This window comes from Agrobacterium sp. LY4, assembly GCF_001526585.1.
Lineage (GTDB): Bacteria > Pseudomonadota > Alphaproteobacteria > Rhizobiales > Rhizobiaceae > Agrobacterium > Agrobacterium leguminum.
The window spans coordinates 1-57671 of record NZ_ASYA01000033.1 but is presented as its reverse complement, the minus strand read 5'-3'; the positions used below and the strand labels follow the sequence as shown (position 1 = coordinate 57671).

Below are 57671 nucleotides of genomic sequence, written 5' to 3'. Positions count from 1 at the left end.
GGGCGTTGAAGCGTACCCAGGGGTCGGTGGTCAACATCACCTCCGTCAACGGCATGGCGGTATTCGGCCACCCTGCATATAGCGCGGCAAAGGCCGGGCTGATCCATCTGACCAAGCTGATCGCCGTCGAATACGGCAAATTCGGCATCCGCTCCAACGCCGTTGCGCCGGGCACTGTGCGCACGCAGGCATGGGAGGCGCGGGCCGCCGTCAATCCTCAGGTCTTCGAGGAGGCGAAGCACTGGTATCCGCTGCAGCGGATCGTGCGACCTGAAGATGTGGCCAATGCGGTTGCTTTCTTGGCCGGCCCGCAGGCCGCCGCCATCAGCGGCGTGTGCTTGCCGGTTGATTGTGGTCTCACGGCGGGGCAGGCACCGCTTGCCCGGACTTTCTCGCAATCCGAACACTACTGATTAAAACCGTCTCACCGGTTCCAATGCGCAATAAAGGGGAGCATCATGGCGCTCGCACAATATCGTCTTGAAAATTCTTGGCATCCGCTCGCAGAGTCCGCATCCGGCGGCTTTACCTTCACTCTCGTCAATCTTTCCGGCGCACCGCTGAAGGATTTCCGTATCGTTTACACGTCGCTGACGCGGACGGTGGACAAGCCGGTGTGCGGCAATGCCGTTTACCTGCGCCGCAACGCCAATTTCCATGAATTTGCACCGCCGGCGGGCTTCGTGCTGGAGCCCGGCAAATCCTGGCGCTTCACCGTCGATGGCCTGCTGCGGCCCGCAAGGCATCGCACGGATGGCGCGAAATCCGCCTATGTCAGCCTTGCCGACGGAACGCATCGCGCTGTCGATGTCGGTGACCTGATGCTGGATGGGCGTCACAGCGAGCCGGCACCGGTGCTGCTTCCTGAAGGCAAGCTCGATCTGCCCTTTTCCATCCAGCCCTGGCCTGCCGAAATCGATGCGGAACCGGGCGAAGGCTTCCCCGTCGCGCTCTTCCCCACGGAAGATGCAGGCGCGGAAGAGGTGCTTGCGGTGGAAACCGTGCTTTCGTTGTTCCGCAGGCTTTTTGCCGTCGGGCACGTGCCCTTCAGCCTCGCGCCGGTTCATGAGGGAAAACCGCTTCGTTTCAAGCAGCATAGCGGTCTGGAAGCCGAAGGCTATCGCATCACCTTTTCGAAAGACGCGGTCGTTGTGGAATATTCGGCCGCTGCCGGTCTGCAATATGGCTTGACGGTTCTGGCGCAGCTGCTGCATGGCGCGCGCATCGATCCCAAGTTCCGTTTCCCTGTTGCCGGCACCATCAGCGATGCGCCGCGTTATAGCTGGCGTGGCTGCCATCTGGATGTCTCGCGGCAATTCTATCCGACTGATGATGTCGTGCGGCTGATCGATATTCTCGCATGGCTGCGCATGAACCGGTTCCACTGGCACCTGACGGATGATGAGGCGTGGCGTCTTGAAATCAAGGCCTATCCGCTGCTGACCACAGTCGGCGCGACACGCGGTCCGGATGCGCCACTTCTGCCGCAGCTCGGTAACGGGGCCGAACCGGTGTCCGGCTATTACACGCAGGATGAGGTGCGCATGGTCGTTGTGCATGCGGCCGCGTTGAATGTCGAAATCGTGCCGGAAGTCGATATTCCCGGCCACAGCACGGCGGCTCTTGTCGCCTATCCGGAACTGACGGATGGGCAGGAGGCACCGGACAGCTATCGCTCTGTGCAGGGATATCCGAACAACGCGCTCAACCCGGCCATCGAGCCGACCTATGAATTCCTCGGCAAGATATTCGACGAGATGGTTGAGCTCTTTCCGTCGCGGCTGATCCATATTGGCGGCGACGAGGTTGCGGATGGGTCTTGGCTCGCCTCGCCTCTTGCCAAGGCGCTGATGGAAAAGGAGGGGCTGGATGGCACCTTCGGCATCCAGTCCTATTTCATGAAACGTATTCAGGGGATGTTGCACGAGCGCGGCCGCCAGCTTGCCGGCTGGGATGAGGTTTCCCATGGCGGCGGCGTCGATCCGGCCGGAACGTTGCTGATGGCATGGCAGAAGCCGGAAGTCGGACTTGAGCTTGCGCGCCAGGGCTACGACGTGGTGATGACGCCGGGTCAGGCCTATTATCTGGACATGGTGCAGGATGAAGCCTGGCAGGAGCCGGGCGCAAGCTGGGCCGGCACTGTTCCGCCTTCGCATACTTATGCCTATGAGGCCGTCGGCGAATTTCCCGAGGAGTTGAAGGAGCGGATGAAGGGCGTTCAGGCCTGCATCTGGTCCGAACATTTCCTCAATCGCGCCTATTTCAACCATCTGGTTTTCCCCCGTCTGCCGGCGATTGCCGAGGCGGCGTGGACGCCAAAGGCGCAAAAGGACTGGCTGCGTTTTGCGGCCATCGTCCCCTTGAACCCGGTTTATTGAGGGGAAACCGACATGCGTATTGCCGTGGGTGGAATTCATACCGAATGCAGCACCTATTCGCCGGTGCTGATGGGCGAGCAGGACTTCCGCGTCTTTCGCGGCGCGGAACTGCTGGAGGCCGAGTATTTCAATTTCCTCGGCGGGGGCGGGGCGGACGTGTTGCCGCTTCTGCATGCGCGGGCGGTGCCGGGCGGACCGGTTTCGCGCGCGGCCTATGAGGCGTTCAAGGCGGAGTTTCTCGAACGCCTTAAGGCCTGCCTGCCGCTGGACGGGCTTTATCTCGCCATGCACGGCGCGATGAATGTCGAAGGTATGGACGATGCGGAAGGTGACTGGATTTCAAGCGCCCGCGCTGTCGTCGGGCCGGATGTCGTGGTCTCTGCGAGCTATGATCTGCATGGCAATGTCAGCCAGACGATCATCGATCAGCTCGACATATTTGCCGGCTATCGAACTGCGCCGCATATCGATGTGCGCGAGACGATGGTGCGGGCGTGGACGATGTTGCTGAAGGCCCTGAAGACGGGCGAAAAGCCCGGCGTCGCTTGGGCGAAAATCCCCGTTCTGCTGCCGGGGGAGAAGACCTCCACGGAAGACGAACCCACCAAAAGCCTTTATGCCGTTCTGCCGGATCACGATGCGCGGCCCGGCATTTGGGATGCGAATTTCATGATCGGCTACGTCTGGGCGGACGAACCCCGGGCGACGGCCTGCGCCGTGGTGACGGGAACGGACAAAGCGGCCGCACAGGCTGTCGCGACCGAGATCGCGCAATCCTACTGGGATGCCCGGCAGGATTTTCGTTTCGGCCCCGTGACCGAGCCGCTTGAGGCCATTCTGGATATCGCCGAGAACACGGCAACGCGACCGATCATCTTGGCCGACTCTGGCGATAACCCGACCGGCGGCGGGGTTGGCGATCGCGCCGATGTTCTGGTCGCACTGATTGCGCGCAACTGGCAGGGTGCGCTGCTGGGCGGCATCACCGACAGGCCGGCGGTCGAAGCCTGTTTTGCGGCCGGCGAAGGTGCTGCGCTTTCCCTGAAGATCGGCGGCAGTCTCGATCCGCAGAGCCCGTCCGTGACCGTCGAGGCCCGCGTTGTGAAACTGGACGATCCAGGTGCTGCTGACCAGCGGCAGGCAGTGGTCGCCATCGGCGGCATCACGGTCATTCTGGCGGCGCGGCGCAGGCCTTATCACATGATTTCCGATTTCACCCGTCTCGGCTTTAATCCGAAGGAGGTGCGGCTGCTGGTCGTCAAGTCCGGTTATCTTTCACCGGAGCTTGCGCCTATCGCCAATCCCAACCTCATGGCGCTGACGGAAGGGGTCATCAATCAGGATATCGAAAACCTTTCCAATCGCCGCCGGGACGGCGATTTTTACCCATGGAAGCCGCATTTCGATTATACCCCTCAGCCCATCCTTTCGGCCCGCTGGCGATGACAGCGGTTCGGTAGCTTTTACCCAGCGATCCGGCGGTGCCGGATCATCTCAGGCGAATATCCATGCCGTCGGCTCTTTCCATCGTCATCAACAATCCGTCGATCCGCATCGGGGCGCTCGCCATCCTGTTCTTCGGGTTTTCGAATGCGGCGACCGCTCCCTATCAGGCGGTCATCGGTATTCGCGAAATCGGGCTGAGCAACAGCGTCTATTCGCTGCTGATGCTGTTTGCCGCCGTCATTAATGTCAGCGCCAGCGTGTTGATGGGCATCGTCGCAGACAGGCTGGGTGAATATCGCAAGCCAATGCTCTATATCGCGCTCTTCGGTGTCAGCGGTTATCTGCTGGTCTATCTGGCCGGCAACGCCACCGCCTTCGTTGCCGCGAAGCTTGTGCTTCTGCCGATTTTCGGAGCGATGAATTCGTTGATCTTCGCCCATGTGCGCGCCGATGCGCGCAACCTTTCGACGGGTGAAATGATCGCGGTGAATTCGATCATGCGGGCAACCATCTCGCTTTCCTGGGTGCTGGTGCCGGGCATTGTCGGTGTTTTTCTGGTGAATTCCGGCAATATGCTGATGGCATTCCTGTTTTCGGGCATCTGCGCGCTTGTCTGCTTTCTGCTCGTTGCCTTCTGCCTGCCGCGGGCCGCCACGCCGGCATCGGCAAATACCGAAGCGCGGTTCGGCCTGCGTGCCTCGCTTGCGGAAATCGGATCGCGGCGGGTGCTGCTCCGGATCATCGCCATCGCGCTCATCTGCTCGATGCTGCATCTCAACGATTCCGTGCGCTCGCTCATCATAACCGGACAGGCGAGGGGCACGGTGGCGGATATCGGCATTGTTGCGGGTATCGTCGCTGCGCTGGAAATCGTCTTCATTCTCCTGTGGGGCTGGATCGAGAAGAAGGTTCCGCAGACGCTGACACTTGCGGCGGGAGCGGGGCTTTACGCCATCTATCTCATTCTGCAGGGGCTTGCTTCAGCGTCGTGGCATATCTACGCCCAAACGGTCATCAGTGCGCTGGGCGCCGCCGCGATCATCAGCATTCCAATTACCTACTTGCAGGAACTGATCGCGGACCGGCCGGGACTCGGAAGCTCGCTGATTGCGGTCAACATCTTCCTCGGTGCTGGTCTGGGTGCGTTGATTTTTGCCGTTGGAACCCTGGTCTCCAGCTATTCGGGGACTTCCATATTGGGGGCGATCGTGGGGCTCGGCGGCGTTTATATGCTTTACGCGCTTGATGGAAAGGGCCGCCGCAGGTAACGGCCACCCAAATGAAAGAGGTTACGATGATTCTCGAAATTTGCGTGGACGATGTCGCCGGTCTGGAAGCGGCGGTCAGCGGTGGGGCCGATCGGATCGAGCTCTGCGCGGCGCTTTCGGGCGGCGGTGTGACGCCATCGGCGGGTTTCATGCAGCGCGCGACGTCCTGTGGGTTGCCGGTGAGCGTCATGATCAGGCCGCGCGCCGGTGATTTCGTGTTCACGCGCGACGAAGCGGATGTGATGAAACGCGATATTGATGCGGCGCGTGCTGCCGGCCTTTCCGGCGTGGTGCTCGGCGCATCGCGTGGCGATGGTTCGCTTGATATCGGCTTGCTTGAAGAGCTGCGCAGTCATGCCGACGGGCTGGATGTGACGCTGCACCGGGCTTTCGATGTCGTGCCTGACATGGAAGAGGCGCTGGAAGCCGCCATCGCATTGGGGTTCCCAAGAATTCTCACCTCAGGCGGGGCGCGTTCGGCGCTTGAAGGGATTGAGGCTCTAGCCCACCTATCCGAGATGGCGGCAGGCCGGATTGTCATCATGCCCGGTGCCGGCGTGCGCCCGCAGAGCGTTCAGACCTTGCTGGATCGCTTTCCGATCACGGAAATCCACGCATCCTGTTCCGCCGTTCCATCCTTTGATCCCGACAGCAGGGTGGCGAAGCTCGGTTTCACGGGCGCAGGGCGCAAGGTTACCGATGAGGCGGCGGTTCGCGAGTTGAAGACGATCCTCACCGCTCATCGTAGAGACGGCGCAGCGCTCTAGCGGTTCCGGCCGCGCCATCGAGATCGAGCGTGATCGTGCCGGGTGCCGGCAAGGACAATGCGGCCCTGATGGCATCGGCCATCGCTTGCGCCGAAATATCGTTCTCCTCCAGCACATGCGCCAGCCCCAGCCGCGCCAGCCGTTCGGCGCGGGCGCTCTGTTCGGTTTCGCCTCCGGCTGCGAAGGGTATCAGAAGCGAGCGGCATTTTGCCTGAAGAATATCGCAGACGGTGTTGTAACCGGCCTGTGAAATCGAAAGCCGTGCGCCGGCGAGCAAACTTGCGAAATCCTTGCGGAAACGGAAGACGGACACATTGCCCGCCGCCCGCGCCGAGATCGCATCGAAATCCGCCTGCGGCATGTTGGGACCGGTCACGAGGCACCAGCTCTTGATGCCATCCAGCAGGGGGGCAGCCTCGAGAGCAGCCCGTATGAGTGCGGCCCCAACGGCGCCGCCGCCTGCGGAAACCACGATATCGAATTTTTCCGCCGGTTCCGGCGGTGGAAGGGGGGCGACGAGGCCGGTATAGACGATGCGCTGGCTGATCTCGCCTGCGAGGGGAAAGGTGTCTTCCAGCCGGGCGAAATCCGGATCGCCATGGACGAGCACCGCATCGAAATGTTTCTTCACCAGTGAAACGGTCTCTTCGTCCCGGCCCGGTTTGGTCTTTTCCTGCAAGATGTCGCGCAGCGACGCCATGACGAGCGGGCGTGGTTCGCTGTCTTCTATCTCATCGAGAAGCGGCAACAATTCGAAACGCACCTGCCTGCGACCGAAGGGGAATGCCTCGATGATAACGATATCGGGTTTGGCGCCGTGATAGGCGCCGATCAGCATGTCGGTTCTCAGCCTCTTGAAGTCGTCATCCACCGGTTTGCCGGAACTGTCGACCAGGCCGGCAAAGCTGCCGTCGCTGACGGCGATGGGCGGCAATTCGACATGGCGGATGCCCTCGCCCGGAAAGCCCGGAACCGGCGTGCCGCCCGTGACCAGCACGACATCGAAACCGTTCGCCTGAAGGGCGTTGGCAATGCGGCTGGCGCGGGCGATATGGCCGATGCCGAGAAGGTGCTGGACGTAGAAGAAGACGCAGGGGCGTTTTTCCGTATCGGTCATGGCGTTTTTTCCCACTCGGTCTCGAACAGGGCCTTCAGCTCGACAATGCTGGTGCGATGGTCGAAGGCGGTGCGCACACGGTTTTCGGCGGCACTGCCAAGACGCTGGCGCAATTGCGGATCGGTGATGGCCGTGCGCAGGGCATCTGCGAAGGCTGCCGGATTTTCCGGTTCCGTCAGCAGGCCGTTTTCACCGGTGACGAAGAACTCCGGAATGCCGGAAATATTGGTGGAGATGCAGGTCAGCGCCTGGCTCGCGGCCTCGACCAGCACATTTGGCAGGCCGTCGCGGTCGCCATCGCTGGTGATGCGGCAGGCAAGGGCGAAAAGGTCCGCTTCCCGGTAGTTCTCCAGCACCTGCTTCTGGTCCATGGCGCCGGTCCAGACGATCCTGTCGGCGACGCCGAGTTCGTCAGCGAGTTTCTTCAGTGCGGCCAGTTCATCGCCGCCGCCGATATGGGTGAAGCGCCAATGGATATCCTGCGGCAGCGAGGCGAGCGCACGCAGGAGAATATCGATGCCCTTTTTCTTGACCGCCCGGCCGACGCTCAAAATCCTGACCGGATCATCGGCATCTGAACCGTCTCTTGCCGGTCGTGGCGTGTCGAAATGCGGGAAACGGGTGAGGTCAAGGCCGTGATAGCTCAGATGCACATTCTGCCTTGACCCGGAAAGGGTCTGCAGATGCCGAAAGCCGCCGGCAGTGCAGGTCACGGCCCAGCGGGCGCTTTGCAGCTTGGCGGCAAGGTCGCGGTCGTTCGAGGTCCAGATGTCCTTGGCGTGGGCCGAAATCGTCCAGGGCGTGCCGGTAATGAGGTGGGTATAGGCGGCGACCGAGGCGGGCGTATGGATGAAATGGACATGCAGCCATTCGGCATCCGCCGGCCATTCATGCGCGAGCACGGCAGCCTGCCCGAAACGGCGGAAGCGATTGCGGCTGAGATCATGCGGCAGGTCGTTGAAAAAGCGGCGGAGCGCCTTGGTGAAGCCCGGCTTCCTGCGGCAGGCCCAAAGCGCCTTCAAAACCCGCAGCGGCTCCTCGTGCAGATATTCCGGCAGATATGTGACGGGCGCGCGGATTTCATCGTGAACGGGGTGGCGCTTCTTGTCCGTGGGCCGGCGCATCGACATGAGTTCGAGTTTTAGCCCGGCCTTTTCCAGTCCTAGAAGCTCCTGGGCGATGAAAGTCTCGGACAGGCGCGGATAGCCCTTGAGGAGCACCACGATTTTTTTTGTATCGGTCACGTTGCGCGTGTCTCTTTTGAAGCGGTGTTTGTCGGGGAACCGGTCACGCGGTTAGCGTGATCGGCGCCTTGTCGCCCTCGGGCGGCAGCCATTCGGCTATCCGGCGCGATATGTTTTCCAGACCGTCCAGCTTCAGTCCGCGCGCATTGACGGAGGGCGGCGCCCGGTTCGGCAGCGACTTCAGAGCTGCCGCCATTTTTGCCGGGTTTTCGGCATCTTCCGGCAGAAGCATGTCGAAAAGGCCAAGCTCCGACGCGCGGCTGGCGCGGATAAGCTGCTCTTCGCGCGGCACCGTGCGCGGCACGACGAGGGCGGGTTTGTCGAAGGACAATATCTCGCAGACGGTGTTGTATCCGCCCATGGAGACGACGGCCTGCGCGCCGGCGACGAGATCTTCCATGCGGTTGTCGAATTCGATGATTTCGATATGCGGAATATCGGCAACACTGCTCATGAAGCGCTGACGCTGATCCGCCGGCATATAGGGGCCGAGCACCACAAGCGCCTTGTGCGTCAGTTCGCTGTCATGGCGATAGGCGTTGATGACGTCGTCGATCAATTCGCTGCCATCGCCGCCGCCGCCGGTGGTGACGAGAAGGTAATCGCCTTCCGGCCGATGCGATACGGTTTCGGCCTGCGTCTTCGATCTTTGCAGGAAACCGACGAAATCCATCTTGTCGCGCACGGTGTGCGGAACGTCGAGCCCCGTCAGCGGATCGTGGAAATCGGGTGGGCCATAAATCCAGACGTGGTCATAGAACTGGCCGATCTTGGTCATGACATTATTGCGCTTCCACTCCGCTTCGAGCAGCTGCGGCGCATCCATGACGTCGCGCAGGCCGATGACGAGCTTGGTGCCCTGTCCCTTGAGATAGGCGAGCGTTTCCTCCACCTCGCCGCGCAGGCCCATGGGCTCCTTGTCGACGATGAAGATATCCGGCTGGAAGCTTTCGGCGGTGTGGTAGATGATGGAGCGGCGCATCTTCAAGGTTTCCTGAAGATCGATATGCCTGTCCATGGACGTATATTCGCCGTTGCGCAGCTTGATGACGCTCGGGATTTTCACGAAATCGACGCGGGCGCGGTAATCGAAGGCGCCGGCAATCGTCGCGCCTGAAATGATGAGGACGTTGAGGCCGCGATAATCCTCCACCAGAGCATGCGCGATGGTGCGACACCGCCGCAGATGCCCGAGCCCGAAGGAATCGTGGCTGTACATCAGGATACGCGCGTCGTTCAAACGGGAGGTCATGGGCCACACCTCTTTTTGCCTTTCACAAAAAAGGCGATGGCGGAAGGGCAGTTTATCAAAGGGTGTTCCATTTTATCTGAAGGGATCCGCAGCATCACGTAGTCCGTCGCCGAAGAAATTAAAGGCCAGAATGACGAGAACGACCGGGATCGTCGGGATGAGAAGCCATGGATATAGCGCAATGACGCTGACGCTGCGCGCCTCCGTGAGCAGAATTCCCCAACTTGTGATCGGCGGTCTGAGACCGAGGCCGAGGAAGCTCAGTGCGGTTTCGCCGAGAATCATGCCCGGTATCGTCAGCGTTGCCGAGGCGATCAAGTGCGACATGAAGCCGGGAATAAGGTGCCTGCCGATGATGCGCGGCGTGCTGGCACCCATTAATTGTGCAGACAAGACATAGTCTTCTTCGCGAAGGGCCAGAAGTTTCGAGCGCACGGCGCGTGCAAGGCCCGTCCAGTCCAGCATGCCGAGAATGATGGTGATGCCGAGATAGACAAGGATGGGGCTCCAGGTCACCGGCATGATCGCCGCAAGCGCCAGCCAAAGCGGAATGCTCGGGATGGATTGCAGCACCTCGATGATGCGCTGGACAATCAGATCGAATGTGCCGCCGCGATAACCCGCCAGACCACCGATCACAATGCCGAGAACGAAGCTCATGGCGACGCCGAGAAGGCCGATGGTCAGCGAAATGCGCGCGCCATAGATGATGCGGGACAGCACGTCACGGCCGAGACGATCCGTGCCGAGCAGGAACAATTCACCGCCCTCCGCCGGGCAGACGAGATGGGTTCTGCCCTCGAACATGCCCCAGAAACGGTAGGTATCGCCTTTGCAGAAGAAACGCAGCGGCTGGATATCCGTCGGCACATCCCGGTAGACGCGTCTCAGATTATCCATGTCGAGTGTCATTTCCCGGCCATAAACGAAGGGGCCGACAAATTTTCCGTCATTGAACAGGTGAATAGCCTGCGGCGGGGCGTAGATATGCTCGATATTGCGGGTGTGGAGATTATAGGGTGCCAGGAACTCGCAGATCAGGATCGAAAGATAAAGCACCACCAGAAAGGCGCCGGACCACACCGCAATCTTGTGCTGACGGAACTGCCACCACATGAGGCGGAGCTGCGAGGCCTTGCTGAAGGCCGCCATTCCTGACGTGTTGGGTTCGACCAGCGACGGGTCGAAGGGCGCGGTCGAGACGTAATGGGGCAGCGCTTCGCCGGGTTTCGGAATGGATGAGGTCATTTGACGTTACCACCTCCGAAGCGGATTCGCGGGTCGAGTATGGCAAGGGCGATATCCGACACCAGAACGCCGATCACCGTCAGGAAAGCGAGGAACATCAGGAATGAGCCAGCCAGATACATGTCCTGGCTCTGCAACGCCCTGATGAGCATGGGACCGGTGGTTTCGAGCGACAGCACGACGGCGGTGATTTCCGCGCCTGATATGATGGCCGGCAGGATCGAGCCGATGTCCGAGATGAAGAAATTCAGCGCCATGCGCAGCGGATATTTGGTGAGCACCTTGAAGGGGTGCAGCCCCTTGGCGCGGGCGGTGACCACATATTGTTTCTGCAATTCATCGAGCAGATTGGCGCGCAGGCGGCGGATCATGCCGGCGGTGCCCGCCGTTCCGATGATGAGGACGGGGATCCAGATATGTTCGAGGATCGACTTGAACTTCGCCCAGCTCATCGCCTGGTTCAGATATTCCCGATCCATCAAATGGCCGATGGAGATGCCGAACCAGATATTGGCGAAATACATCAGGATCAGCGCCAGCATGAAGTTGGGAATGGCGATGCCGAGCAGGCCGAGGAAGGTGAGCCCGTAATCGCCCCAGCTGTATTTATGCGTGGCGGAGTAGATGCCGATCGGGAAGGCGATAAGCCAGGTGACGATGATTGTGACGAAGGAGACGAGCACCGTCAGCCACAGGCGGTCTCCCACCACATCGCTGACCGGCAGCTGATATTCGAAGGAATAACCGAAATCGCCGACCAGCATACCGGTCGCCCAGCGGAAATAGCGAATCGGTGCCGGCTGGTCGAAACCGTAACGGACGCGCAGCTCCTCGATTTCGGCAAGGTTCGCCGTCTCGCCCATGGCGCGCAGCTCGGCGACATAGCTTTCGAAATAATCGCCCGGCGGCAGCTCGATGATGGTGAAAACCAGCATCGAGATCAGGATCAGCGTGGGGATCATGACGAGGATGCGCTTTAAAATATACCGCAGCATATCAGGCGTCTCCGTCATACCAGAAGCTATCCGGCATATAGACGCCGAGATAGGATGTGGGCTCGTAACCGAAAAGCGCCTTATCCGGCACGTTTCGCATGCGTTTGACATGAACGACGGGTTGCAGCGCGCCGTTGACGATGCCGATGGAAAACACCTGCTGCGTATAGATCCCCAGCATTTCCAGCCAGATGGCTTCGCGCTCCTGTTCGGTGACGCTTCTGCGCCATTTTTTCAGGAGATCGAGCAGATGCGCCGCCTCCGGCAGATCGGGCTCCTTGCCCTCGCGGCCGCCGGAAAGATAATGCACACCCCAGACCGGCCATTGCAGCTGGTCATCGCCGGTGGGGGCGAGGCCGGATGGCAGCATGTCCGGCGTCGGTACACCGTTATCCATGCCCATCCATACCGACATCAGCACCTCGCCGCCCATGGCGCGCTTGCGGAAGACATCGCGCTGGGTGGGGCGGACGGAAACGGCAATGCCGATATGCCGCCAGTGATCCGTCACCAGTTCCATCACGTCGGTTTCGAGCGTGCTTTCGCCTGTCGTTTCGACGATGATATAGGCCGGGCGGCCATCCGGCAGGAGCCGAAGGCCGGCATTGTCGCGCTTGTCGAGACCGGCTTCATCAAGCAGCCTGTTGGCCGCCGCCCGGTCGAAGGCGCTCCAGGCGTCCGTAAATTCCTGCCGGTAAAGCGGGCTTTCCGGCAGAACGGTATCGGCGCTTTCCTTTGCCAGCCCGTAAAAGCAGACCATGTTGATTTCGTGCCGGTTTATCGCGAGCGACAGCGCCCGGCGCACACGCACATCCTGAAAAGCGCTGCGCCAGATCGGGTCGGCACAATTCAGATTGGGCAGCAGCGCGATGCGCGAGCCCTGAGAGCGCTTGTAGAGGTTCACCTTCAGGGGAAAGCGCTTTTCGGCATCCTTCAGAAAGGTGTAATCGGCGAAATCGAGGCCGAAATATTGCAGATCGCTATCGCCGGACGCCGTCTTGGCCGAGATGATGTCGGACGAAGTGACGTTGAGCAGGAAACGATCGAGATAGGGCAGTTGCAGGCCGTTTTCGTCGACCCGGTGATAATAGGGGTTACGCTCGAAGACGAATTGTTCGGCCGGTGGCGCGGTGGTGTTGCGCCAGGCATCCAGCGTCGGCAGATCGGGATTTTCTGGCCGCACCTGCCGCGACATCTTGATATGCAGCCCGCTCCAGTCATCCGTCTTGTTTTTCTTGATCAGCTTGGCGAGCTTTTCCGTCGTCTGATATTTGACGTGGAACTGTTTCATGTAGGCGGCGGGCAGGAACAGCCGGGCCGGTGAGGCCGCTGCGAGCTTCGCCAGAAAATCCGGGTTCGGACCATCCCAGGTGTAGCGCACCGTCAGCCGGTCGATGACTTCGATAAGCGGCGGCTTGCTGTTGACCAGAAGTTCGATCGGCGGGCCGCCCTTGTGGATTTCCCTGTTGAGGGCGACGTCCTCCCAGAAATAACGGAAATCCTCGGAGGTGAAGTCGCTGCCGTCGGACCATTTGTGGCCTTCGCGCAGCTTGAAGGTGAAGATGCGTTCTTCCTGAACGTCGTAGCTTTCGAGAATATCCGGATGAAGCTCGAATTTCTCGTCATAGCCGACAAGGCGGGCATAGCTGCTGATCGGCATCAGGCGAATGTCGCGCTGGCCGCCAATGAGCATACGCACCGAGCCGCCATGTTTTCCCGGCTCGCGGCCAAGCGCTTTCATGTCGATGACGCGCGGGTTTTTTGGCAGGCGTTCGGCCACGTCGGGCAATTCGCCCTTTTCCCGTTTTTCCTTGAAATAGGCGGGGTCGGTATAGCCGGCCCGCGCATAGGCCGGCAGGAAGATGGAGGCCAAGAGGGCAAGGGTGGTGCGACGCGTGATCAAGGGCGAAGCTCCCGGATATCGGCATTGCCGTTTGCAAGCACGAAATGGCCTTCGCCGAGATCGGCGGAAATCATGTCGCCATCACCCTCGTCGCGGAACTGTTTGCCCCAGTCGAATTTGCCCGTCGCGCTGATCTTGCCGATGGTGCGGAAATCGAGCGGACGGTCGAGATCCGGGAAAGGCACGGCCGCCAGCAGGGATTTCGTATAGGGATGAACCGGAGAGCGCATCAGGATTTCCCGTGGCGCCAGCTCCACGATACGACCCTCGCACATCACGGCCACGCGGTCGGCCATATAGTCCACCACCGCCAGATTATGCGAAATGAAGAGATAGGTTAGCCCGAGATCCTGCTGCAAATCCTTCAGCAGATTGAGGATTTGCGCCTGCACGGAGACATCGAGGGCGGAAACGGGTTCGTCGCAGATGAGAAGTTCGGGACCGAGCGCCAATGCCCTGGCGATGCCGATACGCTGCCTCTGTCCGCCCGAGAAACTGTGCGGGTAACGGTTGAGCGCGCTTTCTCCGAGCCCAATGGCCCTGACGAGATTGCGCACTTTCTCCGCGCGGTATTTCGCATTGCCCCGTCCGTGGATTTCCAGCGGCTCGCTCAGGATGTTGCCCACGGTCATGCGTGGAGACAGCGACGATATCGGGTCCTGGAAGACCATCTGTATCTTCGACCGCAGCTCTTTCAGGTCTCCGTCCCTGGCATTGAGGACATCAATGTCGCCCTCAGGCCGGTGAAAGGTCACCGAGCCTTCATCCGGGCGAACGGCGCGCATGAGGATTTTGCTGACGGTGGTTTTGCCGCTGCCGCTTTCACCCACCAGCCCGAGGCATTCTCCGCGGCGAATTTCAAAACTGACGCTGTTGACCGCTTTGGTGGCGTTGGCGTCGCCTTTGCGGAACCAGCTGGACTTCCGGGTCGTGAACGTCTTGCTGATATTGTCCACGGTCAGAAGCGGGCCGGGGGTCTTGTTCACCGCGGCGTTTTTTTTGCCGACGAGGCTTTCGTGGTCAATGTTGATTTCGCGAAGCGCCTTCAGCCTTTCGCCGGGCTTCATGTCGAAATGCGGCACGGCGGCCATCAGGCCCTTGAGATAGGGGTGGCTTGGTGACTTGAAAATGTCGTCGACCGTACCGGCCTCCATGATCTCGCCCTGATAGATCACCGCGACCTCGTCGGCGATATTGGCTACCACGCCGAGATCGTGGGTGATGAGCAGCATGCTCATGTTCAGGCGGCTCTGCAGATCGCGCAGCAGCTTGAGGATTTGCGCCTGTATGGTCACATCCAGCGCCGTCGTCGGCTCGTCGGCGATCAGAAGTGCGGGACGACAGATCAGCGCCATGGCGATCATGGCGCGCTGGCGCATGCCGCCCGACAGCTCGAAGGGATACATGTTCACGACCTTCTTGGGTTTGGAAAACCCCACAAGGTCGAGCGTTTCATGCATTTTTTCCGCACGTTCGGCCGGCGACAGGATGCTGTGAATCCTGAGCGCCTCATCGATCTGGTTGCCGATGGTGTGCAGCGGCGAGAAAGACGTCATCGGCTCCTGAAAGATCAGGCCGATGCGATTTCCGCGTATCGAACGGATTTCCCGGCCGTCCTTCGGCAATTGCAGCAGATCGACGGGGCCGGCTGCGGCATTTTCCGGATCGGTGAACAGCACACGACCATTCACGCGCGCCGTCTTGGGATGGATGCCCATGATGGTCTGGCCGATGACGGATTTTCCGGAGCCGGACTCGCCGACAAGAGCAGTGACTTTTCCCGGAAGAATGCGAAGGCTCGCGCCCCTGACGGCATCGATGGTGCCGCCCATGAGAGAAAACGAGACCCGCAGATTTTCAATACGGAGCAAATCTGCGCCTGCGCTCATGCCAAAGGGTTCCTTGCCGTCTCTTTATCGTTGCCTTGTGACAATTTGCTCAGGAGGGCTTAAATCCACGTTATCGCAGGGTTTGTTGTCTGTCTATGCCTCTGAAACATCGAATTGTTTAGCGAATTCAAAGCCGGCTTCCGAAACACGACGGCTTGCCTGACGCCTTTTGTTTGGCGATATGTTAACGAGCGTTTCTGGATGAGGATCCATGTCCGACAAGAAATATTACGATGCCCAGCTGGATAAGGCCCGGCAGTTGCAAAATGGCGGTCAGTATGCGGAAGCCAATGCGCTTCTCTTATCGCTGGTTGCAGCAAAGGACGGCCACCTGATGGGGGAGCAAACAGTGCTCGGCCTGCCGCGCCGGCTGCATGCGGCACGGCTGCGCCTCGCCAAGGCCGAAGGCGATATGGTCGCCAAGATCGGTTATCAATATACGCTTGTTCCACCCCCGCAGGTGCTGGAGAAATATGCGCGGTTTTCCACGGAAGAACGTCGCACGATCAGCCTTAAAAGCCGTGAAGATGTGCCAAGGCTCATCCACCAGATATGGATCGGGGAAAAAGCCCCGCCGGTCTCGGTTAAGGCATGGGCCGCCCACGCTTCGAACCATGGTTACGACTATCGGCTCTGGCGGGAGGCCGATCTTGAGCGGGAAGGCGTGTTTTCGAACGGCGTCTTCAAAACCATGCTGGACAAGGGCGATTATCCGGGCGCGGTGGATGTGGCCCGTTATATCCTGCTGGAGCGGTTTGGCGGTATCTATCTCGATTGCGACTGGTATCCGGCGCGGGACGATGTGAGTTTCGATACATTCCTGCCTCTGGCGGGGCTGACGGTGTTTGACGAAAAAACGCCACGGGACACGGGGCAGGGCAGCATGCTGCTTGCCAATTCCTTCATCGCTGCGCCTGCTGGACATCCGGTTTTCAGCAGGATGCTGGCTGCCTTTCCCGGAATTATCGAAGACATGCCTCGCGCGCCCGCCTGGTGGTCGACCGGCCCCTTGATCTTCACCATCATCGCCCGGGCGGGGAGCATCAGCCTCGCGCCGGCGGGGTTCGTTGCCGCGTCCCTTCCCGACCGCGCCCCCTTTGAAACGGTGGAAGCGGTCAGGCGGAAACTTTCCACTGAGGCGAGCGGATTGCTGATCGCATGGAAATCATGGTGAGATTTCGTCGACGAGGTCTTTCGAAGAACGCCAGCGGGCGGCGGGATGGTCGGCGGTCACCTCGAAAAGCCGTCTCAGAAAGCGCCAGACATTGTCGTCATGGACGAGATGGTGGGTGAGGATGCCGGTCGTGCCGCCGTTTTCGGCGGTCGTCAGGATGCGGGCGGCGGTCTCCGCAAAGAGCACGTCGTCGTTGCGGCCACCGCGACTGCCGTGCCAGTCGATCACATCGACATGGGTGTTCAGGCAGGGCGGCAGGGTGCTTTTCTCCGGACCGAAAACGGATAGGGTGCGATATCCGAGGCCCGCCAGTGCCTTCACGATATCGGCATCTATGCGGTTCCACGGCGGCACGAGCATCGGCACCAAACGCCCGCCATGCAGGTCGTGGAGTTTATCCAGCCCGGATTGCAATTCATCAAGAATGACAGCGGGATCGCGATGCGATCCGAGTTCCTGTTTCTTTTCGTTCTTGCCGGCATAATTCGTATGGGACCAGCCATGCACGGCGACCTGGGCAATGTCCGATACATCCAGATGCTGTGCGAGCTTATCGGTCGTCATCTCGGGGATGACCGCGAGCGTGACCGGAGCGGAAAAGCCGCCGCAAAGATCGAGCAACGTGTCGAGCGCGGGCGTCGGCTCCACCGCATCGTCGTCCCGGAGCCAGAGATCGGCGGATATGCCGCGCCGCCCGCATTCGTCCAGTGCCGCAACGAGTTTTTCCAGACTCATGATCTTCGCGCCTTTGCTTGCAGCAGGATATGGTTCAGTTCTTTTGCGGCATTTTCCAGAGACCGTTCATTCCTCACGAATTGCCGGGCCGCCCGTGCCAGTTCTTCGCGCTGTCTGTCGTCGCCGAGCAGGGTTTTAATCGCGTCGGCATAGGCGGCTCTATCATTTTCTGGTGTCAGTAATCCTGTGACGCCGGATTTTACCACCTCGGGGACGCCAGCCACTTCTTCGGCCACAACGGGCAGGCCGGCAGCCTGCGCCTCGAGATAGGCGAGACCATAAGCCTCGCCATGGCCCGGCCAGACATAGAGAGAGGCTTTTGAAAGGAGCATTGCGATCTCGGCCGCGGTTTTTTCCCCATGCCAGACGAGACGGTGATTGGGAAACGCGCTGAACATGCCCTGTACGGCCGTGCGCTCCGGTCCGTCGCCGACGATATCCAGCGTCCAGTCGAGATCCTGCGGCAATAGGGCGAGCGCTTCGGAAAGGGCGCGATAGCTGTCGAGCTTGTCACCCGCCCGCATCATGGCGACGGTGATGAGCCTTGCAGGTGTCGGCTGGGGCGTGTTCTTGAGAAAGGCCCTGGCATCGATGAAAGGCGGCAGCATGGCCCAGCGAAGGGTGGGCGAGGCCCGCACAAGCCCTTCACGATCCCGCGCGGTGAAGCAGATATTGATGGCGGCGGCGTTCAATGCGGCCAGCAACCCATCCTGAACCCCCTGCCATCCCATCCCATTCCGTTTCGGCGAATAGGACGCTTCGGCGCTGACATAGGGGATGTCGAAACGTTTGCTCAGTTCCGGTCCAAGCAAGTCCGGGGCCTTGTAATAAGGGTGGTAGCAAAACCAGAGATCCGGCATGCCATTCCGTCGCCAGCGCCGTGTGACGATCTCGATTTCGCGCTCGGCCTCATCGGCGAGCAAGGCCCTTGCCGGGTCATCCGGCTGTTTCAGGAAGCTGCGCAATTCCGAAGCGACGGAAACATCGTGACCGCCCATCGTGATCGCCGTCATTAGCAAACGGGCCATCAGCCGGTCGCCGGAGGGAACGGGATGGTTGGGAGATTTGAGCGGCGCATAAAAGGCGATCTTCATGGCGATGGTTGTGCGTTGGCGGTGGCTTGGGCGTCAACCGGAATTTGAAAGGGCCGAGCCTTGACAGGTCCGTCATTCTTGCCCAACTGAAAGGCATCTTTTGCACATGCGCGGAGCGTGACACGCTTTGACTTCCCCAGACACTTCCCGGAACCTGCTTTCCAGCATTGAAAACAAAAGCGCCAAAGCGGGGGTGATCGGCCTCGGCTATGTCGGTCTGCCGCTTGCCATGACGATCGCCAGGGGCGGTTTCAAGGTTGTCGGTTTCGATATCGATCCCGGCAAAATTACCGCGATCGAAGCCGGGCGCAGCTATATCGAGGCCGTTTCGGACGAGGTGCTGGCGAGTGTGAGACAGGATGACGGCTTTGTCGCCACCTCGGATTTCTCAAGGCTGGCCGAATGCGATGTCATTGCCATCTGCGTGCCGACACCCCTGACGAAATATCGCGAGCCGGACCTTTCTTATGTCGAAAAGACCTGTCGCGATATTGCCGCCCATCTGCGCAAGGGGCAGCTCGTGGTTCTGGAATCGACCACCTATCCCGGCACGACTGACGGTGTGGTGAAGACCATTCTGGAAAGTACCGGGCTCGTCTCCGGCGTCGATTTCTTCATCGGTTTTTCACCCGAACGGGAAGATCCCGGCAATCGCGATTTCGAGACCTCGACCATTCCGAAGGTTGTCGCCGGCGATGGCGAGGCGGCCGGAAAGCTGATGGCGGCATTTTACGGTTCGGTGGTCAAAAAGATCGTCCCCGTCTCGACAAATGCCACGGCCGAGGCGGTGAAAATCACCGAAAACGTCTTCCGTGCCGTCAATATCGCGCTCGTCAACGAACTCAAGGTCGTCTACGAGGCGATGGGTATCGACATCTGGGAAGTGATCGATGCGGCGAAGACCAAGCCGTTCGGTTTCATGCCCTTTTATCCCGGCCCGGGCCTTGGCGGCCATTGCATACCGATCGATCCTTTCTACCTCACCTGGAAATCGCGCGAATATGAATTGCCGACGCGGTTCATCGAACTGGCCGGCGAGATCAATACCGGCATGCCGCGTCACGTCATCGGGCGGGTCGCGGAGGCGCTCGATATTCATTCCGGCAAGGCGCTCAGCCGCTCGAAGGTGCTGGTCGTCGGCCTCGCCTATAAAAAGAATGTGCCGGATATTCGCGAAAGCCCCTCTCTGAAGCTCATCGAGCTTATTCAGGAGCGTGGCGGCGAAGCGGCCTATTTCGATCCCCACGTGGCCGAAATCCCGAAAACCCGGGAATATAGCCATCTGATGGGCATGAAATCCGTGCCGTGGGACAGGCAGGCGATCGGCGCCTTCGACGCCGTTCTCGTTGCGACCGATCATGACAATGTGGATTATGTCGCTCTAAGCGAATGGGCGCCGCTTATCATCGACACACGCAATGTTTTCGCGCGTCGGGATATAGCCGCAAAACACATCATCAAGGCCTGATAACATGAGCAGACTCGATAGTTTCATTCGCCGGCTGACCGCGCAGCGGGATATCCTCAATCATGTCGCAGCCGACCTCGATCTGCCGGATGAAGGCGCGCTTATGGAAATCGGCCTTGGCAATGGGCGCACCTTCAATCACCTGCGGGAGCTGTTCCCCAACCGCCGCATCATCGCTTTCGACAGGGCCATGGGTGCGCATGCCTCCTCCGTTCCGGCGCAGGAGGATCTGGTGATCGGTGAAATATCGCAAACCGCTCCGGCTTTCATCGGCTCGGAAGCAGCATTCGTGCATGCCGATATCGGCACGGGCTATCCGGAAAAGGATGCGGTCACCCTTACTTGGTTGCCCGATCTTGCGGCGGGCATGCTGGCGAAAGGCGGTCTCGCGGTCAGCGGCCTGCCTCTGGATCATCCCATGCTCAAGCCGCTGCCGGTGCCGGCAAGCGTGCCGACGGACCGTTATTTTCTCTATCGCAAGATTTGAGATCGGACGCCCCGACAGGTGTGTCGTGGCTATCTCATAAATAGCGCTCGCTCTCTTTTTTCGAGAGCAGGAAGACCTTCATTTGCGAGTTGCGGCCACGGATGGCGATTTCTTCGCTTCTGAGATCGGCAATCTCCTGTCCCGCCTGAATAATGGCTGGTTCGGAAACAACGATGGCTGCGCCGAATTCCTTGGCCTTGGATTCGAGCCTGCTTGCCACGTTGACGGTATCGCCGATGGCCGTCAGGGTTTTGGCCGCGCCATATCCCATGACGCCGACGATGCTCGGACCGGAATGAATGCCGACGACGACTTCCAGGCGGACGGCGAATTGTTTCTCCAGCCCCTCGTTCAGAATTGCGATATCCCGCAATATGGTCGCGGCCGCCTTCATGGCGTTGCGGCAGGCATGTTCCGCGTCCTCGCCAAGTCCGAAAAGCGCCATGGCGCCATCGCCGATGAATTTGTCGAGATGGCCTCCCGCCTGCTCGACGGCCTGGCCGACGATGGTGAAATAGCGGTTCAGAAGGAAGACGACATCATAGGGCAGCTTCGCTTCGGAAAGCGTGGTGAAGTTGCGCAGATCGCAAAAGAGGATGGCGATTTCCTCTTCCCGGCCGGGCCGGGCCGGTTGTGCGTCGGCCGGCAGGTCGCTTTGCTGGGGCGGTGAAACGAGAAGCGCGATATCAATATCGCTGGTGGGGCGTAGCTGGCAGCCGAGCCGAACATCGGAATCGGCATGGATGCGCCGCAATGTGGTTTGCTCGATGTCTCCCGGTGGCGGTAGCGGGCCTTTGCTGTTCAGAACCTTGACCCGACAGGTTGAGCAGCGCCCCTTGCCGCCGCAGACGGAGTAATGCGGAATTCCTGCAAGGCGGCTCGCTTCCAGAATGCTGAGCCCGGCAGGTACATGTACCTGCGCGCCATGTTCATAGCGGATTTCGATCGCCGTCAATCGTTGCCGAAAGCTGCGTACGCCACGCATGGCGAAAACCAGCATTACCGCGCCGACGAACAACGTCTCCGCTGTGCCGGTGATGAAACGGATCTGTGTTTCCATTTCCCGCTGCAGTGGCAGCTCGTCCTTTTGAATCGTGTTGTCGGCAAGTCCGGGCGGAAGCGCGTATTTTTCATCGATTTCCGCCAGCCAGCGGCCGGCATCGCTGAAGCCCAGCAGCGCCAGGAGCGGCAGCATAACGGCCACCGTCATGAACAGCCCGGCTATCCGCGGATACCAGTCCCGGTAACGCAGCCAGAAATAGAGGCCAATGCATCCGTGGACCCAGATCACGATCAAGGCGAGGCTTTGCCAGGCGCCCTGTATCGGGTTGTTGATCCACAGCCTGCGGATGACCGAATAATAGCCGACATCGATGCCATAAAGCATATGCGACACGCGGATATTGACGGCGTGGCCGATGATCAGGAACGGGATCGACAGGCCGAAGATGACCTGAAGCGCTTCGCGGAGCGGCATGCGCAGCGTTCTGCGCAGATAAAGCGAGCGCAGAACAAGACAGACATGCACCAGAACCGAACCGTAAAAAAGCAGGCTGCTGACGGGGTTGAGCCAGATCAGGCTGAACCATTTTCGCGCCCGTTCGGCGGTATCGATGGAGATGAGTGCGAGGGAGTGATTGAAAAGATGGGAAAATACGAAAGCAAATATGATGAGGCCGGATAAAATCCGGGCGCGTCTCAAATTGGTCTCCGAAAAGAAACGGATCATGCAAATCCCATCATGTGGTCATTCAGCGCAGAATCATCATGTAGTATGTGGTGGCACCCTTATTGCAGGCCGTCTCGTGGCAATATCGTGGAGCAATCCATCGGAAACGGTCAATTGTGCGTGTTCGAACGCCCGCATGGCAAGGGATGTCGAATTCAGGGTTTCGAAAAAGCGGTCGGACAGGTCGACTTCGGAGGAGCCAGATTGCGTCAGAGCTCGATGATCTGGCCGTCCATGGCCGCGAAGGCCCCACTGAACTGGGCTTTCGCCTGTTTTTCGATATTGTCCAGTTCTTCGTCGCTGCGGCTCGGGGCGTGGTGGATGAAGCCGACATTTTTTGCGCCGGCGCGTTTGGCCAGGCGGATTGCCTGTTGCCAGGATGAATGGCCATAGCCGCGATAAAGGCTCATTTCCTCATCGGTGAACATGGCGTCATAGAGGAAAAGGTCGACGTCCCTGATCAGGTCGAGCACGGTTTCGTCCATATCGCCCGGCTCGTGCTCGGTGTCGGTGATGATGGCGAGGGACTTTCCTTCCCAGTCCAGCCGATATCCGATGGCGTTGCCGGGATGGTTGAGCATTCCGGTTCTGATCGAGAGACCGGGATGCACATCGAGCGCATCGCCCGGCATGAAGTCCCGCGTGTCGATTTTTGCACAGCAGATTTCCAGCGGCACGGGGAACCACGGCGGGCTCATGAAGTCCTTGAGCATTTCCCGGGTGGTCATGGTACCGGCGAGGTGGCCCGACCAGATGGCGACATCGTTGGAGCTGTTATAAAAGGGCTTGAAATAGGGGAAGCCGACAATGTGGTCGTAATGACAATGCGAGAAGAACAGGTTGACGTCGGTAATGCCTTCCGCCCGCAGGGCGAGGCCAGCGGGATGCAAGCCCGAACCCGCATCGAACAAAAGAACGTGATCGCCGCATCTTACCTCGATGCAGATGGTATTTCCGCCGTATTTTCGGAAGTTTTCACCTGAAACAGGAAGCGTTCCCCGCGCACCCCAGATCTTTACCCGAAAATTTCTATTACTTTCCCGACTTGCTGTGTCGGAATCGAACGCCATGACACACCCCAATAACAACGGAATCTTGCACGCTTTCCTCCCATGAAGCCCGTTGTCTCTATAGATTCTTATATCCGCTCGTTTCTGGCGGACGCCTTTACCCCTTATTCAGTCAGCATTTCATTTATATTGCAATAGTACGACATTTATTTTTCCAATATCGCCATTCAAGGTAGCAAGGAATTGTCGTTTATGTCCGGGCGCCTGCCCGCGCTTTGCTCAGTTCCGCCGTCGTCTGGGTAAGGCGTTCGGCCAGAACGCGCATGACCTTGATCGTGATGTCGGGGAAATCGGACATGAGCTTGAAGAACTGTTCCTTGCCGATGCGCAGGGCTTCCACATTGGTGGAGGCGCGAACGGTCGCGGTTCTGACGCTATCGCAGAGGATAGCGATTTCGCCGACAATGGCATTGCCGGTCATTTCGGCCACTTTCAGCGTACCCGAAGGGGAATCGACCAGAACATCGACTTTTCCGGTCAAGACGACGTAGGCCGCATCGCCGACATCTCCCTGATGAAACAGCACGTCGCCAGCATGATAGGACACCCGGTCGGATGCGAATGCCAGTAGTTTGAGCTTTGACGGTTCCATTTCCGAAAAAAACGGCACCCTTTTCAGCATCTGAATTTCGTCTTTAAACAGCATTGACTTACCCTGTTCTTGTTCCACCTCGGTCACCTTCTTGGATTTATGTTGCGACCATGTCCTTGAATGTACCGTTTTCCTCGGCGAGAGTCTCGTAACTTCCGTCGGCGGTGATCAGGCCCTGATGAACAACGATCACCCGCTCGAACATGCGGGAGAGCGTCGCATTCGACAGGACCCATACGATCGACGGGTTATTGTTGTTCTGTTTCAGGAGTGTGATGACCCGCTCGACAATTTCCTCCTGCTGTCGGGGATCGAGGCCGGGAAGAGGGCGGTTGAAGACGTAATAATCGGATTTGCGGATCAGCGCCCGTGCCAGATTGAGCTTCTGGCGCTGGAGCGGGCCAAGCCGCTTGCCGCCCGCGCCGAGGTTGAAGTCCAGACCCACCGCCAGCACGCGTTCATAGACACCTTGCTTGCGCATGACATCGGCGACGATGCGGGTAATGCGTCGCGAGGCGTCGGTGTAGCGATGGCTGACCTTGCCGAACAGGATATTGTCCAGCAGGCTGGTGGCGCTCATATATTTGGTCGGATCGTAGATTTCGATCACGTTTTTCAGGCTGTCGGGCAGGTTCTCATGGAACATGTGTCGGACTTCGACGATCCGGTTCATGATCTCCGGCGACAGCAGGCCGAAACGCTGGCGAGGCTCGATGTAGAAGAAGCTGAGCCGCAGCATTGCGCGTTTCTCGCTTTCATTGGCCTCGTCGAAACTCCGGCTCTGAAGACGTTGCAGCATCTGCTGATACACCGGAATGTCGTCGGGCGTCATGAAGGTGAGCTGCTGGAAGAAGGGGTGGTCTCCCGGCAGGTCGGCGAAGATTTCCACGATGTTTTCGGCAATCGTGTAACCCATCTCGAAGAGGGTTTTCACGAGGCCGGTTTCGCGCATCAGGGAGCGGAAATAGTCGCTTTCGATGACGGTTCGGATCGTCTGGGAGGAATCCCGCATGGTGCCGAACAGCAGGTTTTCGCCGACCGTCGCCTCGCTGTTATGCTCTCCAGTTCAAAGGGCGCGATGAGGCCGCTCAGATTTTCCTTTTCCAGCTCCGCACGCAGCACATGCCGCAGTTCAACGATGCGTGCGGCGAGATGCAGGTCGGTCAAAGGGTCGATCGACGAACGCAGCGCAAACTCCAGAATATCCTGCGACAGTTCCACACTATCGAGGACGGCCAGAATGGCCCGGATGAGATTTTCCGGCCTGCCATCGCCGGCCGGGCTCGAAGCGTAGTCGATCCATTCGCTGTTGATATCGATCAGCGGATTGCCCGCCATCTTGGCTTCGCGGATTTCCCACTTGCGATGTTCCAGCGCTGCCCCCTCATAATCCCGGTCCGCGAGCGGGGCGTGTTTGAGGCCGTAAAGCAGATTGTCCTTCAGGCTGGCGTGGAAGAAATAGCTGTCCGAGGATACATAGGAAATACGCCGCCCGGTCAGCGATTCCGGCAGTTCCAATATGTCGACGTCGTTGATGCTGATCTTGCCCGAGGTTGGCCAGAGCGTGCGGCCGATTGCATCCGCCAGCGCCTCGGCGCCCGAGCCGCCGACGATGGCGATCACCTCGCCGGGTTCGACCTTCAGCGATGCCTGTTCCAGAAGCCGGCTGCCGCTATCGTCCTCCAGCGTCAGATTGGCGACGACGATCGGGGCGCTGATCGCCGCGACTGCGCCGGGAGACAGTTTCTGCACCTTCTCGTCGATCATGTTCGGGGCATCGAACTGCTCGAAGACCTGCTCGTATTTCACCTGCACGTCCTGACGCGCCTGATCCCAGTCGATCAGTTCCTTCAGCGGTCCGGGCAGTTCCTTATAGGCATTGATGACGGCGACCAGCTGCCCGACATCGAGGCTGCCCTTCAGTGTGAGATAACCGCCGAGCGCATAAAAGAAGAAGGGAGTGAGCTGTGCGAGGAAGTTATTGATGAACTTGACCAGAAACTTCCACTGGTAGAGATCGTAGCGGATCTTGAAGATATCGCCGAGCCGGTGCGAGGCATCCGCGCGCTCGTAATTGGACGTGTCATAGGCATGGATGGTGCCGATACCGTCAACCATTTCGCCGATGCGTCCGGCGAGCTGGCGGGCGCTGAGTTGCCGCTGGCGGCCAAGCTCGATGAGGCGGCGGCGCATTTTGGGAATGATGCCCACCTGTATGGCGGCCATGAAAGCCGCGATCAGGCCCAGCCAGAAATTCTGAACGAGAATGAAGAAGAGCGCGGAGAGCGCCTGGCCGCCGAGAAGGGCCGGCTGCACGAAGGCGTCGCCGGTAAAGCCGCCGAGCGGCTCCACCTCGTCCTTCACCATGCTGGAGATTTCCGCACCTTTGACCCGCTTGAAATGGGAGGGTGGGAACCGCAGGATCTTGTCGATGAGCTCGAAGCGGATGCGCCGCAGAAGCCGCTCGCCAAGGCGGCCCTTGTAGGTATTGATGTAATATTTGAAGAGCCCGTTGATGATGACAAGCGCAAGGAACGTCAGGCTGAGCGCCATCAGCATCGACATGCGGTTGAGCTCGAGCCCGGGGAATAATGTCACGGTGCCCCAGTAGGGGATATCGACCGTGAGATGCATGAAAAGCTGCGTCGCATTCGCCCCTTCGAAACCATCCCCCTGAATTGGGCCGTTGACGATCTGCTTGGGCAGATCGAAGGCGAGGAAATAGGGGATCATCGACAGGGCCACGATCAGCAGAATGAAAAGCTGCTGCCGCCTCGTGTGCGACCAGATATAACGCGTAAGGCTTTGTTCCATATAAAACTTCTATGACCTGTCGGGCGTGGCCCGGCGTGTTGGTTTGCGCGGTGTCTAGACGATCCGGTGGCCGGGTGGCGCAACCTCCTCCTGCAAATAGGTATGGGACTCGCTATTTATCAGTATATTCAAGCGGTTTCGAGCAAAATAGCGGCCCTGCCGGGACTTGCCCGCCATCCCGGTGTTCGTTTTTGCAATGTGCGGGCGGCAATGGATATAAATGCGACTATATTTTTAGACTTCTCTAATGTTGTTGTTTTTATTGTAGATCAGGCGGTAAGACGCTTCGATACAATGATCCCGTAATGGTTGAGCCAGACACTGGCGCAATGATGGCAAGGTCGATGGCGATAGATATTTCAGAGCGTACAGGCAGCGATCCGTCTCTTGATGCATTGTCGCTTTCCGGCATTGCCTCGAATGGGGCGGTTGCGCATCCGGTCTCTTTTGATGGGCTCACCGGGATTTTCCATCCGGCGCGCAAGGATGTCAGACAGCGCCATGCCGTTCTTTTCGTCAGCCCATGGGGCATGGAGGAGCTGTGCAGCCGCAAGTTTCAACGGGTACTGGCCGAGCGGCTGGCCGCTTGCGGTGTCGCCAGCCTGCGATTCGACTATCTGGGCGCGGGTGACGCCTTCGACCCTGATGATGCAGGCCGTGCAGCGGACTGGATTTCCGACGCGCGCGTGGCGCTCAATTGTCTGAAACGTCTTTCCGGCTGCGCCGAAGTGGTCGTTGTCGCTCAGGGTCTTGGCTGCCTGATTGCTGCACAGGCGTTTGCCGATGTGGCTGAAGTGGGTTCCATGGCGCTTCTGGCGCCTGTCGTTTCCGGCCGCGCCTATCTGCGTGAGCTGGCGATGTGGTCCTCCATGATCGACGATGGCCTCGGTCTTCGGCCCGCGCAACGGATGACGGAGGCGGGATCGATTGCCGGCATGGCCATGCCTGCCGGTGTTGCCGATGCGATCAGGAAGGCCAATCTTTCAAATCTGACCGCTGCTCCGGCGCGCACCATTCTGGCGCTCTCCCGGCCGGGCCGCGTAACCGATGCCGACTTCGCCAGGCATCTCATTGCGATTGGCGGTGCGGTGGAGGAGGCGGAGTTTTCAGGTTACGACGATCTCGTCTCCAGCCCTACGCTTTCGAAAATATCCGACGATGTGGTCAACCGGCTGGTCGATTGGGTGCTCTCCCAGACCCATGCCGAGAGTCCGGCGATCTTCCAGGAGGATTTCACAGTCAATGCTCCGCAGCGTGGGCGCGGCTTTGTCGAGCAGCCGGTGCAATTTGGAGAAGGCGGGCGGCTTTTCGGTATTTTTTGCGGGCCGGACGACCGGGAGGCGGTTTCTTCGGTTCTTCTGCTTGGCGCGGCTTATGACCGGCATGCGGGCTGGGGCAGGCTTTCCGTACAGATGGCCCGTACATTGGCGCGCGAGGGGGTGGCATCGCTTCGCTTCGATGCAGCTAATATTGCCGACAGCCCTCCGGTCAAAAACGTGCCCGAGCAGGTTCTTTACGATGCCGCGCAGAATGACGACGTGGCTGCCGCACTCGATTTTCTCGGCAAGCGCGGCAAGGGACCTTTCATTGCGGCGGGTCGGTGCAGCGGCGCTTATCTCGCCTTCAACGGCGCAATCGCCGATGGGCGGATCGACGCCGTGGTCGCGGTCAATCCGGTTGTCTTCCATTGGCGCAAAGGCCGCTCGGTGGATGAGGCCCTGCATAAACGCCCGCGTTCCTTCGGGGAATACAGCCAGCGCTTTCGACAGGGTGCGACATTCAAGCGTCTCATCAGCGGCGATGTCGATGTGGCAAGCGCAGGGCTGAATATCGTCAAGGCGACGATCAAGAGGCTTTCGACAAAAACGGCGAGGCTGTTCCGCAGGGGCAGCGAGGAAGGGCGTGCCGTCTATGGCGCGTTCGACAAATTGAAAGCGAATGATACCGCCGTTCATCTGCTCTACAGCGACAACGACGATGGTCTGGAGCACTTCCAATATTACTTCGACGCCAATGGCAAAGGACTGGCCGCCTATAAGAACGTGTCGCTGAGCATTATTCCCGATGCCGATCACAATCTTTCAACGCCGGAAGCCAAACAAATCTATATCGACGCGGTGAAGCGGCTGGCTCTCGCGCATTTGCAGTAAAAATGCCTGGCCGTCATGCCCTAGAAGGAAAATCGCCGGCTGGAACCCAGTGACACGACCTCTCCGGAAGGAGGGGCTTCCGTCGCCGGGGTCTCCGGCAGGAGGCTGATTTTTCTTGTTTCGCCGGGGCCGAGATGGAACCAGTTTTCCGAGGCGTAATAACCCTGCACCTCGACATGGACGGACTGCGCCAGCCGGTCCGTGCCGATTTCAAGAGACCAGTTGCCGCTCGTTTCACCGATCGCGACCTGAAGGTTCGCGGCGTGCAGCGCCTTTTTACGGCCCAGAGGGAAATGGAATGCGTCGGCGATCACATGTCCTGTCGCAACGTCGCGAAGCCGGGCGACCGTTACATCATGGGACGGAGGGCCGAAACGATAGGCATAGGTCGTATCGAAAAAGGCGCCGAACAAATCCGTTGCGGCAATGGTCTGGCTCTGTCGCGGCGAAAGCGTGAGCGGTCGTTTGGCGTGGACGACGGGTTGCACACCTTCGCGCAGGCAGGTCAGTTCCAGCATGGCTTCGAGGCCGCCGCCGGTCTCGTTGACGAGGTGTATATCCAGCCCGTTCGTGCCCTCATCGGAAAAAGTAACCTGAATGGGGCGGAACGCCCTTTTCAACGCGTGCCAGACGGATTTGGGCCGGCCAGTGGCATCGATGACGCCCCAGCCTGCGCCGGGAACGAGATCCTGCAGGGTCCAGACCAGAGCGCCCTGACAGGAGGAGCCGCTGCGCCGCCATTCGGCGAAAGTCGCCTCCATGACCTCGGCCGTGGCGGCCCGGGACATGTCGAGATAAAGGCTGCCGTCTTCGCGACGCAGAACATCCGGTTCGACGTCGTAGAGCAGCTTCAGATAATAGTCGCGAACATCCTCGAAATCCCAGGATGCCCCGCGATCCCGCGGTGCGCGTGCCTTCAATCGCGGATCGTGCACGGCCACGCCGGGTAGATATCTGTCCAGCGTTTCCTGTTCGGGAATATTGGCGAAGGCGAGGCACTCGGCGGCGAAGCGCAGATTGGCGCGGCGCGCATCTTCCAGCGGGCGGCAATAGGCGCCCACGCCGTAATAATGGCCGACCCCGACGTTGGGAAAAAAGGGCAATGCGCCGCCGGATGGGGAATTGGCGACATAGGCTGTGTCCGGCCGCTTCTCGGCAAGGAGTTCCGGCAGAACCTCCTCGGTGAGCGTTCCCTTCCATATCTGTTCCGGCAGACCGAGCATCGCGCCCTGCTGGTACATTTCACTGCCGCCGCAGAAGACGGTGAGCGATGGAGAAAGCGCGGTGGCTTCGAGGAACTGCGAGATTTCCGTGACGATATGCTGGCGCAGGCTCTCGTCCTTTGCCGGGTAATCGAAATTGGCGAGCATGGCGTCCTGCCAGACCATGATGCCGAGTTCGTCGCAAAGTGTGAAAAATTCCGGCGTCTCATAAGCCATGGTGCCGCCGATGCGGATCATGTTCATGCCGGCTTCCGCGGCTTTTCTAAGCCATGGCTCGTAGTTCGTCCCTGTTCCCGGCAGGCGCACAATATCGGCCGTCGTCCAGACCGCGCCGCGGCAGAAGACCGGCTGACCGTTCACCTCGAGGCCGAAACCATTACCGTCTTCGCCATGATCGATCTCGACCCGCCGGAAGCCGGTACGCCCCAGCCTATGTTGTTCGCCGTCCAGTTCTAAAAGCGTGTCGTGCAGCGCAGGCCTGCCATGGGTGTGCGGCCACCATGGTTCGACTTCGGGTATGTAGAGCTCGCCGGAAAACTTGCCGTTCTCATCCCTGGAAAGATCGGCGCTGTAACCCGCGCAGCCAAGCCGTGCCGATTTTATGGGCCGCTTGGTTTCCAGCGCGATGGCGACCGTTCCCGTTCCTGCCTCGTCCAGCGAAGATCGGAGCGTGCAAAGTACCGCTTCCTGTCTGATCAGACTGATGGGTCGCCATGGGCCGGCGGCGTGGATTTCTGGGCACCAACCGGGCATGTAACCGAGTGCGGTGGTACGGATCAGCCGCAACCCCTGGGTATTCATCATCTGCGGCCGCCAGCGGGCGCGGGGACCGGTTTTTTCAAGTCTCGGCGCAAGCGCCCGGAAGCAGATGCAAAGCTCGTCCGCGCCCGTGAGTTCGACAGGCACTTCCAGCCTTTCGAACATGCTCTGGCTCGCGGCAATGAGCTCGCCGTTGAAGAAGATTTCGGCAATGGTGGAGAGACCGTCGAAGCGCAGGGTGGCGCGTTCGCGCGTATCGGAAATCATCGTCAGCCGATACCAGGCATCCCTGTCATTTAGAGGCGCCGGGGCAAGGCGGTCGAATTTTCCAGCCGCTTCCAGAGCCTGCGCCACGGTGCCGGGAACGGAGACGTGAAGGCTTTCAAGCGATGCGGGAATATCGGACGGAGTCTCACAGGCATCGGCGGGCGTCAGCGTCAGCGTCCAGCCTTCGCTCAGCAATTCCTCGCTTTCGCCGGGAAGATAAGTCCTCACGCGGCCTCGCTGGCATCAGTGAGTTTAGTCGAAAGCGCTTCCATCACACCATCCCATGCATCCGCTGCCGGATCGAGCACGGTGGCCAGTGCATCAAATTTGCGGCGGGTGACGGCGCGGGCAAGTTGGAACTGCACGGTCTTGGCAACCTCGGAAATCTTGAGCGCGTGGTCTCTTGCTTCAGAAAAACCGTCCGCGTCCAGCCATTCGAAGTGACTTGCCGCCAGTTCGAAATTGGCGCCGAGCTGGCGCAGCGTGTTGAAGGCATATTTGTGGAAAAAACCGAAGGGTCGGTCGGCGACCTTTTCCACCTGCGCCGGAAAAACGCCGGCAAAAGCGCGGACAGGGTTGGCGGAGGGCCGTCTGGAAAAATGAAACTTCAGGAGCCGTTCGGCCGTCTTGCGAATATGTGCGGGCGAGGGGCTGCTATCCGCGAATTTCGCAAATTCGGTATAGGGCAGGAAAGGCGGGTCGGTCTCGGCCAGATGATGCTGGAACAGACCGTCAAAATCTTCGCCTGCAAGATGGAAGAAGCCGGCATTGTGGAAATAGTCGAGTTCGCGCTTCGCGAGGTCGAACCGATTGATGGCGATGGTGGTCTTGCCATGCTCCTTCCGGTAGCCCACCCCATGGGTATCCGGCATATAGAAGCTGTCCATCTCGATCAGGCAGATGCGGCCGCGTGCGAGCTGCGCCTCGATGTGGCTTTCCACGCTGTCGAAGATCGCAAGTTCGGTGGCGCGAACGCCATAAAGCGCCTCGAGGTCTTCCAGCGGCACCTTGAAGAAGGTGAACTGGTCGCCTTCGAAATCCTGCGTGAGCGTGAAACCGAACATGGCTTCCGGCGGCAGACCTTTCGAGGCCAGCACCTCGATCCATAAATCGATGTAGCAATTGGTCTCCGGCCACATTCTCTCGGAGGAATGGAGCGGATGCTGCACATAGTTTCTGGGATCGAGACCGGGGAAAATCTGCCGCATGAATGATCAGCCCCAGAGCGTTTCCACGACCTTCGCAGGCCATTTCTTCACATCGAGACCGTGATGCGCAAACAGCGCCAGCGCGATGCGCTCAAGGCCGAAACCGACGCAGGCGGTGTGGGCGACATCGCCATTGTCGAGATTGAGGCCCCATTTCTGGCCGAAGGCATCCTGATGATAATTGAAGCTCATGCAGGCCGTCGGGCTGGTCGCGGATGTGACCGGAATCAAGAGTTCGAATTTCAGGTTCTGGTCGCGCTGGTTGTTGGCCAGCATCTTGCCGGCGCGGCCGAAGAAGGGATCGTTGGCGACATCGATTGTGACGTCTAGCCCGACCGCTTTCATCATCTCCACGCCGCGATCCATCCAGGTCTGGCGGAATTCGGTGACGTCGGACTCGGTGCCCATGCAAACATATTCGCGCATGCGGAAAAGCTGCTGGCGGGCCGGGTCCTTGGAAGGTTCATGACGGAAACAGTAGGACTGGATGTCATAAAGACCGCCGCCGGCAGGTAGCGCGCCGCGCTTGGCAATCGTCGGATAAAGCGGGTAGCAGGCCGCCGGCGTCAGGACGATGTCTGTCGCTTTCTGGTCTTTGGTCCAGTCGCCGCCCTCATCCATGGTTTTCAGCAGGCTGACATGGTCGAGCTCACAGCCGCAGAAGGAATGGACCGTGCCGGCGAGCTGCGGGAAGCTCTTCATATAACCGCTCTTTTCGAAATAGGCGCGGTTGATGCCGGGCGGAAAGCGGATCGCTTCGGCGCCGTCAGCGCCGCCCGTGCGGTCGATCAGCCGCTCGAAGGCGGCAATGACATCCTCGAACTGGCCGCTGCGTCCATAAAGACCGTCCACACCGGTTTCAATCAGCAGGCCTTCTTCGAACAGTCGATCGAGAAACGAGGTTTGCATGTCCATGGTTTTATCCCAAGAGGCTGGTGTCCTGCTTGTGAACCAGCAGGAGATTGGCGGAATTGCCGAGAATGCGGTCGTTGGAAATCATCAGACGGGCGGAATGCGCGTCGCGCAGGTGCCGGCCGAGGCTGTAGGGCGTGCCGTTCTTGTAACCCATGATGCCGCAGACCAGCATGGCATGATCGATGATCTCGAGAATGGTTTCCGAAGAGCAAATCTTCACATTGTTCATGGCGACGGCAAAAGCCATGGACATCAGTTTTTCGGGGTCGCTCTTGGTGTCCTCGTAAGCCTTGATGCCGGCGATGATGTTGGATTTCACGACCTGCAGCTTGGTGGAGACCTCGGCAAGACGGATCGCGCCGGGAGGAGCGGTGCCGGGCGACTTGCGCGCCGCGGCTCTGACGAAAGACTGGGCGCGCAGCACGGCATCCGAGGCTATGCCGTACCAGACGGCACTCCACAGGAGATGCGAGCTTGCAAGCATGGATTGTGCGGCGATTTCCGCAAAGGGTTTCGGGAATATCTGCGCCGCCGGCGCTTCGCCACGAAACAGGAAGCCGTCCGAACAGGTGCCGCGCATGCCGAGCGTGTCCCACACATGGGTCTTTTCGAGCGTGTACTGGTTTTTCAGAAAGACCGTCATCACCTGATCGGCGGGCGCGGCATCCTTGTGTGCGCGCGAGGTGATGAGGATCGCATCGGCATTGCTGCCATAGGAAATGACGGTGGCGTCTTTTTCCAGCCGGCAGAAATCGCCTTCGACTTCGATTGCACAGATGGAATTGCGCAGATTGCCGCCAATGCCGCCTTCGGTAGTGGCGGAGCCAAGGAGAAGCTGTTCGCTGGCGATGCGGCTCATGAAGCCGGCATGCCATGCGCTCGTCTCGCCGTGTTCCACCAGGCTGGATGCCTTGATATGGTGCATGGCGAAAATCATCGCGGTTGCCGAACAGGCCTGACCGAGCCGGGCGCAGATATCGGCGATTTCCTGTAAGGAAGCGCTTTCGCCGCCCAGCGAAGAGGGGACCTGGATGCCGAACAGGCGTTCCTGTCGCAAGGCGTCGACGGCTTCCTGTGGGAATCGGCCGGTGACATCCACCTCATCCGCGTGTTTGGCGGCAATTGCCGCGACACGGCCTGCGCGCGCGGACAGCGTTTCATCCTGCGGCGCTACGGTGACGTTCATCAGGCTGCCTCTTTACCATCCAGAATGAGCTTAACGGTGTCTTCAATGGCCCTGATGCTCGCAAAGGACTTGCGGTTCAGCAGATTGTCGGGGAATTCGATATCGAATGCTTCTTCGATGCCGAGCATCAATTGCACGGATGCAAAGGAAGAAAGGCCTGCCGCATAAAGATCGGCTTCATCTGCAATCGTATCGACAGGGGTTGGAAGCTGGCCGAATTTGGCCAGTATTTCACGAATAGTCGCGTTCATTCCGACGTATCTCCCATGAATTTCACATCAGGATGGTTTGTGCTTATCGTTACGTTGCAAACGATAATATTCGCCTAAACCGTTAGGTTAATTACAACTAACGGCAGCATGCGCCATTCCCGCACCTTTGCCAAGCATGGATCGTCGGCCTTGACAAATGCCGGTCGGTGTTTTTTGCTGTGGCCATTCACCAGGGGTGTCCCGTCAAGGGGCTGAGATTCTGCTTTTATGCGCAGTGACCCGTTGAACCTGATCCAGTTCATACTGGCGTAGGGACGGTGCAAAGACCGAAGGTCGGGCGGGCGTATGACGTCACGTTCCGGCAATTCGGTATTTTCCATCATTCCGGCTCGAACTGGGTCTCCACTGTCAAACTTTGGAGCCTCAAGATGAATATCGCTGCCAAGAATATCCCGCTTGTCGTCACCACCGGGCCGCATGCCGCCTCTACCAAAATCCACAAAGCCGGCATTTTACATCCCCATATTCGCGTGCCGATGCGCGAGATCGCCGTTCATCCGACGGCGGGCGAACCGCCGGTGACGGTTTACGATTCCTCCGGTCCCTATACCGATCCTTCGCATACCGTTCTGATTGAAAAGGGTCTGCCGCGTCTGCGTCATGACTGGATCGTGGCGCGCGGCGATGTCGAGGCTTATGACGGCCGGCATGTCAAGCCGGAGGATAACGGCTTTGCCACCGGCGAACGCCTGACGCCTGAATTTTCCGTGCGCCACCAGCCGCTCAGAGCCACGGCCGGTAAAGCCGTGACCCAGCTTGCCTATGCGCGGGCAGGTATCATCACACCGGAAATGGAATTCATCGCCATCCGTGAAAATCTCGGGCGCGAGGCGGCCAGGGAAAAGCTGGCGCGTGACGGCGAAAGTTTCGGGGCGCATATCCCGGACTATGTCACGGCGGAATTCGTTCGCCAGGAAGTGGCGGCCGGCCGTGCCATCATCCCTGCCAATATCAATCATTCGGAACTTGAGCCGATGATCATCGGCCGCAATTTTCTGGTGAAGATCAACGCCAATATCGGCAATTCCGCCGTCACTTCCTCCATGGCGGAGGAGGTGGAGAAGATGGTCTGGGCGATCCGCTGGGGCGCGGATACCGTCATGGACCTGTCTACCGGTCGCAACATCCACAATATCCGCGAATGGATCATCCGCAATTCGCCGGTGCCGATCGGCACGGTGCCGCTTTATCAGGCGCTTGAAAAGGTCAACGGCATTGCCGAAGACCTGAACTGGGAAGTGTTCCGCGATACGCTGATCGAACAGGCGGAGCAGGGTGTGGATTACTTCACCATCCATGCCGGCGTGCGGCTGCATTACATCCCGCTCACCGTCAACCGCGTCACGGGTATCGTCTCGCGCGGCGGCTCGATCATGGCCAAGTGGTGTCTGCATCACCACAAGGAAAGCTTCCTTTATGAGCATTTCGACGAGATTTGCGACATTTGCCGCGCTTACGACGTCTCCTTCTCGCTGGGCGATGGCTTGCGTCCCGGCTCGATTGCCGACGCCAATGACGCCGCACAATTCGCGGAGCTGGAGACGCTCGGTGAGTTGACGCAGATCGCCTGGGCGAAGGATTGCCAGGTGATGATCGAAGGCCCCGGCCATGTGCCGATGCACAAGATCAAGGAAAACATGGACAAGCAGTTGAAGACCTGCGGTGAGGCGCCCTTTTATACGCTCGGGCCGCTCACCACCGATATTGCGCCGGGTTACGACCATATCACCTCTGGCATCGGTGCGGCGATGATCGGCTGGTTCGGCACCGCGATGCTCTGCTACGTCACGCCGAAGGAACATCTCGGCCTGCCGGATCGCAACGACGTGAAGGTCGGCGTCATCACCTACAAGATTGCTGCCCACGCTGCCGATCTCGCCAAGGGTCATCCGGCGGCACAGGTGCGAGACGATGCGCTGTCGCGCGCGCGGTTCGAGTTCCGTTGGGAGGATCAGTTCAACCTGTCGCTGGACCCGGATACGGCGCGCTCCTTCCATGACGAGACCTTGCCGAAGGAAGCGCACAAGGTCGCGCATTTCTGCTCCATGTGCGGGCCGAAATTCTGCTCGATGCGAATTTCCCACGATATCCGCGCCGAGGCGCAGAAGGAGGGACTGGAGGCTATGGCCGCACGCTTCAAGGAAGGCGGTGAGCTTTATATGCCGCTCGCGACCCCTGCGGATGCCGAATAGCATGCGCGTGCTTGTCAAGGGAACGGGGGTCGCCGGTTTGACGGCGGCCTTCGAGCTGGCGCGGACCGGCGTTACCGTCGAGGTTTGCGAGCGCAATGCCGAACCCTCGCGCGGCGCATCCTGGTATGCGGGCGGCATGCTGGCGCCCTGGTGCGAGCGTGAAAGCGCTGAAGAGCCGGTTCTGACGCTCGGTCAGGCGGCGCTCGATTGGTGGGATGAAGCGACACCCGGCCTTGTCGTGCGGCACGGTACGCTGGTTGTTGCGCCGGCCCGCGATAAGGCGGAGCTTTCGCGTTTCGCATCGCGGACCGCTGGCTATCGCTGGGTGGATGAGGGCGAAATCGCCGCGCTGGAGCCAGATTTTGCCGGGCGGTTTCGATCCGGGCTTTATTTTCCGGGCGAGGGGCATCTCGATCCGCGTCTAGCACTGAAATCGCTGCATGAACGGCTTCGCGCCATGGGGGTGCAGTTCCATATGGGTATCCCGTTGGATGAAGAGCCGTTCGACCGGGTGGTGGATTGCACTGGTTCTGCGGCAATCGGCGGGATTTCCGGACTTCGCGGTGTGCGGGGAGAGATGCTCTATCTCGCCACGCGGGAGGTTTCCCTGTCTCGTCCCGTCCGGCTGCTGCATCCGCGCATTCCGCTTTACATCGTGCCGCGCGAGCCCGGCCGTTTCATGGTGGGCGCGACGATGATCGAGACGGAAGATGCGGGCGCCATTTCCGCCCGCTCGATGATGGAGTTCCTGAATGCCGCCTATGCCGTGCATCCGGCTTTCGCGGAAGCGGAAATCATCGAGACAGGCACCGGCGTGCGCCCCGCCTATCCCGACAATCTGCCGAAGGTCACGCAGGATGGCCGGACAATTTTCATCAACGGCGCGCACCGGCACGGCTTTCTGCTGTCGCCGGCGATGGCGCGGCAGGCGGCTGAAATCGTCTGCCAAACTCTCTCTCGAAAGGAACGGGATCATGAAACTTCTGGTGAATGGCGACGAGCTTGATCTCGCCGCCGAGACGCTGGCCGGCCTGCTCGCCAGCCTCGAATACGAGGGTGAGTGGCTGGCGACGGCGGTAAACGGCGATCTGGTGCATTCGGAAGAGCGCGCCGATTATAAGTTGAAGGCTTTCGACCGTATCGAAATCCTCTCGCCGATGCAGGGAGGCTGAAACCATGCTGACGCTTTATGGCCGCGAGGTCTCGTCCCGTCTCCTGCTCGGCACGGCGCGCTATCCGTCCCCTGCCGTGCTTGCCGATGCCGTGCGGGCGAGCAACACGGATATTCTGACGATTTCACTGCGCCGGGAAACAGCGGCTGGCAAGAAGGGCGGTCAGTTTTTCGAACTTATCCGCGAGCTGGATCGCCAGATTCTGCCCAATACCGCCGGTTGCCACACGGTCAAGGAAGCGGTGCTGACGGCAAAGATGGCCCGCGATGTGTTCCGCACTAACTGGATCAAGCTGGAGGTCATCGGTCATCACGACACGCTGCAGCCCGATGTCTTCGCACTTGTCGAGGCGGCGAAAATCCTCTGCGACGATGGTTTCGAGGTCTTTCCCTATACGACGGACGATCTGGTCGTCGCCGAGAAGCTGCTGGAGGCAGGCTGCAAGGTGCTGATGCCCTGGTGCGCGCCAATCGGCAGCGCCATGGGACCGCTCAATCTGACGGCGCTGAAATCCATGCGGGCGCGTTTCCCGGATGTGCCGCTGATTGTCGATGCCGGTATCGGCCGCCCGTCGCATGCGGTCACGGTGATGGAGCTCGGTTACGATGCCGTTCTGCTCAACACGGCGGTGGCGGGTGCGGGAGACCCGGTCGGCATGGCGGAGGCTTTCGCCCGCGCCATAGAAGCCGGCCATCAGGCATATTTCTGCGGGCCGCTGGAGCCGAGGGACATGGCCGTTCCCTCGACGCCGGTGATCGGAACGGCTGTTTTTTCCTGATCGCGGCTTGTCGTCGACATCAGGCACGTCACGTTTTGCGTTGACAGTGCCTGATGGTGGCGGGATACCGGGAGAAAAGGGAAACGGCATGGCGGCACTCACCAATCTTCTGACGGATATCGGCGGCGTTTCGGTCGGCAATATCACCGATCTTGCCCTTGGCTCCGGTGTTACGGCGATTGTTTTCGAAAAGCCCGCCATTGCCTCCGGTTCTGTTTTGGGGGGTGCGCCGGGCGGGCGCGATACCGGCCTGCTCGACCCCGCGATGACGGTGGAAACGGTGGATGCCTTCGTGCTGTCAGGCGGTTCTGCCTTCGGACTGGATGCGGCGGGCGGCGTTCAGGCCGGGCTGCGCGAAATCGGACGCGGCCTGCAGGTGGGTTCCACCCGCGTTCCCATCGTGCCGCAGGCAATCCTGATGGATCTGCTGAATGGCGGCGACAAGGATTGGGGGCTGCATTCGCCCTATCGCGAGATGGGATATGCAGCCTTCAAGGCGGCGCGTGCGGCGCCATTCGCGCTTGGAACGGTCGGGGCTGGAGCGGGTGCGACGACCGCCACCTTCAAGGGCGGGCTCGGTTCGGCAAGCGCCGTCAGTTCCGGCGGGTACAAAGTGGCGGCCATCGTCGCCGTCAATGCGCTCGGCTCGGCAACCGTTGGAACGAGCCGCCATTTCTGGTCCGCGCCGTTTGAAGTGCAGGGTGAATACGGCGATTGCGGTTTTCCCGATCGTTTCGAGCCGGATCATACCGCGCTGCGCCTTAAGGGGATCAATCTCACGGCAACGACCATCGGTGCGGTGGTGACGGATGCCGTGCTGACCAAGGCGCAGGCGCATCGCCTTTCCATCATGGCGCATGACGGGCTGGCGCGCGCCGTTCTGCCCGCCCATTTGCCAAGCGACGGTGACACCATGTTCGCGGCCTCGACCGGTGAAAAGCCGCTTGAGGGCGGCGTTCATTTCGCCGAGCTTTGCCATCTGGCGACCATGGTGATGGCGCGCGCGGTCGCGCGTGGCGTCTATGAGGCGACGGCCTTGCCGGTGGATGGAGCGCAAAAGGCCTATCGCGATCTTTATGGACGGAGCCTTTGAACGATGAGTGAGGCCCTCCCGCCACTGAAGCCAGTTCTCCGTATCGACTTTCCGCCCGGAGAACGTCTCGGCCATGGCAAGATCGAATTGATGGAACTGATCGTCGAGACCGGCTCCATCTCTGCCGCCGGGCGGGCGATGGACATGTCCTATCGCCGCGCATGGCTGCTGGTGGATGCGTTGAACCATATGTTCAGGCAACCGGTTATCGAATCGCAGCGCGGCGGTAAACAGGGCGGCGGTGCGGCGTTGACCGCTTTCGGCACTGAGGTGCTGGAGCGTTATCGTGGCATGGAAAAGCGGATGAACGAGGCCTTGCGCGCGGATATCGACTGGCTGGAGGCCAACCGCAATCCCGATGCGGCTCTCAATAGGGATCGAGAGCCGCCGACTTTATGATCGCGTGCACCGGTTTTCCGGGCTCCAGTTGCAGCCTCTCGCGTGACAGATCGGTGATGCGCGACTGGATGATGTCGCCGCCGCAATCCACCTGAACCGTGACCATGCCGTCTTCGCTGACAGAAACAGTCGCGACATGGCCCGCGAGAATATTGAGCGCGCTTAAGCCTTCGGGCTTTACGGTTGCCAGCATCACATCGCGCGCCGGTATGAGCACCCGCGCCGGGCTGCCGGACGCTCCCCTTTTGGCCGGAACATGGAGCAGCATGGTCTTTAGCCTCACGGCGGCGAGGCCATGTCGCTCATCAAAGCTTTCAATGTGCCCGGAAAGAATGCTGCCCGCTTCGCGTCGCTCGAGATGCGTGCTGAAATCCGGTCTGGAAAGCACGTCGGCCGCTTTTCCCTGCGCCTCCACCTTGCCGTCCTTCATCACCACGATGCGGTCGGCGAGGCGGGCGACTTCCTGAATAGAATGGCTGACATAGACGATCGGGATTTTTGTCTCGTCGCGCAGCCGCTCGAGATAGGGAATGATTTCGGCTTTTCGCTCCTCGTCGAGCGAGGCGAGCGGCTCGTCCATCAGCAGCAACCTGGGTGATGAGAGGAGCGCGCGGCCAATCGCGACACGCTGTTTTTCGCCGCCGGAAAGCTTGTCCGGCCGCCGCTGCAGGAGATGGCCGATGCCGAGCATGTCGACGATGCGGTTTTCATTCGCGCTCCCGGTTTTGTTCACGGCGAACCATCTGCCGTAATGCAGGTTCTGCGCCACGCTGAGATGCGGGAAGAGCCGCGCTTCCTGAAAAACATAACCGAAACGGCGTTTATGAGCCGGCAGAAACAGCCGTGTTCCGCTATCGGCCAGCACTTCGCCATCGAGCAAAACCTGTCCCTCATCCGGCCGCAACAGGCCTGCTATGATGCGGATCATAGAGGTTTTGCCGGAGCCGGAGCGCCCGAACAGGGCGGTGACGCCGCCTTCGGAGGTGAATGACGCATCGAGTTCGAAAGAACCGAGGCGATGGCGGGTAGCGACCGAAAGCGTCATTCCATGCTCACCCGTTTGCCGACGATGCGGGCCAGAAACTCCGAGACGAGCAAAGCGAGCATGGAAATCACGACGGAGACAATGGTTAGCCGCAACGCACCGGCATCGCCGCCCGGAACCTGGGTGAAGGTATAGATGGCGGCGGACAAAGTCTGGGTCTCGCCGGGAATATTGGACACGAAGGTGATGGTCGCGCCGAACTCGCCCATGGCCTTGGCGAAAGCCAGGATCATGCCGGCAATGATGCCGGGCAGGGTCAAGGGCAGGGTGACGGTGAGGAACACCCAGAACGGGCTTGCCCCCAATGTTCCCGCCGCCTCTTCCAGCTTGCGGTCCACCGCTTCTATGGAGAGGCGGATGGAACGCACCATCAGCGGAAAGGCCATGACGGCGCAGGCGAGCGCCGCTCCGGTCCAGCGGAAGGAAAAGACGATGCCGAACCAGCTATCGAGAAATTGCCCGATCGCGCCCCTGCGGCCGAACAGGACGAGCAGCAGAAAGCCGGTGACGACGGGCGGCAGGATGAGCGGCAGGTGGACGATGCCATTGAGGAGAGACTTGCCCCAGAAGCGACCGCGCGCCAGCGCCACGGCGACCAGAATGCCGAAAGGCAGGCTGGCAAGCATGGCGATGGACGACACCCACAGGCTGAGCCTGATCGCCGTCCATTCTTCAGGGCTGAGTGTCCACCAATGCAATGCCATATCCTGCAATCGTCATCTCTCGCGGCCCATACGTTGGGGCCACGAAAGGCAGTTTATTTCAAAACGGTAAAGCCTTGCTTTTCGAAGAAGGGCGTTGCCTTGGCCGACTTCAGGAAATCCAGATAGGCTTTTGCGGCCGGGGACTTGGCTTCCGAAAGAATGGCGACCGGGTAGATGATCGGCGGATGGCTGTCTTCCGGGAAGGTGCCGACGATCGTCACGCCTGGGTCGGCGGCGGCGTCGGTCTGGTAGACGATGCCATATGGTGCTTCGCCGCGCGAGACGAGCAGCAGGGCGGCACGCACGCTTTCCGCGCCGGCGACCTTCTGTTCGACCGAGGACCAGACGCCAAGTTTTTCCAGAGCGGCCTTGCCGTATTTGCCCGCCGGCACGGAATCAACCGCGCCCATGGCCAGACGGCCATCGCCCACCAGAGCGGCAAGATCGAAGCCCTGCTTGATCTCGACCGGCTTTGCCTTGTCGGCCGGAGCGACGAGAACGATGCGGTTGCCGAGAAGATTGGAGCGGCTGTCAGCGTTGATCAGCTTCTTTTCGGCGACATAGTCCATCCATGCAAGGTCGGCGGAAACGAAGATATCCGCCGGTGCGCCCTGCTCGATCTGCTTGGCCAGCGCCGAGCTTGCTGCATACGAAACGGTTGCTTCGTTACCGCTTTCCTTTGCCCATTCGGCGTTGAGAGCATCGAGCGCGTTTTTCATGCTTGCGGCGGCAAACACCGTGACTTTTTCGGCGGCATGGGCCGGAACGGCCGCAAAGGAGGCCGCCATCCAGAAGGATGTGGCGGCGGCAATGGTTTTGAAGAAGCTGCGACGCAAAAGTCTCATGGTTTGTTACCCCCGGTTCGAGATATTCTGATGAATATATCGATAGGCCTATAGGGCAATCATTATATTTTCAAGGATATATCGATGGGATGGGGAAAAGAGGCTGCCGGGATGTCTGTTTAGAGGGGTGGTTAAGCTCGAAAAGCTCTCCTCGTCATGCTCGGGCTTGTCCCGCGCATCTGCAACGTCTCCATTTTTTGAATGTGATTAGATCCTTGGGACAAGCCCAAGGATGATGTCGTTCCCTTGAAGCGGCTCTGTGTCCGATCAAAAACGCTCGCCGGCGAAATGGGCGATCTGCGCGCCTGCCTCGTAATAGGCTTCCTTCACCGCCCGGAAAGACTGCGCTTTCGGTTCCGTCATAGGCAGCGGCAATTCGGCTTCAGCAATTTCACTGAGAATATGCTGCGCAATGACCTTGCCGAAGGCCGTGCCCGGCGCGATGCCTCGGCCGTTATAGCCTGAAAAGCCGACGACATTTTCAGCGAATTTGTGAAACCGTGGAACGGCATTGTCCGTCATGCCGATCTGGCCGTACCACTCACATTCGAATTCCGTATCCCCGAGCTGCGGAAAAAGCCGCTTCAGCGAGCGCTTCGCCCAGGCACGATGAATGGCGGTGCCGCTGCCGCGCAGGGCGCCGACGCTGCCGAAGACCAGCCGGCCGGCTTTGTCCATGCGGAAGGATGAGAGAATCTCCTTCGTATCCCAGCAGCCCTCACGGCCAGGCAGGATGCTCTTTTGCAGGTTATCGCCGAGCGGTCTCGTCGCGAAATTGAAATAGGGCAGGTAGACCTGTTCGTCGCGAACGATCTGCCATGGGCCGGTGCTATAGGCTTCAGTGGCCACAACGATCCAGTTGGCGATTACAGACCCTTGCGGCGTCTTCACCACCCATTTTCCATTGCTGCGTTCGGTCGCTACCACGGGGCTTTCGGTGTGCAGGCACACGCCCGCTTTCTGGGCTGCTGCGGCAAGGCCTCGAACATAGGCGAGCGGCTGTATCGTACCGGCGCGTGTATCCAGAAGCGCACCGGAATAGCCCGTGCTGCCGGTGCGTCTCGCTGTCTCTTCGGCATCGAGGATACGGACGGGGGCGCCTCTCTCCGCCCATTGTTCGCAGCGCTCACGGATTTCGGCGAGCCCTTTTTCTCCTACGGCGCAATGGAGCGTGCCGTTTTTTTCGATCTCGCAGGGAATTGCGTGTTTTTCCACCAGTTCGCGCACGAGAAGCGGGGCATTGCCCAGAAGATCGAGTAGGCGTTCGCCGTAAACCTCGCCCAGCACGCCGGGCAGCTCTTTCGGCATAACCCACATGCCGCCATTGATGAGGCCGACATTGCGGCCTGCGCCGCCGAAACCGATTTCCCTTGCTTCGAGAAGAACGACATCCACACCGCGTTCGGCAAGATGAAGGGCGGCGGACTGGCCGGTGAAGCCACCTCCGACGACGACGACATCAGCAACCGCTGCGCCCTGCAAGGCGGGCGTTACGGGCGGCTGCGGCGCGGTCTTTTCCCAGAGGCCGTGCGAGCGGGGGTCATTATACATCGTTCCACCATGTTCCGGGCCAGTTCATTTGTTCTTCGTATGAGTGACAAGCCCTTGTTTATAAGACTTTACAAGCGGTATTTCCTGTTGAATATCGACATATCGTCAAGAGTTCATTCCGTGAGGGAATATGGCCCTGCCGCCACGCCGTTTTCTGCCGTCGCTGTCGCTGCTGGCGGCTTTCGAAGCCGCTTCCCGGACGGGCAGCGTCACCGCCGCTGCGAGGGAACTGGGGCTGACGCAGGGTGCGGTCAGCCGTCAAATACTGGCGCTCGAAGAGCAGCTCGGCGTGGCGCTGTTCCTGCGCGAGCGGCAGACGATCCGACTGACAAGGGCGGGGGAGGGCTATGCGCGGGAAATCCGCGAGGCCTTGCGGCGCATATCGACGGCCTCGCTCAACCTGCGCGCCAATCCGGATGGCGGCACGCTCAACCTCGGCGTTCTGCCGAGCTTCGGCACGCGCTGGCTCGTGCCGCGCCTTCCCGATTTCATCGCCAGGCACCCCGGCGTTTCGGTCAATCTTCTGACGCGGTCATCGTTGTTCGATTTCCGCACCGATACAGTCGATGCGGCGATCCATTTCGGATTGCCGCATTGGCCGGGCACCGAGCTGGTTTTCCTGATGCATGAAAAGGTCATTCCGGTATGTAGCCCCGCCTTCAAGGCGCGACACGGACTTTCAAAGCCGGACGATCTGCTGCATGTCCCGTTGCTGCACATGACGACCCGACCGGATGCCTGGGAACAATGGTTTCGCAGCCACGACGTTGGTTTCGACAATGTGCATGGCATGCTTTTCGATCAGTTCACGACGATTGCCGAGGCCGCGAGTGCAGGGGTCGGGGCGTCGCTCATTCCTTCTTTCATGATCGAGGAGGAGTTGCGAAGCGGTCGTCTGGTCGCGGCTGTTGCGGGGGAAGTGGAGAGCGAAGAAGCCTATTATCTCGCCTGCATGCCGGATCGCGCCGGTTATGCGCCGCTTGAGAGTTTTCGGCGGTGGATCGTTTCCGAGGCCGCAAGCGGGGCGAACGGCGGGGCCGGCGAGTTTTCGGCGTAAACCGGTGAGCGGTCTTGCAAGACGGACGCTGCTCAGCCAATAGTGCGCCATGACGCGTGGCGCGAGCAGCCATGCACCGAAAGTTCAAATACGGGAGATGTCCGTGAAGCCCATTTTTGTTCAGCTTCAATGTGAGCCCGGCAAGACCTATGATGTCGCCGACGCCATCTATAAGACGGAACTGGTTTCCGAGCTTTATTCCACCAGCGGTGAATATGATCTGCTGCTGAAAATCTATCTGCCGCAGGAAGAAGATATCGGCAAGTTCATCAACCAGAACATCGTCAATATTCCGGGAATCGTGCGTTCGCTGACGACGCTGACCTTCACCGCGTTTTGATGCAGCCTATCTGACGATATATGCATGGCGGCGGGGTAAAGCCCGACGAGTGCCATTTTGCAGGGCGCCATACGCCACTTTGATTCTGCTGGAATGTTTTCTGTCTGACGATGGGAAGCGGGTGGGGCGCTTCCGTGCTCTATTCTTCAGAGCGATTTGGCGATCTACGGCCGGCGCGATGCAGGCAGCCGGATTATCGCACAAGACATGCAAGAGAAGAGCGCGCCATCGGGCCGCTGTTCGGGGTCCGATATTTGGCGCGCTCTGGTTTTGACGGTTCTGTGAGCGGGCGAAAGTTTTCCCGCATCAGGCGACCGCGGCCAGATTCCGGTTGCGCACGAGATCGCGGATCGCAATCCGCACGTCGTCGGCGCTGTCGAACTTCTGTTCGTCCAGGTCGTGAACGTGAAACTTCACCGCGATGAACTTCAACCGGTCATTATCCGGGATGACGATGCCGACGGGCTCGCCAGCGAATTCAATAACTTGCTTCTGCATAGATATACTCCCGCTGTGGCTACTTCACACAGCATGTTGTCGAACTGATTTTCAGGAAATTGAGACCGTTAAGTCACATTCGACAGCAGCGGGAACACGTGGATTTAAATCCAGCGTTCCAGGACTCAAAACCAAGGATTGCGTTGATGTTGATATGTTTTGACATGACACACTCCCTGTATTGGTGTTGGCCCGGAATCAGGAGACTCGTTCTCCAGTTCCACACTGATAATCCAGACCAGCACTAAAATCAATGCTGATTGTTATAGGTAGAATATTTTTCTTTATGATGACAGGAGAGGGGCGGAAATGTGAAATTTTTGTTTTCGTTGGCTGCCGCCGCGAAAAGCCCGGTGTAGCAGGCTTTTTATGTATTTTTTAATCGCTGCCGGTGGCTGGCGGTGGGTAAATATGATCGTTTCCGTTGAAGTCGGAGACGGAATAACAGCCATCGCGGGTTTTTTCGGCCGCATTTCTGCCAATTGCCGCCTTGCCGTGGCCGCCGGGAATGTCGAGAACATAGGTCGGCTGGCAAAGGCCGGAGACATGCCCCCGCAAAGCGGAAACGATTCGCTGCCCCTCTTCTATCGTCAGCCGGAAATGGCTGGTGCCGGGCGCAAGATCGGGATGATGCAGGTAATAAGGCTTGATACGGGTCTCGACAAAGGCGCGCATCAACTCGGCAAGAACCGCCGGGTCGTCATTGACACCTTTCAAAAGGACCGTCTGGCTGACCATGGCGATGCCGGCGTCGATCAGGCGTGCCGAAGCCTGTCTTGCGGCTTCGCTGAGTTCTCGGGAATGATTCGCGTGCAGGGCCACATAGGTGGTTTTGCCACTGGCCTTCAGCGCATCGATCAGCGCCGCGTCTATACGGTCGGGATCGACCACCGGCACGCGGGTATGGAAGCGGACGATCTTGACATGCGGTATGTCTCTCAGGCGCGTCATCAGGTCGGACAAGCGCCGCGGGGAAAGCACCAGCGGATCGCCACCGGTCAGGATGACCTCCCAGATGGCGGGATTGGCATTTATATAGCCGAATGCGGCGTCAAGTTCCGCCGGGCTCATCATGCCGTTGCCCTGCGGTCCGACCATCTCCCGGCGGAAACAGAAGCGACAATAGACGGGGCAGACATGCACTGCCTTCAAAAGCACCCGATCGGGATAACGATGGACGATGCCGTGGACGGGGCTGTGCGCGTCGTCGCCAATCGGATCGTCCCGTTCTTCAGGAAGATGAACGAGTTCGGCCGGATCAGGAACGAATTGTCGGGCGATGGGATCCTGCGGGTCGCGGCTGTCGATCAGCCCGGCAATCGATGGCGTGATGGCGAGCGCGTAACGTTGCGTCACCGTGCGCAGCGTCTCGAGCGCTTCGGCTTCGATAAGCCCCGCTTCGAGAAGTGCTTCGGCTGTCTTGATGGTCTCAAGCCCTGTCATCGTCGATATTCCGCGACTGGGGCCCACATGACGAGATCGATACGGGGCGCGCCGGTTGCCAGCATCACCAGCCGGTCGAAACCGAGCGCTATGCCGCTTGCCGGCGGCATGATTGCCAGCGCGGCCAGAAAATCCTCGTCCAGCGGATAGGTTTCGCCGTAAACCCGCTGCTTCTCGGCCATTTCCATTTCGAAACGCCGCCTCTGCTCGGCGGCGTCGGTCAATTCGCCGAAGGCATTGGCGAGTTCAACGCCGCAGGCATATAGCTCGAAACGCTCCGCCACCCGCGCATCCTTGGGTGACTTGCGGGCAAGGGCCGCTTCACAGGTCGGATATTCATCGAGAATGGTCGCCCTGCCGAAACCCAGTTCCGGCTCCACCCGCTCCACGATGACGCGGCTGAACATATCCGCCCAGGTATCGTCACCGGCCACGCGGATGCCGGCATCGGTGAGGTTCGCCGCAAGATGGCGAGCGTCGGTTTCGCCGTTTCGGCTGATGGTGGCCAGCAGGTCGACGCCCGCATATCGCTCGAAGGCTTCGGCGACGCTTACCCGCTCCGGTTCGAGGAAGGGATCAACGTTGCGGCCGCGATAGGTGAAATTCTTCGTCTTTGTGGTTTCGGCTGCCAGCGCCAGAAGATTGGCGCTGTCCTTCATCAGGCTCTCATAGGTTTCGCCGACCCGGTACCATTCCAGCATGGTGAATTCCGGATGATGCAAGGGGCCTCGTTCCCGGTTTCTGTAAACATGGGCAAAACAGGTGATGCGTTTTTCACCGGCAGCGAGCAGCTTCTTGCAGGCGAATTCAGGCGAGGTGTGGAGATAAAGCGGCACGGCGTCGCCGGCCGGCGTCAGGCCCTGTGTGGCGAAAGCATGCAGATGCGCTTCGTTGCCGGGGGAAATCTGCAACGCAGCAGTGTCGACCTCAAGAAAATCGGCGCTGGCGAAATAGCCGCGAAAAGCCGACTGGATCGCATTGCGCCCAATGAGAAATGCGCGGCGGTCGGCGTGGACGTCCGGCGTCCACCATGGCGACATTGTCTCGTTGCTTGCGCGCATTCTCTGTTCTTTTCCGTCTTCTCTGCGGCGCCCAATTGCGGATAAACGGCCCACAAAACGCCTGATCGCGTCATTTAAAGCTATTCCGGGCGGAAAACCGCTAGGCACTCTTCCGCGAATTGCTGTAGAAGGCTGGCAATTCGTGCGGATTTAAGGTAGTTGCGCCCCAGAAAAAAGACAAAACGTCTGCCGGGGCCGGTGCTGCCGCGCAGTCCTTTACGACGCATTTCATCGAGTTACAAGGAAGTCATATGGTCAAGGTTATCGCCTCATCCGTCCGCAAGGGCAATGTTCTCGACGTGGACGGCAAGCTTTACGTCGTTCTTACCGCGCAGAACTTTCACCCCGGCAAGGGCACGCCGGTCACGCAGGTGGACATGCGCCGCATCGTAGACGGCGTGAAGGTCTCCGAGCGCTGGCGCACCACCGAGCAGGTCGAGCGCGCTTTCGTTGAAGACCTGAACTTCCAGTTCCTTTATGAAGATGGCGAAGGCTTCCACTTCATGAACCCCGAGAACTATGACCAGGTTGTGGTCGACACTGAGACGATGGGCGATCAGAAGGCCTATCTGCAGGAAGGCATGACCTGCATTCTTTCCATTCATGAAGGCAATCCGCTGGCCGTCGAACTGCCGCGCCACGTCACGCTGGAAATCACCGAAACTGAACCGGTCGTTAAGGGCCAGACGGCGTCTTCTTCCTACAAGCCGGCTATTCTTTCCAACGGTATCCGCACCATGGTGCCGCCGCATATCGATGCCGGTATCCGCGTGGTCATCGCGACGGAAGACAATTCCTACGTCGAGCGCGCCAAGAACTGAGCCTGACGGCCGGTTAGACAAAAGCACCGGGAGACCGGTGCTTTTTTTGTGTCATGAACAATAAAAAAGCCCGCGTCGAGACGCGGGCTTTTTCTTTGCCTTGCGGCGTATCTTACATGGCCTTTGCCGCGGTCCGGGTCGGGCCGGGCGCCTTCTTCGGAGCCGTGGTCTGGCCAACGGCGTAACCGCCGCCGAGCGCCACGTTCAGCGAGACGTAGTCCTGCGCGGTCTGCTGTACAGCCTGTGCAAGGCTTGCCTGTGCAGTGGATACCTGGCGCTGCGCATCGAGAACGTCGAGCAGCGATGAGGCGCCGTCGCGGTAGCTGGCCGTCGAAAGCTGCAACGCTTCCTGATAGGATGCCACGGTCTTGCGCAATGCATCGGCCGTGCGCTGATCGCGCGTGACGGCGGCCAGAGCGTTTTCGACTTCTTCCACAGCGGTCAGCACCGTCTGCTTCCAGACGAGATATTCTTCACGCGCCTGGGAATTGGCCAGATCGATATTGGCGCGGATGCTGCCGCCATCGAGAATCGGCAGAACGAGGCTCGGACCGAAGGACCAGCTATTGGCCGTTCCCCTGCCGCCACCGCTCAGGAAATTGTAGCTTGGTGTGATCGAGCCGCCGAGCTCGATGCTGGGATAAAGCTGCGCTTCCGCGACACCGATTGAGGCAACTGCGGCGGCGAGATTGCGTTCGGCGACACGAATGTCCGGACGGTTGCGGATGAGATCGGCCGGAATGCCGGTGCGCGGAATGCTGCGGGCAACCGGCTGGCGTGCGCCCTTCTGCAATTCGGAAATCAGAGATGAGGCCGGCAGGCCGAGAAGCGTGGCGATGCGATGCGCCGCCTTGCGGAAGTTGGTTTCGAGGCCCGGAATGTCGGACAGCGTGGAGTTCACCAGACCTTCGGACTGGACGACATCCAGACGGGAGGCCGCGCCCGCTTCAAGCTGCAGCTTGGTCAGGTCCAGCGTTTCGCGGCGGGAAGCCAGGTTCTGACGGGCAATCGCCAAGCGCTCCTGATAATAACGCACATCGATATAGGCTGCGGCGACCGAGGAAATCAGCGTCAGGCGCTGAACATCGACGGTGGAGTAAGCGGCATCGAGCGATGCATTGGCGCTTTCCGTGGCGCGGCGATAGCGGCCGAAGAGGTCAAGCAGCCAGGAGACGCTAAGACTGCCTGAGGACACGTTGGTGACAGGAACATCACGGTAGCTGCCCTTGGTCTCGCTGGTCGTGTGGCTGCCGTTTGCCGTCAGGCTCGGCAGACCGCCCGCGCCGGCCGAGACGACCTGGGCTTCCGCCTGATTGATGCGCTCGATCGCCTGCATCACGGTCAGGTTCTGGCTGAGGCCAGTGGAAACGTAACCATTGAGGCGGCTATCGTTAAAGGCTGTCCACCACGCAACGCTGCTGATGTCGCCATTACTGGTTTTTCCGGCTTCCGCAAACTTTCCCGGCAATTGGATTTCCGGCGTCTTGTGGTCGGGCCCGACAACACAGCCTGAGAGCAGCAGCATTGTCAGGGGAAGAGTAGCGCGAATAGACAGCATGTAATTTTCCCAATTCTCTGGTTGGCTTACCGAGCGCGGCTTGCTGACAAATGGGCTGCGCGGTCGATATGCCGTAGAAACGTGCATTTGCCAAATCGGCAACATTTCTAGCAGCGTATTAACGGTTGGCACAGCCCATTTTTGTTTTGTTAACGCCTTGAAAGGCGACGAATGATGACGAAAAAGGACGGAACGAAGAAAATTCCGAGCAGTGTTGCAGAAAGCATACCACCCAGCACCCCGATACCGATTGCATTTTGTGCGGCGGAACCCGCTCCGGTTGCGATTGCGAGAGGCACGACACCCAGGATGAAGGCCAGTGACGTCATGATGATCGGACGCAGGCGCAGCTTTGCCGCTTCCAGTGTCGCTTCCATCAGGCTTAGTCCGTGCTCCTGTCTTTCCTTGGCGAATTCGACGATCAGGATCGCGTTTTTCGCCGCAAGGCCGATAGTCGTCAGCAGGCCCACCTTGAAGTAGACGTCGTTCGATTGGCCGAAGAAATGAGCCGCGGTCAGAGCGCCGAGGACGCCCACCGGCACGGCCATGATGACCGAGAATGGGATCGACCAGCTTTCATAGAGGGCGGCAAGGCAAAGGAAGACGATCAGCACCGAGAGCGCATAGAGCATCGGCGCCTGCGAACCGGAAAGGCGTTCCTGATAGGAAATGCCCTGCCATGCCACCGTGTAACCGCCCGGCAGGCTCGCCGTCAGCCGTTCCATCTCGTCCATGGCGTCACCGGACGCGACGCCTGCGCCGGCGGTGCCTTCGAGCGAGATCGCGCCCGTGCCATTGAAGCGGGCGAGAGACGGCGGAGCATTGATCCATTTCACTTCGCTGAAGGAGGAGAAAGGCACCATTTCGCCGCTGGTATTGCGGGCATACCAGAACTTGAGATCGTCGGGCTGCATGCGATAGGGCGCATCACCTTGAACATAAACGGGCTTGAGCTCGCCGTTCAGCGTGAAGTCGTTGACATCCCGGCCGGCAAAGATCGTCGACAGCATGAGGTTCACGGAGGAGAGATCGACGCCCATGGCGCCCATCTTTTCCTGATCGAGAATGATCTTCATCTGCGTTTCATTGTCTTGGCTGTCGCTTCTGAGCGAGCTGACCTTCGGATTGCTGGTCGCCAGCGCGATCAGCTCCTTGGACGTGGCGGTCAGTGCCTCGGTGCCGTTGCGGCCGCTATCCACGAGATACATCGAGAAACCGCTCGATGTGCCCATGCCCTGAATTGCCGGCGGCAGAAGCGGGAACACCTGAGCGTCGCGGAAACCGAAGAAGGTGCCCATCGCACGCTGCACGATGGCGCCGGCGTGTTGGTCGGGGGCCGTTCTCTCGGCGAAATCCTTGAGCTTGGTGAAGACGATGGCGTTGTTCTGGCCCGAACCGCTGAAGCTGAAGCCGAGAACGCCGAAAACCGATTCGACATTGGCGGCTTCCTTTTCACGGAAGTAGCTTTCGACCTGCTTCACCACCTCGTTGGTCCGTTCGATGTTCGAACCGGTCGGCGTCTGGATGATCGTCAGCAGCACGCCCTGGTCTTCCTGTGGCAGGAACGAGCTGGGCAGCTTGCTGAAGAACCAGGCGCAGCCGCCGATCACGATCGCGAAAATAATCATCACGCGCAGGGGCCGCTTCAGCAGATAACCGATAGAGGAGACGTAACCATCCGTCGTCTTGCCGAAGCCGCGGTTGAACCATGCGCCCGGTCCGCGCTGCTTCTTGTGATGGTCGATCGGCTTCAGCATCGTGGCGCAGAGCGCCGGCGTCAGAACGATGGCGACCACTGCCGAAAGCAGCATGGCCGAAACGATGGTGACCGAAAACTGGCGGTAGATGATGCCAGTCGATCCACCGAAGAAGGCCATCGGAATGAACACGGCGGTGAGCACGAGCGCGATGCCGATGATCGCACCGGTGATCTCGCCCATCGATTTTTCGGTCGCCTCTACCGGCGATAGGCCTTCTTCCGACATGATTCGTTCGACGTTTTCGACGACGACGATGGCGTCGTCAACGAGAAGGCCGATGGCCAGAACCATGGCGAACATGGTGAGCGTGTTGATGGAATATCCTGTCAGCGCAAGGACACCGAACGTGCCGAGAAGCACGACGGGAACCGCGATCATCGGAATGAAGGTGGCCCGCAGGTTTTGCAGGAACACCAGCAGCACGACGAAAACGAGGATGATCGCCTCGATCAGCGTGTGTACCACTTTCTCGATCGACAGCTTCACGAAGGGTGTCGTGTCGTAGGGATATTCGATCGAAACCCCCTCGGGCAGCGAGCCTTCGACAGCGGAAAGCGCCGACTTTACGCGCGCTGCCGTATCGAGTGCGTTGGCGCCCGTGGCGAGGTTGACCGCGAAACCGGCCGAAGGACGGCCGTTTGAACGGGAATCGCCGCCATAGGTTTCCTGGCCGATTTCAATGCGGGCCACGTCGCTCAGGCGAACGGTTGCGCCGTCCTTCTCGACTTTCAGGATGACCGATTCGAAATCGGCAACGGTGGTGAGCTGGCTCTGCGCCGTCACCGTCACGTTGAGCTGCTGACCCTTGACTGCGGGCACCGCGCCAAGCGAACCGACCGAAACCTGGGTGTTCTGGCTCTCGATGGCGCTGGTCACGTCGGCCGTGGTCAGCTGGTATTTATTGAGCTTGAACGGATCCAGCCAGATGCGCATCGCATATTCGGAACCGAAGACGTTGATGCTGCCCACGCCTTCGAGGCGCTTGATCTGGTCTTCGACACGAGAGGAGAACACATCGCCGAGATCGGCGGAGTTGCGCTTGCCGTCGGTCGAGATCAGTGCGCCAACCATCAGAATACTGGATGTGGATCGACTGACCTGAAGACCCTGTTGCTGCACGGTGTCGGGCAGTTGCGACTGAACAAGCTGCAGCTTGTTCTGCACCTGAACCTGCGCGATGTCCGGCAGGATGGTATTGCCGAAGGTCAGCGTCACTTCGGCGCTGCCCGTCGAGGACGACGATGTCATATAGGTGAGGTCGTCGAGGCCGGTCATGCCGTCCTCGATGATGGTCGTCACCGATTTTTCGACTGTCTCGGCGCTCGCGCCATTATAGGTCGCGCTGACGCGTACCGTCGTCGGGGCAATATCGGGATATTGCGAAATGGAAAGCGTCCAGATCGCAAGGGCACCGCCCAGCATGATGACGATGGCGATAACCCATGCAAACACGGGGCGCCGGATGAAGAAATGGGCCATGGCAGTCCTGCCTTACCTTTTACGAGCTTCGACCTGGGGTTTCGTGCTCATGCTTATTTCGAGGGGGCGGCGGCAGGCTGAGCTTGCTGCGGCAGAACGACGATACCGCGATCGTCGATGGTCACTTCAACCGGTGCGACCGTCGCACCGTCGGCAATCCACTGGAAACCGTCGACGATGAGCTTGTCGCCATCCTTGACGTTCTCCGTCACCAGCCAGGCATTGCCCGATTGCTGGCTGGACGGGAAGGTGCGGGTTTCCACCTTGTTTTCCGCCGTCACGAATTTCGCTGTCAGTTCGCCATTGGCGTTCCGGCTCGCGGCGCGCTGCGGAATGCGGAAGCCTTTTTCCTTGCCGATGGTCAGCGTGGCGCGGACATAGGTGCCGGGAAGCAGAAGATCGTCCGGATTGTCGAAGAGGGCGCGGATGGAGAAGGTGCCGGTGGTTTCGCTCACCGCCATGTCCGACATGTCGATCTTGCCGTCATGCTTGTATTCCGTGCCGTCTTCCAGCGTCAGGTGAATGCCGGTCTCCTTCGTGTCGCCGCCGAGCTGGCCCGACGAGATTGCCTTTTTCAGACGCAGAAGATTGATGCTGGATTCCATCAGGTCAATATAGATCGGATCGATGCGGCGCAGCGTCGTCAAAGCCGTTGTCTGGTTGGCCGTCACCACGTTGCCGATGCTGAAAGCGGTTGCGCTGGTGATGCCGTCGAAGGGGGCGCGGACCTTGGTGAGATCGAGGTTGATTTCCGCCGTTTCCAGCGCCGCCTTGGTCTGGGCCACATCGGCTTGCGCCTGCAGCAGTGTCACCTTGGCGTTTTCATATTCGATCTGCGTCGCGCCGCTGTTGACCAGCCGCTCGTAGCGGGCAAGGTTCGCCTGGGCGCTTGGAATGCTTGCTTCCGCCTTCGCCACGTTTGCCTTCGCCTGCGCTACTTCCGCAAGATAGGTATTGTCCTCGATCTGGTAGAGAATATCACCCTGTTTGACCTCGCTGCCTTCCTTGAAGGGAATTTCGCGAATGATGCCGGTGACGCGCGGGCGGATTTCCGCTGTCTGGAACGCGCTGGCGCGGCCGGGCAGAACGGTGGTCAAGGGATATTCGCTGGTTTTCATCAGGATGATGCTGACCGGAGACGGCGGACGCTCGGCGCTCTGGGCGGCGTTCTGGCTGCTCTCGCCGCCATCGCTGCAACCCGCCAGAAGCGCGGTCACACACAGAGAAGCAAATAGGGGTAAAATACGTCGGCTCATTGTTCTTCCCTGCGTATCGATCGCATTCAACTATAAGCGCAATGTCGCTCGGCGGATGCGCGTCCGGAAACAGACACGACAGGCGAAGGCCTTGGAAGGGACCCGATTCGCTCATTCTGTCCGGACCGCCAAGCGCATAGAAGCGCAGGCTTTAGCGCTTCGCAAGCAATTGCGAGAAGGTGACGTAAATTGGGAATCGTCACTTAGCAAGCGGATTGCGCAATCCCGCATCGATTAAATCGACGAGTTGATCGCAACGTGTTGCTAAATTGCCGATATCTTCCCGGGCAATGAGGACGGGATGAATCACGCTTGTCAGCGCGTGGAGCACGGTCTCCGCCAGGGGAGAAATCTCGGCCGGCGCGTAGATTCGCGCGTCGATACCGTCGCGGATAATGTCAGCGAGCAGGTTGGCGATGACGGCTTTATAATAGTCACCGCACTTCATGTCCTGCTTGGCCGTCATCAGGATCATTTCAAATATGTAGGGATTGTCGTTTAGATCCTGGTGGTGCTGTTCCATCAGGGTGCGGGCGAGATGGCGCAGTCTCGAAAGCGGCGCGTGGCTTTTATCCAGCGGCTGGATGTCCCGTTCGAATGCGCCGATCTGCTCGAAGGCGATCGCATCGACGAGCGCGTTCTTCGAGTTGAAATTCTTGAAGACGTTGGCGGGAGACATGCCGAGTGCCGCGGCGATATCGGCAATCGCAACAGCATTGAAACCACGTTCCCGGAAAAGCTCTTCTGCTTTGGCGAGAATGTCCCGCCGCGTTTCCTCGGCGGAACGGCGAGGCCGGCGCTTGACAGGACGGTCACTCTTCCTGTCGTCCTTTCTCGCCTGTTCGATCGTTTTGCTCACGGTCAGACTCCGGGGAAGAACGGCTCCAGGTTCCGGCGTATTCTTGCAAGCGGCGTCTCGCCACTATCGTCGGGAACGAAGCTTTGTCCGGTGATGCGCTCGTATGCATCAATATAGACCTTCGAAGTCTGCAAGACGAGGTCCTGCGGAATTTCGGGAACGTCGTCCTTATAAGGGTCGCAGCGTTCGGCGACCCAGGCCCTCACGAAATCCTTGTCGAAGCTAGCCGGCCGTGTTCCGTTGCGGAAGCTTTCGTCATAACTGTCGGCCATCCAGTAGCGGCTGCTATCGGGCGTGTGGATCTCGTCGGCCAGGATGATGGTGCCGTTTTCATCCGTGCCGAATTCATATTTCGTATCTACGAGAATGAGGCCCTGTTTCGCGGCAATTTCCTGCCCGCGCTTGAACAGCGCCAGCGCGTAACGGGAAAGCGTGTCCCATTGCTCCTGCGTCAGCAGTTTCTTCTCCACGATCTCGGCCGGTGTCAGCGGCTCGTCATGCCCCCCATCGAAGGCCTTGCTTGTCGGCGTGATCACCGGTTCGGGCAGAATCTGGTTATCCTTCATCCCGTCGGGCAGGTTCATGCCGTACATCTGGCGCTCGCCCTTCTTATAAAGGGTCAGGATCGACGTGCCGGTGGTGCCGGCAAGATAACCGCGAACCACCACCTCGACTGGCAATATGTCCAGCCGCTTGCCGATGACGACATTGGGGTCGGGATAGCTCACGACGTGGTTCGGACAAATATCCTTCGTTTGTTCGAACCAGTATCGTGCCGTCTGGGTCAGTACCTGTCCCTTATAAGGTATGCAGGTGAGGATACGATCAAAGGCGCTAAGGCGATCGGTCGATATGATGATGCGGTTGCCGTCGGGCAGATCGTAGTTTTCCCGCACCTTGCCACGGTAATAATTCGGCAGCTCGGAAATGACGGCTTCATCGAGAATGCGCACGGGCTCTCCAATTCTTGGCTTTATAAAGAGGCGTTAGACGCCTCAAGTCTTCTGAAACTCTCGTCCGTTCCTATTGCATGTTTCCTGGAACAGGGCCAGTCGCGACATGAAGGCTGCCTTTTTCGCCTGTTCCCGTTAAGAACACGAAACTACCTAA

The 57671-nt window shown here is 59.6% G+C and carries 48 protein-coding genes, 1 pseudogene and 1 riboswitch (1 of these 50 running past the window's edge); of the genes and pseudogenes, 19 read left to right on the top strand and 30 right to left on the bottom strand.

Translation table 11 applies throughout. The features are described from left to right. From L904_RS20515 to L904_RS20495, 5 genes are all read left to right on the top strand, one after another. A protein-coding gene (locus tag L904_RS20515) for an SDR family oxidoreductase (RefSeq protein WP_035264434.1) crosses the window boundary here: on the top strand, nt 1–413 show its 3' portion. Its footprint begins 370 nt before the window's first position; only the last 413 of its 783 coding nucleotides appear in the window; the start codon falls outside the window, past its left edge; the stop codon is at nt 411–413. Between the two features lie 45 nt (nt 414–458). After that, nucleotides 459–2378, top strand: coding sequence for a beta-N-acetylhexosaminidase (locus tag L904_RS20510; RefSeq protein ID WP_035264432.1), 1920 nt, complete (start codon nt 459–461; stop codon nt 2376–2378). A 12-nt stretch (nt 2379–2390) separates the two neighbouring features. Continuing rightward, the gene (locus L904_RS20505) at nt 2391–3824 is read left to right on the top strand and encodes a M81 family metallopeptidase (protein WP_020808525.1); all 1434 of its coding nucleotides are present in this window, start codon (nt 2391–2393) and stop codon (nt 3822–3824) included. A 62-nt stretch (nt 3825–3886) separates the two neighbouring features. Next, entirely contained in the window at nt 3887–5092 is a 1206-nt protein-coding gene (locus L904_RS20500; RefSeq protein ID WP_020808524.1) for an MFS transporter, read from the top strand. 26 nt (nt 5093–5118) lie between these two features. Then, on the top strand, nt 5119–5859 hold the full coding sequence (locus tag L904_RS20495) for a copper homeostasis protein CutC (RefSeq protein ID WP_031233341.1): 741 nt from the start codon (nt 5119–5121) through the stop codon (nt 5857–5859). Here L904_RS20495 and L904_RS20490 read toward each other — a convergent pair. From L904_RS20490 to L904_RS20460, 7 genes are all read right to left on the bottom strand, one after another. Then, the gene (locus L904_RS20490; RefSeq protein WP_020808522.1) at nt 5825–6976 is read right to left on the bottom strand and encodes a glycosyltransferase family protein; all 1152 of its coding nucleotides are present in this window, start codon (nt 6974–6976) and stop codon (nt 5825–5827) included. The two genes, L904_RS20495 and L904_RS20490, sit on opposite strands and share 35 nt — an antisense overlap. Next, nucleotides 6973–8220, bottom strand: coding sequence for a glycosyltransferase (locus L904_RS20485; RefSeq protein ID WP_020808521.1), 1248 nt, complete (start codon nt 8218–8220; stop codon nt 6973–6975). Before L904_RS20485 ends, L904_RS20490 begins: the two co-directional genes overlap by 4 nt. Nucleotides 8221–8263: 43 nt before the next feature. Continuing rightward, nucleotides 8264–9472 (bottom strand): glycosyltransferase family protein, encoded by a 1209-nt coding sequence (locus L904_RS20480; RefSeq protein WP_020808520.1) that lies wholly within the window; start codon nt 9470–9472, stop codon nt 8264–8266. 72 nt (nt 9473–9544) lie between these two features. Continuing rightward, the gene (locus L904_RS20475; RefSeq protein WP_020808519.1) at nt 9545–10720 is read right to left on the bottom strand and encodes an ABC transporter permease; all 1176 of its coding nucleotides are present in this window, start codon (nt 10718–10720) and stop codon (nt 9545–9547) included. Then, nucleotides 10717–11715: an ABC transporter permease gene (locus L904_RS20470; protein ID WP_003521288.1), complete on the bottom strand. Its 999-nt coding sequence runs from the start codon at nt 11713–11715 to the stop codon at nt 10717–10719. Before L904_RS20470 ends, L904_RS20475 begins: the two co-directional genes overlap by 4 nt. Before the next feature lies 1 nt (nt 11716). After that, entirely contained in the window at nt 11717–13618 is a 1902-nt protein-coding gene (locus tag L904_RS20465; RefSeq protein WP_020808517.1) for an ABC transporter substrate-binding protein, read from the bottom strand. Continuing rightward, the gene (locus L904_RS20460; RefSeq protein ID WP_031233340.1) at nt 13615–15507 is read right to left on the bottom strand and encodes an ABC transporter ATP-binding protein; all 1893 of its coding nucleotides are present in this window, start codon (nt 15505–15507) and stop codon (nt 13615–13617) included. Before L904_RS20460 ends, L904_RS20465 begins: the two co-directional genes overlap by 4 nt. Before the next feature lie 211 nt (nt 15508–15718). Between L904_RS20460 and L904_RS20455 the strand changes: the two genes are divergently transcribed. Next, nucleotides 15719–16681 (top strand): glycosyltransferase family 32 protein, encoded by a 963-nt coding sequence (locus tag L904_RS20455; RefSeq protein ID WP_020808515.1) that lies wholly within the window; start codon nt 15719–15721, stop codon nt 16679–16681. Here the strand turns inward: L904_RS20455 and L904_RS20450 are convergent. After that, the gene (locus L904_RS20450) at nt 16673–17416 is read right to left on the bottom strand and encodes a polysaccharide deacetylase family protein (protein ID WP_020808514.1); all 744 of its coding nucleotides are present in this window, start codon (nt 17414–17416) and stop codon (nt 16673–16675) included. The genes L904_RS20455 and L904_RS20450 overlap by 9 nt on opposite strands. After that, nucleotides 17413–18510, bottom strand: coding sequence for a glycosyltransferase family 4 protein (locus L904_RS20445; protein WP_020808513.1), 1098 nt, complete (start codon nt 18508–18510; stop codon nt 17413–17415). Before L904_RS20445 ends, L904_RS20450 begins: the two co-directional genes overlap by 4 nt. A gap of 127 nt (nt 18511–18637) precedes the next feature. Between L904_RS20445 and L904_RS20440 the strand changes: the two genes are divergently transcribed. Together L904_RS20440 and L904_RS20435 are read left to right on the top strand one after the other, a co-directional pair. Further along, nucleotides 18638–19978: a nucleotide sugar dehydrogenase gene (locus L904_RS20440; RefSeq protein ID WP_020808512.1), complete on the top strand. Its 1341-nt coding sequence runs from the start codon at nt 18638–18640 to the stop codon at nt 19976–19978. A 4-nt stretch (nt 19979–19982) separates the two neighbouring features. Next, nucleotides 19983–20465, top strand: coding sequence for a class I SAM-dependent methyltransferase (locus L904_RS20435; protein WP_020808511.1), 483 nt, complete (start codon nt 19983–19985; stop codon nt 20463–20465). 34 nt (nt 20466–20499) lie between these two features. Here L904_RS20435 and L904_RS20430 read toward each other — a convergent pair whose 3' ends face one another. The 4 genes and pseudogenes from L904_RS20430 to L904_RS20415 form a co-directional block, all read right to left on the bottom strand. Continuing rightward, nucleotides 20500–22194, bottom strand: a complete 1695-nt coding sequence (locus tag L904_RS20430) for an adenylate/guanylate cyclase domain-containing protein (protein WP_020808510.1) — start codon at nt 22192–22194, stop codon at nt 20500–20502. A 209-nt stretch (nt 22195–22403) separates the two neighbouring features. Next, nucleotides 22404–23264, bottom strand: coding sequence for an MBL fold metallo-hydrolase (locus L904_RS20425; RefSeq protein ID WP_051671927.1), 861 nt, complete (start codon nt 23262–23264; stop codon nt 22404–22406). Between the two features lie 190 nt (nt 23265–23454). Beyond that, nucleotides 23455–23910, bottom strand: coding sequence for a cyclic nucleotide-binding domain-containing protein (locus tag L904_RS20420; RefSeq protein ID WP_003521299.1), 456 nt, complete (start codon nt 23908–23910; stop codon nt 23455–23457). Between the two features lie 43 nt (nt 23911–23953). Then, nucleotides 23954–26670 (bottom strand): annotated as a pseudogene (locus L904_RS20415) (ABC transporter transmembrane domain-containing protein). A 102-nt stretch (nt 26671–26772) separates the two neighbouring features. Here L904_RS20415 and L904_RS20410 point away from each other — a divergent pair. Next, on the top strand, nt 26773–26976 hold the full coding sequence (locus L904_RS20410) for a hypothetical protein (protein ID WP_035264427.1): 204 nt from the start codon (nt 26773–26775) through the stop codon (nt 26974–26976). A gap of 38 nt (nt 26977–27014) precedes the next feature. Further along, nucleotides 27015–28820, top strand: coding sequence for an alpha/beta fold hydrolase (locus L904_RS20405; protein WP_020813450.1), 1806 nt, complete (start codon nt 27015–27017; stop codon nt 28818–28820). Between the two features lie 20 nt (nt 28821–28840). On the opposite strand, the gene L904_RS20400 is transcribed toward L904_RS20405, so the two are convergent. The 5 genes from L904_RS20400 to L904_RS20380 are packed head-to-tail and all read right to left on the bottom strand — an operon-like array spanning nt 28841 to nt 34629. Continuing rightward, a complete protein-coding gene (locus L904_RS20400) occupies nt 28841–31297 on the bottom strand; it encodes a glycoside hydrolase family 2 protein (RefSeq protein ID WP_020813451.1) in 2457 nt (818 codons plus the stop codon). Continuing rightward, nucleotides 31294–32277: a DUF1839 family protein gene (locus L904_RS20395; protein ID WP_020813452.1), complete on the bottom strand. Its 984-nt coding sequence runs from the start codon at nt 32275–32277 to the stop codon at nt 31294–31296. The genes L904_RS20400 and L904_RS20395 overlap by 4 nt, the downstream gene beginning before the upstream one ends. 6 nt (nt 32278–32283) lie before the next feature. Next, nucleotides 32284–33192 (bottom strand): amino acid--[acyl-carrier-protein] ligase, encoded by a 909-nt coding sequence (locus L904_RS20390; RefSeq protein WP_020813453.1) that lies wholly within the window; start codon nt 33190–33192, stop codon nt 32284–32286. Nucleotides 33193–33196: 4 nt separating this feature from the next. Beyond that, nucleotides 33197–34378, bottom strand: coding sequence for an acyl-CoA dehydrogenase family protein (locus tag L904_RS20385; RefSeq protein WP_020813454.1), 1182 nt, complete (start codon nt 34376–34378; stop codon nt 33197–33199). Then, entirely contained in the window at nt 34378–34629 is a 252-nt protein-coding gene (locus tag L904_RS20380; RefSeq protein ID WP_003521307.1) for an acyl carrier protein, read from the bottom strand. Before L904_RS20380 ends, L904_RS20385 begins: the two co-directional genes overlap by 1 nt. A gap of 182 nt (nt 34630–34811) precedes the next feature. Beyond that, nucleotides 34812–34923: riboswitch (TPP riboswitch) on the top strand. 95 nt (nt 34924–35018) lie between these two features. Here L904_RS20380 and thiC point away from each other — a divergent pair. The 6 genes from thiC to L904_RS20350 all read left to right on the top strand — a co-directional run bounded on the left by thiC (nt 35019) and on the right by L904_RS20350 (nt 40284). Continuing rightward, on the top strand, nt 35019–36842 hold the full coding sequence (thiC, locus tag L904_RS20375; protein ID WP_020813455.1) for a phosphomethylpyrimidine synthase ThiC: 1824 nt from the start codon (nt 35019–35021) through the stop codon (nt 36840–36842). A gap of 1 nt (nt 36843) precedes the next feature. Continuing rightward, nucleotides 36844–37848 carry a glycine oxidase ThiO gene (gene thiO, locus L904_RS20370; RefSeq protein ID WP_031234562.1) on the top strand — a complete coding sequence of 335 codons (1005 nt, stop codon included), beginning with the start codon at nt 36844–36846 and terminating at the stop codon, nt 37846–37848. Further along, nucleotides 37817–38014, top strand: coding sequence for a sulfur carrier protein ThiS (thiS, locus tag L904_RS20365; RefSeq protein ID WP_003521310.1), 198 nt, complete (start codon nt 37817–37819; stop codon nt 38012–38014). Before thiO ends, thiS begins: the two co-directional genes overlap by 32 nt. A 4-nt stretch (nt 38015–38018) precedes the next feature. Beyond that, on the top strand, nt 38019–38792 hold the full coding sequence (locus tag L904_RS20360) for a thiazole synthase (RefSeq protein ID WP_020813457.1): 774 nt from the start codon (nt 38019–38021) through the stop codon (nt 38790–38792). An 88-nt stretch (nt 38793–38880) separates the two neighbouring features. Beyond that, nucleotides 38881–39885 carry a P1 family peptidase gene (locus L904_RS20355; protein WP_020813458.1) on the top strand — a complete coding sequence of 335 codons (1005 nt, stop codon included), beginning with the start codon at nt 38881–38883 and terminating at the stop codon, nt 39883–39885. A gap of 3 nt (nt 39886–39888) precedes the next feature. Further along, nucleotides 39889–40284, top strand: coding sequence for a winged helix-turn-helix domain-containing protein (locus tag L904_RS20350; protein WP_020813459.1), 396 nt, complete (start codon nt 39889–39891; stop codon nt 40282–40284). Here L904_RS20350 and modC read toward each other — a convergent pair. The 4 genes from modC to L904_RS20330 all read right to left on the bottom strand — a co-directional run bounded on the left by modC (nt 40253) and on the right by L904_RS20330 (nt 44429). Then, nucleotides 40253–41329, bottom strand: coding sequence for a molybdenum ABC transporter ATP-binding protein (modC, locus tag L904_RS20345; RefSeq protein WP_020813460.1), 1077 nt, complete (start codon nt 41327–41329; stop codon nt 40253–40255). The genes L904_RS20350 and modC overlap by 32 nt on opposite strands. Then, a complete protein-coding gene (gene modB, locus L904_RS20340; protein WP_020813461.1) occupies nt 41326–42033 on the bottom strand; it encodes a molybdate ABC transporter permease subunit in 708 nt (235 codons plus the stop codon). Before modB ends, modC begins: the two co-directional genes overlap by 4 nt. 53 nt (nt 42034–42086) lie before the next feature. After that, nucleotides 42087–42878 (bottom strand): molybdate ABC transporter substrate-binding protein, encoded by a 792-nt coding sequence (gene modA / locus L904_RS20335; RefSeq protein ID WP_020813462.1) that lies wholly within the window; start codon nt 42876–42878, stop codon nt 42087–42089. 267 nt (nt 42879–43145) lie between these two features. Continuing rightward, on the bottom strand, nt 43146–44429 hold the full coding sequence (locus L904_RS20330; RefSeq protein WP_020813463.1) for an FAD-binding oxidoreductase: 1284 nt from the start codon (nt 44427–44429) through the stop codon (nt 43146–43148). A 130-nt stretch (nt 44430–44559) separates the two neighbouring features. On the opposite strand from L904_RS20330, the gene L904_RS20325 reads away from it, so the two are divergent. Both L904_RS20325 and L904_RS20320 read left to right on the top strand, forming a co-directional pair. Continuing rightward, nucleotides 44560–45486, top strand: a complete 927-nt coding sequence (locus L904_RS20325; RefSeq protein WP_020813464.1) for a LysR family transcriptional regulator — start codon at nt 44560–44562, stop codon at nt 45484–45486. Between the two features lie 103 nt (nt 45487–45589). Then, nucleotides 45590–45826 (top strand): Lrp/AsnC ligand binding domain-containing protein, encoded by a 237-nt coding sequence (locus tag L904_RS20320; protein ID WP_003521320.1) that lies wholly within the window; start codon nt 45590–45592, stop codon nt 45824–45826. Nucleotides 45827–46132: 306 nt separating this feature from the next. Here L904_RS20320 and L904_RS20315 read toward each other — a convergent pair whose 3' ends face one another. The 3 genes from L904_RS20315 to epmA form a co-directional block, all read right to left on the bottom strand. Next, on the bottom strand, nt 46133–46324 hold the full coding sequence (locus tag L904_RS20315; RefSeq protein WP_003492264.1) for a hypothetical protein: 192 nt from the start codon (nt 46322–46324) through the stop codon (nt 46133–46135). A gap of 378 nt (nt 46325–46702) precedes the next feature. Then, nucleotides 46703–47767 carry a lysine-2,3-aminomutase-like protein gene (locus tag L904_RS20310; RefSeq protein WP_020813465.1) on the bottom strand — a complete coding sequence of 355 codons (1065 nt, stop codon included), beginning with the start codon at nt 47765–47767 and terminating at the stop codon, nt 46703–46705. Further along, on the bottom strand, nt 47764–48828 hold the full coding sequence (gene epmA / locus L904_RS20305) for an EF-P lysine aminoacylase EpmA (RefSeq protein WP_020813466.1): 1065 nt from the start codon (nt 48826–48828) through the stop codon (nt 47764–47766). Before epmA ends, L904_RS20310 begins: the two co-directional genes overlap by 4 nt. 251 nt (nt 48829–49079) lie before the next feature. On the opposite strand from epmA, the gene efp reads away from it, so the two are divergent. Continuing rightward, nucleotides 49080–49649 (top strand): elongation factor P, encoded by a 570-nt coding sequence (gene efp / locus L904_RS20300; protein WP_003521324.1) that lies wholly within the window; start codon nt 49080–49082, stop codon nt 49647–49649. A 112-nt stretch (nt 49650–49761) separates the two neighbouring features. Here the strand turns inward: efp and L904_RS20295 are convergent, their stop codons facing one another. The 5 genes from L904_RS20295 to L904_RS20275 form a co-directional block, all read right to left on the bottom strand. Beyond that, the gene (locus L904_RS20295) at nt 49762–51207 is read right to left on the bottom strand and encodes an efflux transporter outer membrane subunit (RefSeq protein ID WP_035261237.1); all 1446 of its coding nucleotides are present in this window, start codon (nt 51205–51207) and stop codon (nt 49762–49764) included. A gap of 149 nt (nt 51208–51356) precedes the next feature. Next, nucleotides 51357–54446 carry an efflux RND transporter permease subunit gene (locus L904_RS20290; protein WP_035261240.1) on the bottom strand — a complete coding sequence of 1030 codons (3090 nt, stop codon included), beginning with the start codon at nt 54444–54446 and terminating at the stop codon, nt 51357–51359. A gap of 53 nt (nt 54447–54499) precedes the next feature. Further along, the gene (locus L904_RS20285) at nt 54500–55702 is read right to left on the bottom strand and encodes an efflux RND transporter periplasmic adaptor subunit (protein ID WP_020811267.1); all 1203 of its coding nucleotides are present in this window, start codon (nt 55700–55702) and stop codon (nt 54500–54502) included. Between the two features lie 199 nt (nt 55703–55901). Continuing rightward, nucleotides 55902–56561 carry a TetR family transcriptional regulator gene (locus L904_RS20280; protein WP_020811266.1) on the bottom strand — a complete coding sequence of 220 codons (660 nt, stop codon included), beginning with the start codon at nt 56559–56561 and terminating at the stop codon, nt 55902–55904. 2 nt (nt 56562–56563) lie between these two features. After that, a complete protein-coding gene (locus L904_RS20275) occupies nt 56564–57514 on the bottom strand; it encodes a phosphoribosylaminoimidazolesuccinocarboxamide synthase (RefSeq protein WP_020811265.1) in 951 nt (316 codons plus the stop codon). Nucleotides 57515–57671: the final 157 nt, after the last annotated feature.

Bases quoted from the DNA above. Each gene is read 5' to 3' on its own strand.
- L904_RS20510 (WP_035264432.1), top strand. From the start codon at position 459: ATGGCGCTCGCACAATATCGTCTTGAAAATTCTTGGCATCCGCTCGCA.
- L904_RS20505 (WP_020808525.1), top strand. From the start codon at position 2,391: ATGCGTATTGCCGTGGGTGGAATTCATACCGAATGCAGCACCTATTCG.
- L904_RS20500 (WP_020808524.1), top strand. From the start codon at position 3,887: ATGCCGTCGGCTCTTTCCATCGTCATCAACAATCCGTCGATCCGCATC.
- L904_RS20495 (WP_031233341.1), top strand. From the start codon at position 5,119: ATGATTCTCGAAATTTGCGTGGACGATGTCGCCGGTCTGGAAGCGGCG.
- L904_RS20490 (WP_020808522.1), bottom strand. From the start codon at position 6,976: ATGACCGATACGGAAAAACGCCCCTGCGTCTTCTTCTACGTCCAGCAC.
- L904_RS20480 (WP_020808520.1), bottom strand. From the start codon at position 9,472: ATGACCTCCCGTTTGAACGACGCGCGTATCCTGATGTACAGCCACGAT.
- L904_RS20475 (WP_020808519.1), bottom strand. From the start codon at position 10,720: ATGACCTCATCCATTCCGAAACCCGGCGAAGCGCTGCCCCATTACGTC.
- L904_RS20470 (WP_003521288.1), bottom strand. From the start codon at position 11,715: ATGCTGCGGTATATTTTAAAGCGCATCCTCGTCATGATCCCCACGCTG.
- L904_RS20460 (WP_031233340.1), bottom strand. From the start codon at position 15,507: ATGAGCGCAGGCGCAGATTTGCTCCGTATTGAAAATCTGCGGGTCTCG.
- L904_RS20455 (WP_020808515.1), top strand. From the start codon at position 15,719: ATGTCCGACAAGAAATATTACGATGCCCAGCTGGATAAGGCCCGGCAG.
- L904_RS20450 (WP_020808514.1), bottom strand. From the start codon at position 17,416: ATGAGTCTGGAAAAACTCGTTGCGGCACTGGACGAATGCGGGCGGCGC.
- L904_RS20445 (WP_020808513.1), bottom strand. From the start codon at position 18,510: ATGAAGATCGCCTTTTATGCGCCGCTCAAATCTCCCAACCATCCCGTT.
- L904_RS20435 (WP_020808511.1), top strand. From the start codon at position 19,983: ATGAGCAGACTCGATAGTTTCATTCGCCGGCTGACCGCGCAGCGGGAT.
- L904_RS20430 (WP_020808510.1), bottom strand. From the start codon at position 22,194: ATGATCCGTTTCTTTTCGGAGACCAATTTGAGACGCGCCCGGATTTTA.
- L904_RS20425 (WP_051671927.1), bottom strand. From the start codon at position 23,264: ATGGCGTTCGATTCCGACACAGCAAGTCGGGAAAGTAATAGAAATTTT.
- L904_RS20420 (WP_003521299.1), bottom strand. From the start codon at position 23,910: ATGCTGTTTAAAGACGAAATTCAGATGCTGAAAAGGGTGCCGTTTTTT.
- L904_RS20410 (WP_035264427.1), top strand. From the start codon at position 26,773: ATGGGACTCGCTATTTATCAGTATATTCAAGCGGTTTCGAGCAAAATA.
- L904_RS20405 (WP_020813450.1), top strand. From the start codon at position 27,015: ATGGCGATAGATATTTCAGAGCGTACAGGCAGCGATCCGTCTCTTGAT.
- L904_RS20395 (WP_020813452.1), bottom strand. From the start codon at position 32,277: ATGCGGCAGATTTTCCCCGGTCTCGATCCCAGAAACTATGTGCAGCAT.
- L904_RS20390 (WP_020813453.1), bottom strand. From the start codon at position 33,192: ATGGACATGCAAACCTCGTTTCTCGATCGACTGTTCGAAGAAGGCCTG.
- L904_RS20385 (WP_020813454.1), bottom strand. From the start codon at position 34,378: ATGAACGTCACCGTAGCGCCGCAGGATGAAACGCTGTCCGCGCGCGCA.
- L904_RS20380 (WP_003521307.1), bottom strand. From the start codon at position 34,629: ATGAACGCGACTATTCGTGAAATACTGGCCAAATTCGGCCAGCTTCCA.
- thiC (WP_020813455.1), top strand. From the start codon at position 35,019: ATGAATATCGCTGCCAAGAATATCCCGCTTGTCGTCACCACCGGGCCG.
- thiO (WP_031234562.1), top strand. From the start codon at position 36,844: ATGCGCGTGCTTGTCAAGGGAACGGGGGTCGCCGGTTTGACGGCGGCC.
- thiS (WP_003521310.1), top strand. From the start codon at position 37,817: ATGAAACTTCTGGTGAATGGCGACGAGCTTGATCTCGCCGCCGAGACG.
- L904_RS20360 (WP_020813457.1), top strand. From the start codon at position 38,019: ATGCTGACGCTTTATGGCCGCGAGGTCTCGTCCCGTCTCCTGCTCGGC.
- L904_RS20355 (WP_020813458.1), top strand. From the start codon at position 38,881: ATGGCGGCACTCACCAATCTTCTGACGGATATCGGCGGCGTTTCGGTC.
- L904_RS20350 (WP_020813459.1), top strand. From the start codon at position 39,889: ATGAGTGAGGCCCTCCCGCCACTGAAGCCAGTTCTCCGTATCGACTTT.
- modC (WP_020813460.1), bottom strand. From the start codon at position 41,329: ATGACGCTTTCGGTCGCTACCCGCCATCGCCTCGGTTCTTTCGAACTC.
- modB (WP_020813461.1), bottom strand. From the start codon at position 42,033: ATGGCATTGCATTGGTGGACACTCAGCCCTGAAGAATGGACGGCGATC.
- modA (WP_020813462.1), bottom strand. From the start codon at position 42,878: ATGAGACTTTTGCGTCGCAGCTTCTTCAAAACCATTGCCGCCGCCACA.
- L904_RS20330 (WP_020813463.1), bottom strand. From the start codon at position 44,429: ATGTATAATGACCCCCGCTCGCACGGCCTCTGGGAAAAGACCGCGCCG.
- L904_RS20325 (WP_020813464.1), top strand. From the start codon at position 44,560: ATGGCCCTGCCGCCACGCCGTTTTCTGCCGTCGCTGTCGCTGCTGGCG.
- L904_RS20315 (WP_003492264.1), bottom strand. From the start codon at position 46,324: ATGCAGAAGCAAGTTATTGAATTCGCTGGCGAGCCCGTCGGCATCGTC.
- L904_RS20310 (WP_020813465.1), bottom strand. From the start codon at position 47,767: ATGACAGGGCTTGAGACCATCAAGACAGCCGAAGCACTTCTCGAAGCG.
- epmA (WP_020813466.1), bottom strand. From the start codon at position 48,828: ATGCGCGCAAGCAACGAGACAATGTCGCCATGGTGGACGCCGGACGTC.
- efp (WP_003521324.1), top strand. From the start codon at position 49,080: ATGGTCAAGGTTATCGCCTCATCCGTCCGCAAGGGCAATGTTCTCGAC.
- L904_RS20295 (WP_035261237.1), bottom strand. From the start codon at position 51,207: ATGCTGTCTATTCGCGCTACTCTTCCCCTGACAATGCTGCTGCTCTCA.
- L904_RS20290 (WP_035261240.1), bottom strand. From the start codon at position 54,446: ATGGCCCATTTCTTCATCCGGCGCCCCGTGTTTGCATGGGTTATCGCC.
- L904_RS20285 (WP_020811267.1), bottom strand. From the start codon at position 55,702: ATGAGCCGACGTATTTTACCCCTATTTGCTTCTCTGTGTGTGACCGCG.